Below are 56,306 nucleotides of genomic sequence, written 5' to 3' on the forward strand. Positions count from 1 at the left end.
GTGGGTGCGCGGTCGGTCGCGCAGCAGTCCCGCGGCCAGCACGACGGCCGCGGCCAGCGCCAGGCCGCCGACGGCGCCCGTCACCCCGGCGCGCACGAGCAGGGTGCGGCGGCTCTCGGTGACGGGGTCGCCGACGTCGAGGGTCTCGGGCTGCACGGCGGCGTCCTGGCGCACCAGCACGGCGTCGAGCTCGGCACGGGCGTCGGCGCGCAGGGCGCGGGAGCGCTCGACCTCGTCCTGCACCGGCTCGTAGCGGTCGACGGCGGTGCCGATCCGGGCCAGGTCGGCCTCGGCGCGGTCCATGGCCTCCTGGAGCGCGGCGGCCCCTGCGCCGCCCACCGTGCCGTTGGCCAGGCCGGTGGTCAGCGCGACCCGCAGCTGGGTCGCCTCGCTCTCCTTGGCGCGGTAGGCCTCGATCGGCAGCAGCAGCCCCGAGCGCTCGGTGAGCCCCTCGCGGCGCTCGAGCGCGTCGGCGTAGCGGGCGTCGGCGCGGTCGAGCCGGGCCTGGGCGATGCCCACGGGCGCGACGTAGAGCTCCTGGGCCGTGCTGCGCACGAGGGCCTCGACGACGGCCGCGACGTCGGTGCCCGGCGGGGTGCGCACCTCGACGTCGAGGAGGTTCGAGGTGCCGACGCGCTCGGCGGTGACGTCGCGGTCGACGACCAGCTCGACGCCGACGGCGTCGCCGGCGTCCTGCACCGCGGTCTCCGAGACCAGCGCCGAGCGGAAGGCCTCGACGGCCTGGGCCACGGCCGAGGCGCTGGTGTCGGTCTCGGGCACGACCACGGCCACGGTGGCCAGCGAGGTCGCGCGCGGGGAGTCGTCGGCGTGCACCCCCACCCACAGCGCGGCGCAGAGCACGGGGAGGACGACGAGGAGCCACCGGGCGCGGCCGGCGGCGGTGAGGAGCTCGGTCAGCTGCATGGCGCCGAACCTAGGCAGCGATCAGCGTCCCCGACCCCGCCCCGACGGGCCGTCACCACTCTTGGGGACGTGCCCGCCGGGCCCCGCTGCACGGGGTCGCGGCTCGCTTGACTCCGAGGGTCAGAACGTCCACCCGAGGAGCCCCATGACGTCGTACGCCGCAGCCCGGCCGACCCGTCCGGCCCGGCCCGACGACCGCGGTGACGCGGGGCCGCTGTTCGTGCTGGGCGCGCCGCGCTCGGGCACGAGCCTGGTCTACCGCGCGCTGGCCCTGCACCCGCGCGCGGGCTGGGTCAGCAACTACCACCGCCGGCTCCCGGCCCTGCCGGAGCTGGGGGCCCTGGGCCGCGTGGCCCGCCTCGCGCCCGAGCGGCGCCGCGCGGTGTGGTTCGGCCCCGGGGGCGACGACGCCTACCGCTACGCCTCGCGCCGCAGCCTCGCCGAGCGGTTCTTCCCGCAGCCGGTGGAGGGCGAGCCGGTGTTCGTGCGCCGCGGCGCCCTGCCCGGCGCCGCCCCCGGCGACCCCGCCGTCGACGTCGCGGGCCTCGTGCGCGACCTGGAGCGGCTGCGCCGCAGCGCCGGCGCCGCGGTGGTGGTCTCCAAGCGCATCGACCACAACCGCCGGGTGCCGCTGCTGGCCGAGGCCTTCCCGCGGGCGCGCTTCGTGGTCGTGACGCGCGACGGCCGTGCCGTCACGCGCTCGCTGACCGGCGTGGACTGGTGGCCCGACCTGGAGCTGTGGTGGGACGGCGGGGCGCGGGTGCTCGACCGGGTGGCGCAGGGCGCCGACCCCGCCGAGCTGGCCGCGCGCCACTGGCTCCACGAGACCGAGGCCCTCGACGCGGGGCTGGCCGGGCTCGCCCCGGGCCGCGTGCGCCACGTGGGCTACGAGGAGCTGGTCCGCGACCCCGTCGCGGTCCTCGGCGCGACCGCCCGCTTCGCCGGGCTGGGCGAGGACGGTGCGTGGGCCGCGGAGCTGCGCCGGCTGAGCTACCCCGACCGCAACCGCTCGACACGCGAGGTGCCGGTGGGCGTGGCCCGCATCCTCGCGCCGTCGCTGGCCCGTCACGGCTACCGGTGAGGGGCCGACGGTGAGGGCGAGGCCGGTCTTCGTGCTCGGCACGGGGCGCTGCGGGTCGACACTGGTGCACGAGGTGCTGGCGCGCCACGAGGACACCGGCTTCGTGACCAACCTCGACGACCTCGGCGTGCTGCGCAGCCGCCGTGTCCACAACGTCGCCTGGCGGCGCCTGCCCGCCGGGGTGACCCGCAAGGGCGGGGCGCGCTTCGCGCCGAGCGAGGCCTACCGGCTGCTGGCCCGCGAGGTGTCCCCGCTGCTCGTCGACCCCGCGCGCGACCTCACCGCCGCCGACGCCACCCCGTGGCTGCGGCGGCGGCTGGTCGACCTGGTGGAGGACCGGGCCGAGGCGCTGGGCGCCCCGGTCTTCCTGCACAAGCTCACCGGCTGGCCGCGCGCCGGCCTGCTGCTGGAGTGCTTCCCCGACGCCCTGGTCGTCGAGGTCGTGCGCGACGGTCGGGCGGTGGCCAGCTCGTGGCTGCAGATGCCGTGGTGGGACGGCCACCGCGGCGCCGGCCGGCTGCTCTTCGGCCCGCTGCGCCCCGACCTGCACGAGCTGTGGCGCGAGCACGGTGAGAGCTTCCCGGTGCTCGCGGGCCTGGCCTGGCGCTCGCTGATGGAGGCCTACGACGACGCGCGCGCCCTCGCACCGGCCGGGTCCTGGATCCGGGTGCGGCACGAGGACGTCGTCGCCGACCCGCGCGGCACGCTCGGCGCCGTGCTCGACCACGCGGGACTGGCGCCGAGCCGGTCCTTCGAGCGGGGACTGGCCCGCCACCACTTCGACCCGGCCCGCTCGGAGGCCTTCCGCGACGACCTCGCCACCGGGGACGTCGCGGCCCTGGACAAGGTGCTGGACGCCCAGCTCCTCGCCCTCGGCTACCGCTGACACCCCGGCGCCGCGGCGTCCCTCGCACCAGGAGCAACCATGACCGACCCGTCCGAGACCCGACCGCGCGCTGCGCGCCGTACGCCGGGGCGGCGCAGCCGCCTGCGCGTCGCCGCCGCCCGCCTCCTGCTCGCCCTCACCGTGGCGCTCGCCCCGGCCCTGCTGGTCGTGACGACGACCGGCTCGACCGCCGACGCCGCGGTGGCCTCGGGCCAGCAGCCCCGCTTCCTGCGCTCCATCGGCGGCCAGGGCCGCCCGGGCGTCTTCGCCTGGGGCGTGCAGTACAACCCCGTGACCGAGGAGGTGCTGGTCGGCGACTACCTCAACTTCTCGGTGCGCCGCTACGACAAACAGGGCAACCCGCTGGGCGACTTCTACCGGCCGAACCCGCTGGGCCAGCCCTACAGCATCGCCACCGACCCCACCGACGGGGCGGTCTACGTCGCGGAGCTCAAGGACAACCCGCTCACCGCCGCGATCGCCAAGTACGACAAGGCGGGCAACTTCCTCTACACCGCCGACGCCAGCCTGAGCTCCTCGACCGGCAACCGCTTCCGTGCCTTCTACCCCGTCTGGATGACGGTGGAGGAGGACACCGGGGACGTGTGGGTGCTCGACAGCCACTACCAGAACCTGTCGGTGACCGCGAACACCCTCGACGAGGCCAACCCGCCGCGCCTGCTGCACCTGCACTTCAACGACGCCACCCAGACCGTCGACGAGCTCGGCTCGTGGGCCATCACGCCGCCCGGCACGTCGGAGACCAACCAGGCGCGCGTCTACGGCATCGACATCACCGACGACGACCAGGTCTACATGACCGACGCCTTCAACCGCCGGGCCTACGTCTACGGACGCGACGGCACCTACCTGTCGACCTTCGCCACCACCCAGACCGGCGGCGACAACCGCAGCATCACCGTCGACGACGCCTCGGGGCGGGTCTACCTCGTCGACGCGGAGAACTCCGACATCGACGTCTTCCGCCGCGACGGGTCCTACGTCGGGAGCTTCGGCGGGGAGGGGGAGGGACCGGGCCAGTTCTCCGGCGGCGGGCGCCAGGTCGACGTCGACGACGAGGGCAACGTCTGGGTCGGTGACTTCGGGGGCTTCGAGGTCGAGAAGTACACCTCCGGCGGCACCCCGCTGCTGCGGGCCCCGAGCCCATCGCGGCGACCTCCCGTGGGCATGCTCGCGCAGCCGCGCGACGTGTCGGTCGACGACGCCACCGGCGACGTGTGGGTGGCCGACGCCTGGGCCCAGCGCTTCCAGCGTTTCAGCTCCACCGGCGCCTCCCTCGGCGCCTGGGGCCGTCGTGGACCGGGCGGTGCCTTCGACATGAACTACCCGCGCCACATCGCGGTGCAGCCGCCGACGGCCACCACGCCGAAGCGGCTGTGGGTGGTCAACGAGCGTGGCCACCACCTCCAGGTCTACAACGCCCCGACCACCGCCGGCGGCAGCCCGACCTACGTGCGCCAGGTCGGCCAGATCGGCTCCGACGACACCGACAACGGCCACTTCCGCTGGCCCGGAGACGTGGAGTTCTACACCCGACCCGACGGCCGGCAGGTGGCGATCATCACCGACCGGATGGCCGCCAGCGTCAAGATCCTCGACGCCGTCACCTTCGCCGAGCTCGACGCCAGCCCGACCGTCGACGACCCCGACGCCAACTTCATCCCGGTCACCGCGAGCGGCACAGCGGTCGACCCCTCCACCGGCACGATCTACATCGGCTCGGGGACGCGGGTGCGCACCTACGACCAGGCCGGCAACGCACTGGCCACCTTCGGCGCCTCGGGCACGGCGCTCGGCCAGTTCCGCGACATCGCCGACCTCACCTTCTGCGGCGGCCAGGTCCACATCGTCGACGAGCAGGCCGCCAAGGTCACCGTCATGAACCCCGACGGCACCTTCGTGACCCGGTGGGGCTCCACCTACGGCCAGGACCCCTACTCCTTCCGGGGCCCGGCCGGCGTCGACTGCGACGGCCAGGGCCGGGTCTACGTCGCCGACTCCGGCAACGACCGGATCCAGGTCTACGACACGGCCGCCGCGCGCACCTACGAGTCGACCGCGCCCTCGGCCCCGGTGGTGAGCGCCCCGGCCCAGAGCAGCGTGCTGCCGCTGGCCTCGGTCACCCTCACCGGCACCGCCGCCGACAACCAGTCGGTCGGCAACGTCGAGCTGTCGGTGCAGGACGCCGACACCGGGCTCTACTGGAACTCCTCCGACGCCAGCTGGGACGCCGCCCCGACGTGGTCGATCGCCTCGTGGACCTCGAGCGCCGCGCCCGCGACCTCGGCGTCGTGGCGCTTCGTCTTCCCCGGGGTCGGCGCCCGTGGCCGCTACCTGGCCACCGTGCGGACCCTGGACCACAACGGCAACGTCAACGCCGGGTCCGCGGTCGTGCGCTCCTTCGCCATGACCGGCGCCACCCCGCCGCCGCTGCCGCCGCCCACCACCAACGACACCACGCGCCCCGACGGCACGCTGACCTTCCCCGCCCCACCGCCGGCCCCCGCCGCGGCGCTGCCGCTGGGCACGGTGCGCTTCGCCGGCGCCGCGACCGACAACGTCGGCGTCGCCGGCGTGCGCCTGGCCCTCAAGGACAACGCGACCGGGCGCTGGTGGAGCGGGAGCGGGTCGACCGGCTTCTCCACGGGGTACACGTCGTGGCCCGCGACGCTGGACGCGCCCGGTGCGACGAGCACCGGCTGGTCGTGGGAGTGGACGCCACGGGCGGCCGGCTCCTACACGATCACCGTGGAGGCCCGCGACGCCGCCGGGCTCATCGACGGCTCCCGGCCCTCGGTGCCCTTCACCGTGACCACGGAGGCGCCCGACACCGTCGCCCCCGACACCACGATCACCTCCCCGGAGGCGGGGGCGAGCCTGCCCAGCGGCAACGTCGCGCTGAGCGGCACCGCCACCGACGACCGTGCGGTGGCGGGCGTGCGCCTCGTCATCACCGACGGCTCCGGCCGCTCGTGGAACGGCACCGCCTTCACCACCGCGCCGGCCACCGTGGCCGCGACCCTGACGGGCTCGGGCACCCCGTCGGCCACCTGGGGCTACACGCTGCCGGGAGCGCCGGCCGGGTCCTACGCCGTCACCGCGACCGCGACCGACGCGTCGGGCACGCCCGACGCCGACCCGGCCACCCGTTCCTTCACGCTGAGCGGGGCACCCGACACGACCGCACCGGTGGCACGGGTGCTCGCACCCGCCGCCACCAACGCCACCGCGTCGATGCCGTCGGTGGTGCTCTCGGGTGACGCCACCGACGCCGTCGGGGTCACCTCGGTGCGCGTCGCGGTGCAGGACACGGTCAGCAAGCTGTGGTGGAACGGCAGCGGCTGGGGTCCCTACACGACCGTCGCCGCCGGGGTCTCGCCCGGCGTGCCGACGGCCACCTGGGCCTACACCTTCGCCCCGCCCGCGGCGGGCCGCTACGGCTACCAGGTGACCGCGGCCGACGGGGCCGGCAACGTCTCCGCCCGCACGGCCTGGCGCACGGTGACCCTCCAATGACCCCCAGTGACCCCCAGTGACCCGCAGTGACCCCTAGAGGGCGCTCCGACGACGCTCCCGTCGCCGCTGGCGCTCCGCCGACGCTCCTGTGGCCGCCGGCGGTTCGCCGGTGACCCGGGCCGCCTGCCGGGCCCGCTCACCGGCCTGACCGCCCGCCCCCGACCCGGGCCCACCCCTCTGGGGGGAGGGGGGTCACCCGACGACGACGCCCCACCCCGCTCACGCAGCGGGGTGGGGCGTCGTCGTTCCCGGGCCCGTCGGCGCCGTCGGAGGATCGATCCAGCGGTGCCAGCCGCCCGGCTCGGCGCGGTGCCCGCGGGTGCGGCCGGCGTCGCACCGCGCGACGGTGCCCGCGCTGACGGCGCCACGTCGGTCGGTCCACGCTCGTGGCCTCGCAGGCCCTCCTGGGTGATCGGACGTCGGGTCGACGGAGGACCGCTAGCGACCAGCGACCAGCGACCAGCGACCAGCGACCAGCGACCGGGCGGACCAGCGATCGGCGACCGGCCGGCCGCCGGCGGCCGGCGGCCGGCGGCCGGCGGCCGGCGGCCGGCGGCACCAGGGTGCCGGTGGCGTCGAGGTGCCGGTGGCGTCGGCGCCGTCGTGGGCTCGCGTGTCCTCGGCGGGCCAAGGCGCTTCTGGGTTGAACGAACGTTCGATCAACCCAGGACCGTCAGCGGGCAGCTGTTGGCGGCACCGTGGTGTCGGTGGGTCGGTGGTGTCGTGGCTGTTCGTGGGGCTGCGTGTCCTGGGCGGGCCGAGGTCCTTCTGGGTTGAACGAACGTTCGATCAACCCAGGACTGCCAGCGGGCAGCTGCTCGCGGCACCGTGGTGTCGGTGGTGTCGTGGCTGTTCGTGGGGCTGCGTGTCCTGGGCGGGCCGAGGCCCTTCTGGGTTGAACGAACGTTCGATCAACCCAGGACCGTTGCCGGGCATGGGGTGGGGCAGGGGGCGGGGCAGGCGGGGGAGGGGTGTCGGTGGGGGCGTCGCCCGGGAAGTTGGTGTCCGGCGCCCGGAGCGGGTCGGGGCACTGCCGGTGTGGACGAGCCTCCGGTCGACCCGGGCCCGCCCCGGGACCGCCGACCGCCGACCACTCCGCACCCGAGCGGGTGGCGGCCTTGGCGCGTGCGCGCGCGTCAGTAGGCGCCGCGGCGGCCGACGACGGCGCCGAGGGTGCGCAGGAGGATCGAGGCCTCCAGGCGCAGCGACCACTGGTCGACGTAGGTCAGGTCGAGTCGGACGCTGTCGTCCCACGACAGGTCGGAGCGGCCCGAGACCTGCCACAGGCCGGTCAGCCCGGGCTTCACCCGCAGACGTCGTCGCGTCCGCTCGTCGTAGGCCTCCACCTCCGAGGGCAGCGCGGGCCGCGGTCCGACGAGGGCCATGTCCCCGCGCACGACGTTCCACAGCTGGGGCAGCTCGTCGAGCGACCAGCGCCGCAGCACGGCACCGACCCGGGTGACGCGGGGGTCGCGGCGCATCTTGAAGAGCACCCCGTTGCCCTCGTCGAGGTGGGCGACGGCCTCCAGGCGCAGCTCGGCCGCGACCTCCATCGAGCGCAGCTTCAGCATGATGAAGGGACGCTCCCCGCGCCCCACCCGCACCTGGCGGAAGAGCGCGGGGCCGGCCGAGTCCATCCGCACGGCGACCACGAGCCCCAGCAGCAGCGGCAGCACGCCCAGCAGCAGCAGCAGCGCGGCCGCGCGACCTGCGAGGTTGCAGGCCGCCCGGCAGGCCCGGGTGGCCTGTGAACCGAGCCACCGCTCCCCGGCGGCCAGGTCGGCGGCCAGGTCGGCACCGAGGTCGGCCACCAGCTCGGGCAGACCCTCGGGCACCAGGTCGACCAGTCCCACGTCGACCAGACCCACGTCGACCAGACCCACGTCGACCAGACCCACGTCGACCAGACCCACGTCGACCAGACCACCGTCCCCCGCCACGTCGACCCGGGCGAGCTCCGCCCTCGGTGACCCGGGCTCGGGCCCGGCGTGCTCCAGCTCGATGCTCGACATCTGCTACCCCCTCGAGTCGCCCTCACGGGCCGCTCATCGCGCTCCACGCTAGGGAGGGCTCTGGGGGCGGGCATCCCGCAAATACGGCACAAATACGGGCCGCCCCGACGCCGGCTCAGCCCACGGCGGAGTACCACCCGACACGGTGGGCGATGCCGACCGCGGAGAGCTGAGAGGAGACCCCGAGCTTGGCCAGGATCGACTTCACCTGGGTGCGCACCGTGGCCTCGGAGACCACCGACTCGCGGGCGATGTCGCGCACCAGCGAGCCGCGCATCAGCCCCTGGAGCACCTCCTGCTCGCGCGTCGTCAGCAGCTCGAGACGCCGGCGGAGGTCCTCGTGGTCGTGACGCTGCTCCTGCCACAGGCGCAGCAGCTCCTCGCGCTCGCTGACCTGCAGCACGGGCAGCCCGTGGTGCAGTCGCCGCACGACGGCGAGCAGGTCGTTGAGCGGCCGGGTCTTGCTCACGACCTGCCGCGCACCGAGCCGGACGCACTCCCCCCACGTGGCGCGGTCGGGCGAGGACGTGACGACGACGACCGGCGTGCCGGTCGCGGCGATGGTGCGCACGACGCGGGCCGCCTGGCCCAGCGGCCCCGGGTCGAGCCCGATGAGCACCATCCGCGGACGCAGCCGCGCCAGGGTGCTCGACAGCTGCCCGGGCGCGCCGGCGACGTCGTCCAGGCGCACCCGGCGCGCGTCGTAGCCCTCCACCCCGAGCGCGAGCTCGAGCGACTCGGCGAACAGGACGTGGTTCTCGATGATCAGCACGCGGAACCCACTCCGCGGCACGACAGACTGACTCACTGGGCCCCCCTCCAGCAGCCGGCACCACGCGGGCTCTCCCGGTGCGTGCGACTGGTCGGAGCCTAGGAACGGCCCTCAGGGTCCTCACAGGGACTTAGGTCCCTACCCAAGCTTGACGAGTCGACCGGTCGGTCCGCCGGGCGGCTGCGCCTGCGCGTGCCCAATAGTCAGGATGCGGGGGTGCGACGTCTCACCGGCGACCCGTCCACACCCCACTGTGGGCCCGTGACCTGCACAGACGCCGTCGTCTGCCCCACGAGACCCGCCGGCCCGGCCGGCTCCGCCGCCCCGCCCCGCTGCCGGGGAGGCGGGCAGTGGTGACGCCCTTCGTCGCGGAGGCGACGTCGCGCCCCGCCCCGTCGCGGCCGGGGGTGCTGGTCGTCGCCGACGAGGGTCTCGTGGCGGAGACGGTGGCCTCGGCGCTGCGTCGGCGCGGCTTCCTCACCGAGCACGTCGTGCTCGGGTCCGCCGCCGAGCACGGCCGGCCCGACGTCGTGCTCGTGGTGGCCGACGTGGGCAGTCCGCGGCGCCTCGGCGCCCTGCGCACCGCCGTCGCCGGCGTCGGCACGCCCTGGGTCCTGGTGACGACGACCGAGCGCGGCCCGTGGTGGGGCGCGGCTCTCGAGGCGGGCGCCAGCGAGGTCGTGGAGTGCACGTCGTCGCTGCGCGAGGTCGACCTCGCCCTGCGGCTGGCAGCGGCCGGGCACCGGTCGGTGGAGCCGCAGACGGTGGCCGAGCTGGTGGCCGCCTGGTCGCGGGTCAGGCGGGAGCGGACGTCGGTCGAGCGGCGCATCGCTCAGCTCTCGCCGCGCGAGCTGGAGGTGCTCGACTCCCTCTTCGCCGGCACCAGCGTGGCCGAGATCGCCGTCGCCGCCGGGGTGTCGGAGGCGACCGTGCGCACCCAGGTGCGCGCGGTGCTGCGCAAGCTCCACGTGCGCTCGCAGCTGGCCGCGGTGGCGCTCTACGCCGCGGTCCTGGAGGACTCGTGAGACGGCGTCGGGAGTGCCTCAGAGGGGCACCGACCACCGCACCACGACACCACCGGCCGCGGCCTGCGGGTCGCCGGGCGCCCCGCCCTGGACCGGGGCCGCGCCGCCCGCGCCGTCGTCGCGGGGCACCACCTCCGCGGTCATCGACCCGCCTCGCCTCCGTGCGCGCTCGGCCATGTTGGACAGGCCGCTCCGCTCGGCGCGGGGCGTGAGGTCGACGGCCCCGCTGCCGTCGTCGGCGACCTCGACGACGAGCCACCCCTCGCGCACCGCGACGTGCACGTGCGCGGTGCCGGCGCGCCCGTGCCGCACGGCGTTGGCGAGGCTCTCGCGCACCACCGCGGCCACGTCCTGGGCCAGCGACTCCTGGGTCACGTGCTCGACCGGGCCGGCGAAGGTCGTCGCCGGGGGCACGGCGAAGCCGACCGTCGTGCCGACGACCTCGGCCACCCGCCCGCGCAGCGAGGTGGGGCGGGAGGTGGCCCCCAGCGAGAAGATGCTCTGCCGGATCTGGCTGATGGCCGCGTTGACCTCCTCGTTCATGAGGGCGATGCGGTCGGCCACCGGCCCCGGGCCGATCTGGAGCACGACGGCGTCGAGCCCGAGCCCCGCGGCGAAGAGGCGCTGGATCACGTGGTCGTGGAGGTCGCGGGCGATGCGCTGCCGGTCCTCCACCAGACCCAGGCGCTCGCGGGTGGCGCGGACCTCGGCCTGGGCCAGCACGACCCCGAGCTGGGCGGCGAAGGCCTCGGCCATCTCGATGTCGCGGCCCAGGAACCCGCCCTCGCCCCGCTCCCGGGCCAGCACGAGCGCCGCGACCCCGCGGTCCTCGATGACGAAGGGCACCGCGAGGGCGTGGCCGAGCTCGCCCATGCCGCGGTAGCCGTGCGGCTGCAGCTGGTCGACGCCGTCGGTGGCCGCGGCGACCCCGGAGGTCACCGCCTTGCCGGCGAGGGTGCCGCACGTGGGCAGCACCAGGCCGATCGACGCCTCGGCCGCCAGCCCCACCGCGTGGGTCGTCACGAGGGTGGCCGGGTCGTCACCGGGCGCGGTCACCGCGGCCACCGCGGCCCCGGCCAGGTCGCGGGCGCCGGTGAGCAGGGCGGTGACCTCCTCGCCCTCCTGCACCGACAGGTCACGGGAGGCCTGGGCCAGCACGGAGGACCACTGCTCGCGGTAGGCCAGGTCGTCGAAGAGCCGGGCGTTGGTCATGGCGATGCCCGCGGTGACGGCGAGGGCGTGCACGAGCTCCTCGTCGTCGGCGGTGAAGGTGCCGGTGCGCTTGGCGGTGAGGTAGAGCGTGCCGAGCAGCTGCTGGCGAGGACGGATCGGCACCACGAGCAGCCCGCCCTCCGGCTCGTGCAGCTCGGGCGTGCCGCACGAGCAGTGCGGGGCGCAGGCCGCGACCAGGCCGTGGGGGTGGCCGGTGGCCATCACGTCGGAGAGCAGCCGCTGGCGGTCCACGGCCCCGCCCAGGGAGCCGGTCACTCCCTCGTCGACCGCGTGGTGCACGAAGTCCTCGAGCTCGCCGTCGTCGTCCCACACCACGAGCCAGGCGTAGCGGGCGTCGACCAGCTCGGCGGCGACCGAGCACACCCGGCGTCGCACGGTGGGCAGGTCGAGCGCCGTGACGAGGTCGTGGTTGGCGCGCACGAGCGACTTGAGCCGGTCCCGCGCGCCGATCAGCTCCCCGGCGCGGTCGACCAGCTGCAGCAGCAGCGAGTCGAAGCCGAGTGCCGGCACCTCGTCGTTGTCGTCGCGATCCATCCGTCCCCCGGCCGTGGACCGCCATCATGCACCGCGGGAGAGGACCTGTGTCGGGACTTTGGTCCCTGGTCGATCGCTGTCGTCGCGGTCACACTGTGTGGCGGGAGCACCACATGCCCGTTCTCGGCCGACCTGAGGGGGGATCGCCGTGACCACACTGTTTCTGCTCGACGACCACGAGCTCGTACGACGGGGCCTGCACGACCTGCTGGAGAGCGTCGAGGGCTACTCCGTCGTGGGGGAGGCCGGCAGCGCCGCCACCGCGATGGCGCGCATCCCGGCGCTGAGACCCGACGTGGCCATCCTCGACGCCCGGCTGCCCGACGGCACCGGCATCGAGGTCTGCCGTCACGTGCGCGCGGTCGACCCGAGCATCGCCTGCCTGATGCTGACCTCCTACGACGACGCCGAGGCGCTCTACTCCGCCGTGCACGCCGGGGCTGCGGGCTACGTCCTCAAGCAGGTCACCGGCACCGAGCTGCTCGACGCGGTGGCCGTGCTGGCCGCGGGCGGCACGCTCATCGACCCCGCCCTGGTGCGCCGGGCCGCGGAGCGCACACCGGCGCCGCGGCGCGAGGTGCCGGCCGAGCTGCGGACGCTGACGGCGCAGGAGCGTCGGATCCTCGACCTGATCGCCGAGGGCCTCACCAACCGCCAGATCGGCGACCGCATGTTCCTGGCCGAGAAGACGGTGAAGAACTACGTCTCCAACGTGCTGGCCAAGCTGGGCCTGCAGCGACGGGCGCAGGCGGCCCTCCTGGCCAACCGGCTGCTGGACGACCGCCCCCAACGCGTGGGCTGAGCCCTCTCCGGCCCTGTCTCAGCCCTGATCCCGTCCCGGCTCAGCCCAGCACCGAGGTGACGACGCCTGCCTCGACCTCCCAGCGTCGGTCCAGCCGCACGGCATCGAGCAGGCGTCGGTCGTGGGTGACCAGCAGCAGCGCCCCGGTGTAGGACTCCAGCGCCTGCTCCAGCTGCTCGATGGCCGGCAGGTCGAGGTGGTTGGTGGGCTCGTCGAGCACCAGCAGGTTGACCCCGCGCGCCTGGAGCAGCGCGAGTGCGGCCCGGGTGCGCTCGCCGGGGGAGAGACGCCCCACCCGGCTGCTGACCTGGTCGGCCTTGAGGCCGAACTTGGCCAGCAGCGTGCGCACCTCGGCCTGGCTCCACTGCGGCACCAGCGCCTCGAACGCCGCTCCGAGCGGCTGGTCCTCGGCCAGGCCGGAGCGTGCCTGGTCGATCTCGCCGACCGCCACGCTCGCGCCCAACGAGGAGCGGCCGGAGTCGGGCTGGTCGTGGCCGAGCAGCAGGCGCAGCAGCGTGGTCTTGCCCGCGCCGTTGGGCCCGGTGATGCCGATGCGGTCGCCGGCGTCGACCTGGAGCGTGACCGGTCCGAGGCGGAAGTCGCCGAGGGTGCGGGTCGCGGCGTCGAGGCTGGCGACGACGGCGCTGGACCGGGGCGCGGCGGCGATCTCGAGCTGGAGCACCCACTCCTTGCGCGGCTCCTCCACCTCGTCGAGACGGGCGATGCGCGACTCCATCTGCCGCACCTTCTGCGCCTGCTTCTCCGAGGACTCCGACTGGGCGCGGCGACGGATCTTGTCGTTGTCGGGGCTCTTGCGCAGGGCGTTGCGCACCCCCTGGCTGCTCCACTCTCGCTGGGTGCGGGCGCGGGCCACGAGGTCGGCCTTGGTCGAGGCGAACTCCTCGTAGGCCTCGCGGGCGTGGCGCCGGGCGACGGCCCGCTCCTCGAGGAAGGCGTCGTAGCCGCCGTCGTAGACCGCCACCTGGTGCTGGGCCAGGTCGAGCTCCACGACGCGGGTCACGCAGCGCGCCAGGAACTCCCGGTCGTGGGAGACCAGCACGACCCCGGCCCGCAGCCCCCGCACGAAGCCCTCGAGCCGTTCGAGGCCCGCCAGGTCGAGGTCGTTGGTGGGCTCGTCGAGGAGCACCACGTCGAAGCGGCTCAGCAGCAGGACGGCGAGCGCGACCCGTGCGGCCTGTCCGCCCGACAGGGCGGTCATCGGGGTGTCGGCGCCGAGGACGAGTCCGAGGTCGGCCAGCACCGCCCCGGTGCGGTCCTCGAGGTCGGCCGCGCCGCTGGCCATCCAGTGGTCGAAGGCGGCGGCGTAGGCGTCGTCGGCCCCGGGCGCCTGCGCGCCCAGGTCGGCCGCGGTGGCCTCCATCCGCTCGGTCGCCGCCGCCGCGCCCGTGCGTCGCGCGAGGTAGGCGCCCACGCTCTCCCCGGGCACGCGCTCGTGCTCCTGGGGCAGCCAGCCCACGAACGCGTCCGACGGCGCGGTCGAGACCGAGCCGGCGAGGGGGGCGTCGTGACCCGCCAGCAGGCGCAGCAGCGTCGACTTGCCGGCGCCGTTGGCACCGACGACCCCCACCACGTCGCCCGGCGCCACGGTGAGGTCGAGGCCCTCGAAGAGCGTGCGGTGGGCGTGGCCCCCGGCCAGGTCCTTGGCGACGAGGGTTGCGCTCACCCGGGGAGCCTAGCCAGCGGCCGACCGGTCGGTGGCGCGGGCCTGGTCACCCCTACAGGTGGGCTGGTAGTCCTGACCCCGTGGCGCACACGACCGCGCCCACGAACCCGTCCACGAAAGGTCCACCGTGACGTCTCGACCCGACTCCGCCGGCGAGCACCTGCCGCCGCACGTGATGGTGCTCTTCGGTGCCACCGGAGACCTGGCGGCCCGCAAGCTCTTCCCCGGCTTCTACCGCCTCGCCGAGGACGGCCGCCTCCCGGCCGACTTCCGCCTCATCGGCAGCGGTCGGCACTCCCCGGGCAGCGACGAGGAGTTCCGCGACCGCGTGCGCCAGGGGCTCGAGGACGTCGTCGAGCACCCCGACGCCGAGATCCTCGACGACCTGGTCTCGCGGGTGAGCTTCCAGACCTCCAACGCCGACGACGGCTCCGACCTCGCCGCTGTGGTGCGCCGTGCCGAGGAGGAGCTCGACGCCGACGTCGAGGACGTGCGCCGCCTGATCTACCTCTCGGTGCCCCCCGGCGCCATGCAGGGCATGATCGCCATGCTCGGTCGCGAGCGGCTCACCGAGCGGGCCCGCCTGGTCATCGAGAAGCCCTTCGGGCTGGACCTCGAGACGGCCCGCGAGCTCGACGCCAGCCTCAAGGAGGTCGTCGACGAGGACCAGGTCTTCCGCATCGACCACTTCCTGGGCAAGGAGGCCGTGCAGAACATCCTCGCCCTGCGCTTCGCCAACGGGCTCTTCGAGCCGGCGTGGAACCACGAGACCGTCTCCTCGGTGCAGATCGACGTGCCCGAGGCGCTCGGCCTCGAGGGCCGAGGCAGCTTCTACGAGTCCACCGGGGCGCTGCGGGACATGGTCTCGACCCACCTCAGCCAGCTGCTCGGCTTCGTCGCCCTGGAGGACCCCGTCGACTTCGACGCCGGCACCCTGCGCGACGCCAAGTCCGCGGTCTTCGCCGCCATGCGGCCCCTCGACCCCGAGCGCGTGGTCTACGGACAGTTCGAGGGCTACCGCGACGAGGACGACGTCGCCGACGACTCCGAGGTGGAGACCTTCGTGGCCATCGAGGCCTTCGTCGACAACGACCGGTGGCGCGGCGTGCCGTTCTACCTGCGCACCGGCAAGGCGCTGGCCGAGGGCAGGCGCACGATCACGCTGCGGCTGCGCACGCCCGCCACCAAGATCTTCTCCAACCAGGCCGGCTGCAACGACCTGGTGCTCGAGCTCACCGACGACCCCAAGATCACCGTGGAGCTCCAGGCCAAGAAGCCCGGACCCGACATGGAGCTCGTCGAGGCCCGGCTGCGTCTCGACCTGGTCGACGACGTCCCCGACGGCGATCCCCTCGAGGCCTACGAGCGGCTGCTGCTCGACGTGCTGCGCGGCGACCAGACCCTCTTCACCCGCTCCGACGAGGTCGACCGGCTGTGGCAGGTCGTGCAGCCGGTGCTCGACAACCCGCCGTCGGTGCAGCCCTACGAGAAGGGCTCGTGGGGCCCGCAGGCCGCGCTCGACCTGCCGCAGGGCGGGTGGCGGCTCGGTGGCTGAGGTGCCCCACGGCGGCGGCCCGGCCGACGCCGAGGGGTTCGTCGCCATCTCCGACCACGGGCTGATCGGCGACCTGCGCTCCTGCGCGCTGGTCGGCACCGACGCCACGATCGACTGGTTCTGTCCGCGCCGCTTCGACTCGGCCAGCGTCTTCGGGGCCCTGCTCGACCCCGGCGAGGGCGGCGCGTGGCGCATGGAGCCCGTCGACGGGGCGACGACGACCCACCAGTTCTACCTCCCCGATTCCACGATCCTCGTCACCCGCTTCCTCACCGAGCAGGGCGTCACCGAGGTGCACGACTTCATGCCGGTCGTCCGGCCGCACGACCCCGACCACCGCCAGCGCGTGGTGCGCCGGGTGGCGTGCGTGCGGGGAGCCACGCGCATCCGGATGGAGATGGCGCCCCGCTTCGACTACGGCCGGGTCGTGCCGGAGGTCGAGGAGACCGACGGGGGAGTCCTGCTGACCGGCGCCGACCTGCGCCTCGGCGTCACCTCCACCGCCCCGCTCACCACCGACGAGGGGTGCGTGCGGGCCGACCTCACGCTCGAGGGAGGCGAGGAGGCGCTCTTCGTGCTCCACGTGCTCGACGACGACCAGGACCTCCCGACGGGCGACTGCGACGACACCGCCGCGCTCTTCGACGCCACCGCCCGCTTCTGGCGCGACTGGCTCTCCCAGTCCACCTACACCGGCCGGTGGCGCGAGATGGTCGACCGCTCCGCGCTGACCCTCAAGCTGCTGACCCACGAGCCCACCGGGGCGATCATCGCCGCCCCGACGACCAGCCTGCCGGAGAAGATCGGGGGCGAGCGCAACTGGGACTACCGCTACGTGTGGATCCGCGACGCCGCCTTCAGCCTCTACGCCCTGCTCCGCCTCGGCTTCACCGACGAGGCCGGCGCGTTCATGGGCTGGCTCTCCGACCGGCTGCGCCGCGACGACGACGGCGACGACGAGCTCGGCCCGCTGCGCGTGCTCTACGACATCGACGGCGAGGTGCCGGTGGAGGAGCACGAGCTCGACCACCTGCGCGGGCACCTCGACTCCCGGCCGGTGCGGGTGGGCAACGCCGCCGTGGGTCAGCTCCAGCTCGACATCTACGGCGAGCTCATCGACTCGGTCTACCTCTACAACAAGTACGGCACGGGCATCAGCTACGACGCCTGGACCGACCTGACGCGTGCCCTGACCTGGCTGATGGACAACTGGGAGCGCGACGACGCCGGCATGTGGGAGATCCGCGACGACCCCCAGGCCCACACGACCTCACGGCTGATGTCGTGGGTCGCCATCGAGCGGATGATGCGCATCGCCCGCCAGCGCGGGCTGCCCGGCGACCTCGCCGGCTGGGGCGAGGTCCGTGACCGCATCTTCACCCGGATCATGGAGCACAGCTGGGATCCCGAGGTCGGGGCCTTCATGCAGTCGGAGGGCTCCGACACCCTCGACGCGGGGGTGCTGCTCATGCCGATGGTGAAGTTCGTGGCCCCGGACGACCCCCGGTTCGTGTCCACCCTGGCCGAGGTCGAGCGCCGCCTGGTCTCCGACAGCCTGGTCTTCCGCTACGACCTCGACGCCACCAGCGACGGCGTCGACGGCGACGAGGGCACCTTCTCGCTCTGCTCGTTCTGGTACGTCGAGGCGCTCACGCGGCTCGGTCGCATCGACGAGGCGCGGCTGGCGCTGGAGAAGATGTTCACCTACGCCAACCACCTCGGTCTGTACGCCGAGCAGGTCGGGCTGGCCGGCAACCAGCAGGGCAACTTCCCGCAGGCCTTCACCCACCTGTCGCTCATCAGTGCCGCGCTCAACCTCGACCGCAGCCTGGGGTGAGCCGATTCGTGCCCGCGGGGCCGCAGCGACTAGGCTCGGTCACCGAAAGGGAGTAGTCCCCAACAGCTGCGTCGACACACTGCCCCGCCTCGCGGCGGGACCGGTGCAGCGGGCCAGCCGGCGAGAGCCGGCGGGCGGACGAGACTTTCGACCAGTGCCACGACCCGTCAACCGGTCGCGCCTGGTCGAAGGCGCGTCCGGCTCCCTGGCGCTTCCTCGGCCCGGCGCGGAGAGGAACCCATGGAAGCCTTCCTGATCAGCACCGCCGTCATCTTCGTCGCCGAGCTCGGCGACAAGTCCCAGCTGATGGCGATGACCTTCGCCGCGCGTTACCGCGCGCGCGACGTCCTCATCGGCATCACCGTCGCCACGGCCATCGTCCACCTGGCGTCGGTGGGCATCGGCTACTTCATCGGCGACGCCTTCGCCGAGTACCAGGACACCATCGCCATCGTCGCCGGTGTGGCCTTCCTCGGCTTCGCGCTGTGGACCCTGCGTGGCGACGAGCTCACCGCGGAGGAGGCCGACAAGGCGCGCACGAGCCAGGGCGCGGCGATCCTCGCGGTGGGCGTGGCGTTCTTCCTCGCCGAGCTCGGCGACAAGACCATGCTGGCCACCATCACCCTGGCCACGCGCGAGGGCTGGTTCGGCACCTGGATCGGCAGCACGCTGGGCATGGTGGCGGCCGACGCGCTGGCCATCGTGGTCGGCGCCATGCTCGGCAAGAAGCTGCCGGAGAAGGCCATCACCTACGGCGCCGCCGCTGCCTTCGCCGTCTTCGGGTTCCTGCTGATCGCCGAGGGGGCCGGTCTCGTCGGCGCCTGATCGCGACCGGCTTCCGGTCCGTGCCGCGCAGCGGTCCGGACCACCCGGCGCCACCTGTGCGAAAACGCCACGGACGCGGCCCCGCGTCCACTAGCGTCGTCCTGTCCCTCGGGGGGTGGGGCAACGCGTCATCACCGTCGATGAGGAGAGCCCGGTGTCACCACGTCTACGCGCCGCGATCGCGCGTCGCAGGCTCGACCTGCACCTGGGCTACGGCGCGCTCGCGCTGGGAGCCCTGGCCTTCGTGTGCGTGCTGGTGACCTCGCTGGTCATCACGCAGGTCGCGCCCACCCTGGTCGCCCCGACCGCCGCCGGGCCCGAGCAGGAGGTCATCGGCGCCGAGGTGCTGCGGCCCCTCGACGCCCCGGTCACGCCGTCGGCCCCGGTCGGGGACGACGACGCCCCGCGCGAGCCTGCGCGGGGCGACCGCTCCGGTGCCCCGTCCGCGGGCGCGGGGGGCTCCGACCGCAGCGCCCCCGAGTCCGAGGCGGGGTCCGAGGCAGGGTCGGTCACCGGGTCCGCCACCGGATCCGATGTCGGGACCGGAGTGACGGGCGCCGGCGCCGAGCCGGCCGCCCCCGCGACCGACCAGCCCGCCGACGACGGCACCGACCCGGTCCGGTCCCCGCAGCAGGCGATCGGGGCGGAGGCCGGCACCGGAGCCCAGCCCGCCCAGCCCGCCCAGCCCGACGGCGGCCAGCCCGTCCCGGGCAACGGCAACGCCAACGGCAACGGCAACGGCCCGTCCACCTCGCCGGGTGACAACGGCAACGGTCCGTCGGCCTCCCCGGGCAACGGCAACGGCAACGGCAACGGGGGGATCAGCCCCGGCAAGGGCCACGGCGTCGTGTCGGTGATCGTCGACCCCGTGGTCGAGGTGATCGTCGACGAGGTCGACGACGTGGACGGCGACGACGGGCTCGACCCGGTCGTCGACCCGGTGCTCGGCGGGCTGCCCGACGTCGTCGACGAGGTCACCGACGTGGTGGACGCCCTCGAGCCCGACCCGGCTCCTGTCGAGGCCGAGCCGGAGCCGGCCCCCGAGACGGAGCCGGCCCCCGAGACCGAGTCCGAGGACGCACCCGCGCCGGGATCCGACGACGCGCTCCAGCCCGACGCCGCGGTGCTCGGGCGCTCCTGACCCGGCACCCCGGCCCGCACGCACGAAGGTCCCCTCCCGAGGGAGGGGGCCTTCGTGCGTCGCGAGGTCGGTCAGCGGGACTTCTTGTAGACCTTCACGCTCACGCGGAACTTCTTGCCCTCGTCGCGCGGGGTGCCGCCGCAGGAGTAGATGCTGCCGCCGCCGCAGTCGGCGAAGCGGGTGGAGGCGTTGACGGTGGAGACCACGGCCTCGCGCACCTTCGTCGCGGAGAACGGGAAGACCACGCTGCCGCGACCGTCGCGGTTGAGCCGGATCGCCTTCTCCACCCAGGCGCCACGGGTGTTCTTGACCGTCAGGTAGGCAGCCGGTGAGGTCCTGCCCGCAGGGCCGTCGACGGTGATCTTCGCGCGCCACCGGCCCGACTCCAGCGAGCCGCCCGGCACCGCCGCGAAGTTGCGCGCCGCGAGGTGGTTGAGGGTCGCCACGCCGGAGGCGGTGCGCTGGTCCTCGGTGAGCTTCCAGGTCTTGCCGATCTTCGCCGAGGGCCAGCTCCCGCCCTCGGGGTAGAAGCGCCCGGGGGCGACGTTGGCGCCGACGTAGCGGTTGTAGACGGCGCGGAAGCCGCCCCGGCTGCCCAGGACCCGGGTCAGCGCCTTGGTGGAGTAGGTACGGCCCGCGCCCTTGAACTGGCCGGCGCCGTTCCACACCTTGCGCACGATGCCGGCGCCGTAGCGGACGGTGAGGTACTCCCACCAGGTCCAGTTGCCGTACTGCTGGAAGTTGGAGACGCCCGAGACGTCCATCGAGTAGCCGGGGCGCTGCACCTGGCTGGCGACGAGGTAGCTGCGGTTGTCGTTGACGTCGTCGGCGAAGCGCTCCTCGATCCACGTCGCGGTCGACTCCTTGAACCAGCGGTCGTCGAGGTAGTCGTAGCCGAACTGGATGGCGTGGAAGAACTCGTGGGCGGCCGTGACCCGCAGGCTGTCGCGCGGGGGCGCGGAGAACTGGTCGCGGGAGAAGTCGTTGTCGAGCACGCAGAAGCCGGTGGCCAGGCGCGGCTTGCTCTTGCGGACGTACTCCGGGGCGCAGTAGCCGTAGAGACCCTGGCTGCCGACGTCGGCGAGGTAGACGTCGAACTTGCCGTTGCCGCCGTTGTTGCGGCCCTTCACGAAGCCGTCGCTGACGGGCTTGCGGTAGCCGAGCTTGCCGACCTCGAAGCGCCACACCTTGTTGAGCAGGGCGAGGTTGCGGTTGACCCAGGTCATGCCGGGCGGGGCGTCGGCGGTGGTCGGCACCCAGTGCAGGCAGAAGTTGCCGGCGCACTTCTTCTTCGAGCGCACGGTGTAGCCGTCGCCGTAGACGTCGCCCGCGCCGTCGGTGGGGCGGGCGAGCAGGGCCTCGGCGGCGGTGCGCTCGGGGCCCCTGAGGTGGTCGAGGCGGGCGAAGAGGTCGGTCAGCGCCAGGGTCGCGTCGACCCGCTGGACGCCGTCGGAGGGGGCGGCGTCGGAGGGGGCGGCGTCGCCGGTGACCAGGTCGCTGGCGGTGGCGAGCGCGGCTCGGGCCTTCACAGCGGTCGCGTCGCGGTCGGCGGAGGCCACGCCCGCCGTGGCGGCGCGGGGCGCCGTCGCGGTGGAGGTGGTGGCCGAGACGGCGGGCGCGGCGGTGAGGGCCGTGCTCAGCGCCACCACGGCGGCGGCGAGGGTACGGCGCATGGGGGAGTCCTCATCAGGTCGGGGAACGGGCCCGGTCAGCCTGCCCCGTGACGAGCGCTGGGCAAACCCGACGCGCTGGTCGCCTCAGGAGGTGCCGGAGATCTTCTCGATCAGCGCGGTCGTGGAGATCGCCGGGGTGCGGGGGAGGTAGACGACCTCGCAGACGTCGCGGAACTCGTCGAAGCGTCCGGCCCAGTCGTCGCCCATCACGAGCACGTCGGCGCCGTAGCGCACGATGTAGTCGCGCTTGAGCTCGAGGCTCTCCTCGAGGAAGACCTCGTCGACCGGCTTGAGGGCGGCCACGATGGCCAGCCGCTCGCCCTCGCTGAAGACCGGCTCGCGACCCTTCTTGCGCAGGTTCAGCGCGTCGGCGGAGACGCCGACCACGAGCCGGTCCCCGAGACCCGCGGCCCGCTCGATGACCCGCAGGTGGCCGACGTGGAAGACGTCGAAGGTGCCGAAGGTGATCACCGTGCGCGGGCGCTCGTCGTGCGGGGCCACGGTGCTGGTGGCGGTCTCGTGGTGCGCGGGCATGGGCGGCAGTCTCGCACCCGGCGGGGGTAGGTGAGAATCGTGCACGAGATGACGACACCGACGAGCACCGCCACGTCTGAGGCCACCGGCTCCGGCCCCTCCGGCCTGCCCCTGCCCGCCGTCGACCCCGGCGCCGACGCCCTGCGCCGCCAGGGCCTGCGCCGGATGCGGGTGGTGGCCGGCTCCCTGCTGGCCTTCGCGGCCGTGGTCTACGTCCTCACGCTGGGCCAGGACGGCTTCTGGGGCTTCGTCAACGCCGGCGCCGAGGCCTCGATGGTCGGCGCCATCGCCGACTGGTTCGCGGTGACCGCGCTCTTCCGTCACCCCCTCGGCCTGCCGATCCCGCACACGGCCCTCGTGCCGCGACGCAAGGACGAGCTCGGCAAGGGCCTCGAGGAGTTCGTGGGGGAGAACTTCCTGCAGGAGTCCATCGTGCGCGAGCGGATCGGCGCCGCCGAGGTCTCGGCGCGCGTGGGGCGGTGGCTCTCCGACCCCGACCACGCCCGGTCCGTGGTCGACGAGGTCTCCGAGGTCGTGGCGACCGGTCTGGCGAAGGTCAAGGACGAGCACGTGCGCGCCGTGGTCCAGGACGCGCTCGTGCCCCGCTTCCACGAGGAGCCGATCTCGCCGTTGCTGGGCAAGCTGCTGGAGGAGGTCATGCGCGACGACCTCCACCACGGCGTCGTCGACCTGGTCCTCGACGAGCTCCACGGCTGGCTGCTGGAGAACCCCGAGACCGTCTCGCAGGTGCTGGAGGAGCGAGCGCCCTGGTGGGCCCCCCCGAGCATCAACGAGAAGATCACCGGGCGCATCCACCTCGAGCTGGTGCGCTGGGTCGCGGACATCCGCGACGACTCCGAGCACCGGGCCCGTCGGGCCCTCGACTCGATGCTGGTCCAGCTGGCCCACGACCTCCTCGACGACCCCGAGACCCAGGAGCGCACCGAGCGGCTCAAGGACCGCCTGCTCGACCAGCCGCAGGTCGTCGCGACGGCCGTGTCGCTGTGGGACGCCCTGCGTCGCGTGCTCACCGCGTCGCTCCAGGACCCCCAGGGGGCGGTGCGGGAGCGACTGCTGGCCGAGGTGGCCCGCTTCGCCCGGCGCCTGGGCGAGGAGCCCGACCTGCGCGCCTCACTCGACTCGACGATCGCCGATGCCGTCGTGTTCGCCGTCGACCGCTACGGCGACGAGGTGACCACCATCATCTCCAGCACCATCGCGCGCTGGGACGGCAAGGAGGCCGCCGACCGCATCGAGCTGCACGTGGGGCGCGACCTGCAGTTCATCCGGATCAACGGCACGGTCGTCGGCGGGCTCGTCGGCGTGCTGATCCACGCCGTGAGCGTGCTGATCGGCTGACCTGCGGGGCCCGGGCGGTCCGGGCGGCGGCGGGTGGTTGACTGACGTCGTGCCCGAGCCCGTCGACGTCCCCATCCGTGACCAGGTGATCCGGCTCGGACAGTTCCTCAAGCTGGCCGACCTGATCGACAGCGGGGCCGAGGCCAAGGAGGTCGTCGCGGCCGGCGACGTGCTCGTCAACGGCGAGGTCGACACGCGTCGCGGGCGCCAGCTCGTGGCCGGTGACGTGGTGGAGCTGCGCGGCCGGGCCGCGCGCGTCGCCGACGGGGGCGCCTTCGACGACGGCCTGCCCGGGTAGGACCCTGGTGGGACGGGAGGAACGCGGCCTGCGCCGCGCCCCGGGTCAGGCCCGCACGACGCAGTGCGGTCCGAGGTCGGCCAGGGACGACCACCCCGCTCCGGCCAGGGTGAGGTCGAGCTCGGCCAGCAGGGAGCGCAGCACGTGCTCCACCCCGGCCTGCCCGCCGAGAGCGAGGCCGTAGAGGTAGGGCCGCCCCAGCAGCACGGCCTCCGCGCCCAGCGCGAGGGCCTTGAGCACGTCGGGCCCCGAGCGCACCCCGGAGTCGAAGAGCACGCACAGGTCCGACCCCACGGCCTCGGCGATGGCGGGCAGCACGTCGAGGGAGGCCACCGCCCCGTCGACCTGGCGCCCGCCGTGGTTGGACACCACGATGCCGTCCATGCCGTGGTCGCGGGCCAGCCGCGCGTCGTCGACGTGCTGGACGCCCTTGAGCACGATCGGGCCGGCCCACCGCTCGCGCAGCCAGGCCAGCCGGTCCCACGACAGACCGGGGTGGGGGAAGACCGAGGCGAAGGCCAGGCCCGCGGCGCCGGGGTCCTCGGACGCCGGCCGCTCGAGGCGGCGGGTGAAGACCGGGTCGCTGGTGTAGTTGGCGATGCCCTCGCCGGCCAGGAACGGCAGGTAGCCGCGGTCGAGGTCGGCGGGCCGCCACCCCAGCAGGGTGGTGTCGACGGTGACGACCAGGTGGGTGTACCCGCCGCGGTGCGCCCGGTCGAGGAAGCTCTCGCACAGCTCGGGGTCGGAGGGCCAGTAGAGCTGGTACCACCGGCTCCCGTCGCCGGAGGCCCCGGCGGCCTCCTCCAGGGAGTGGCTGGCCTGCGTGGAGTGCACGTAGGTGAGCCCCAGGGCGGTCGCCGCCCGCGCGCTCGCCAGCTCGCCGTCGGGGTGGGCGAGGGTCTGCACCCCCACCGGGCCGAGCAGCACCGGTGCGGCCATCGACGTGCCCAGCACGGTGGTGGCGAGGTCGCGCCGGGCGTGGTCGCGCAGCATCCGCGGCACGATCCGCCACCGCTCGAAGGCGGCCACGTTGGCGCGGGCGGTGGAGCCGCCGCCCGCGCTGGGCACGACGTAGCCCAGCGCGGCCGGCTCCAGCACCTCGGCGGCCCGCGCCTCCAGCCCCGCGAGGTCGGTGGTGATCGCGGGGGTCTGGCCCAGGAACATGCCCTGGGCGTAGATCGCGGTCTGGTGGTCGCCGAAGTGCGTCACGGTCGCCGGTGGCGCGGGGTCGTCAGGAGACCGCGAGCAGGTCGACGACGAAGATCAGCGTCTCGCCCGGCTTGATGACCCCGCCGGCGCCCCGGTCGCCGTACCCGAGGTGCGGCGGGATGACGAGCTTGCGCCGACCGCCCACCTTCATGCCCTGCACGCCGGTGTCCCAGCCGGAGATGACCTGGCCGATGCCGAGGTGGAAGCGCAGCGGCTCGCCGCGGTTGTAGGAGGCGTCGAACTCCTCGCCGGTGGAGTGGGCCACGCCGACGTAGTGCACGGAGACGGTCTGGCCGGCGGCGGCCTCCTCGCCGTCGCCCACCGTGAGGTCGGTGATCTCGAGGTCCTTCGGCGGCTCGAAGTCGGGGAAGTCGATCTCGGGCTTGTCCATGGTGCTCGGTGTCCTCTCGGTGACCTGGTGGCCGGCCCGGTCGGACCGACCGTGGGAGCCTAGCCACCGCGTGTCCCGACCGCGTGCACCGACCGCGCCACAGGTGCGGGGGACCGTAGGGACACCGGGGTAGGGTCGCGGCGCGCAGGCAGCAGCCGCGCGGCACCGGAAGGACCCCGCGAGGCGGGACCGAGAGGGGTGGGCCGTGGCCCAGCACGACGAGCACGGCGCGAGCGACGGCGCCGACGCCCCCGACGGCGCCGACGCCTCCGGGCCGGCCCGCCGTCCCCGGCGCCTGCCCGTGTGGCAGGAGTCCATCCTGCTGCTCGTCATGGCCCTCGCCCTGGCGCTGGTCGTCAAGACCTTCTTCGTGCAGGCCTTCTACATCCCCTCGGGCTCCATGGAGCCCGGACTCGTGCTCAACGACCGCATCCTCGTGCAGAAGGTGTCCTACTGGGGTGGCGGGGACCCCGAGCGCGGCGACGTGGTCGTCTTCGAGGACCCGGGCGACTGGCTCGGCCCGCAGGAGGACGTCGGCCCCGGCAACACCTTGACCTCCGTCATGAGCCGCATCGGTCTCTACCCCACCGGCGGCCACCTGGTGAAGCGCGTCATCGGCGTGGCCGGCGACGTCATCGTGTGCTGCGACGACGACGGCCGCCTCACGATCAACGGCGTGCCGCTCGACTCCTCCGACTTCACGCGCAACCGCGCCGACTGCGACGGGCCCATGGTCAACCAGTGCCGCTCCGACTGGGAGGTGGGGCCGGTCCCGGAGGGCAGCGTCTTCGTGATGGGCGACCACCGTGACGACTCCGCCGACTCCAGCTTCCACATCTGCCGCAACCCCGACACCGGCTGCGAGGAGGGCGACGAGTACGTCCCCACCGACCTGGTCGTCGGGAAGGTGCTCGCACGGGTCTGGCCCGCCGACCGGTTCTCGGTGCTGCACCGCCCCGAGGCCTTCGACGACCTCGACCGGGCCCTCCAGGACTGAGCCCGGCGTCACCGGGCCGCGGCCGGAGCAGGTCCGGGTCAGGCCTGGTGGACGTAGCTGTCGAGCTGGTCGCGCTCGAACTCCAGCTGACCGATCTTGTGCTTCACGGCGTCGCCGATGCTGACGACGCCCACGAGGCGGCCCTCCGCGACGACGGGGACGTGCCGGATCCGGCGCTCGGTCATGGTCGCCATGAGCGCGTCGAGGTCGTCCTCGGGGGTGCAGGTCTCCACCACGGCGGTCATGATCGCGCCGACGGTGTTGTCCACGACCGTGCCGTCGGAGTGGAGGTGGCGCACGACGTCGCGCTCGCTGACGATGCCGTCGAGCGCGGTGCCGTCGGAGCTGACCACGACGGCTCCGATGTTGTGCTCGGCGAGCAGGGCGAGCAGGGTGCGCACCCCTGCGTCGGGTGCGACGGTGACCACGGGGGCGGGGGCCTTGGCGGCCAGGATCTCGGCGACGTGCATGCGCTCTCCTCGGGTCGGCGTGAGCCGACTCTACGAGTGACGCAGGTCACCTGGCCAGGGCCGACGGTCGGGCCTACTGGTCGTAGACCGGGCCGTCGTCGGCCACGCGGGCGCGGCGCACCCGCAGGTCGGAGACCGACCCCGGCCCCGAGCGGGGCCAGTCGGGGTCCTCGGTGCCCTCGGGGTCGTCGCGCAGCGAGGCCAGGAACGACAGCGCCGGCTCGTGGAGGTGTCCGTTGGAGGCCAGGGCGTTGCCCCCGAAGGGGCCGTCGGTGCCGTCGAGGGCGGTGAAGCGGCCGCCGGCCTCGCGCACGATCACGTCGAGGGCGGCCATGTCGTAGACCTCGAGCTCGGGCTCGGCGGCCAGGTCCACGGCGCCCTCGGCGAGCAGCATGTAGGACCAGAAGTCGCCGTAGGCCCGGGTGCGCCAGCAGCGGCGGGTCAGCGCGAGCATGTCGTCGAGGCGACCGCGCTCCTCCCAGCCCGAGAGCGAGGAGTAGGACAGCGAGGCGTCCTCGAGCCGGCGCACGTCGGAGACCTGGCAGCGGGTGGCCTTGAGCAGGCTCCGACCGGTCCACGCGCCGTTGCCGCTGGAGGCCCACCAGCGTCGCTGCAGCATCGGCGCCGAGACCACCCCGAGCACCACCTCGTCGTCGACGACCAGCGAGATCAGGGTGGCCCACACCGGCACGCCGCGCACGAAGTTCTTGGTGCCGTCGATGGGGTCGATGACCCACCGGCGCTGGCTGTGACCGGTGGAGCCCTGCTCCTCGCCGGTGATGGCGTCGCGGGAGCGCACCTTCGACAGGGTGCGCCTGATGCTCTCCTCGACGGCCTGGTCGGCGTCGGTGACCGGGGTGAGGTCGGGCTTGCTCATCACGTGCAGGTCGAGCGCCTTGAAGCGGTCGGTGGTCAGCGAGTCGGCGTCGTCGGCGAGCACGTGGGCCAGGCGCAGGTCGTCGGTGTAGTCGCGGTGCGCGGTGTCAGAGGAGGTGGCCACGGGGGACAGGCTACGGTCCGGCGGCGTGCGGGGGTGCCGCGACCACGCCACCGGCCCCCGGCGAGGGTTGCGGGGCGCTCACCAGTCGTGGTGGCTGCGGGCCGCCAGCAGCCGGCGGAACGACTCCACGCGCTCGACGTCGGCCTGCCCGGCGGCCACCGCCTCGTCGAGCCCGCACTCCGGCTCCTCGGTGCCGTGGGTGCAGCCCCGGGGACAGTCCTCGGTCATCTCGTCGAGGTCGGGGAAGGCCTCGATGAGGTGCTCGGGCTCGACGTGGGCCAGGCCGAAGGAGCGGATGCCGGGGGTGTCGATGATCCAGCCGCGGTCGTCGGGGTCGCCGGGGTCCGACGGCGGGAGCGCGAGCATGTACGCCGAGGTCGAGGTGTGCCGCCCGCGGCCGGTGACGGCGTTGACGTGGCTGACCGCGCGCCCGGCGTCGGGCACGAGCGCGTTGACCAGGGTCGACTTGCCCACGCCGCTGTGGCCGACCAGCACGCTGGTGCGCCCGGCGAGACGCTCGCGCAGCACGCCGACGTCGCCACCCCGCTGCGTGACGACCCACGGCACGCCGAGGGCGCGGTAGGTGGACAGGAAGGCCTCGGGGTCGGCCAGGTCGGCCTTGGTCAGGCACAGCAGGGGCGCCATGCCGGCGTCGTAGGCCGCGACGAGGGCGCGGTCGACCAGGCCGGTGCGCGGCTCGGGGTCGGCCAGGGCCACCACGACCACGAGCTGCTCGGCGTTGCTGACGATCACCCGCTCCACCGGGTCGTCGTCGTCGGCGGTGCGGCGCAGGGTGGTGAGCCGCTCGGTCACCTCCACGATGCGGGCCAGGCTGCCGTCGTCGCCCGAGGTGTCGCCCACGACCCGCACGCGGTCCCCGACGACCACGCCCTTGCGCCCGAGCGGGCGGGCCTTCATGGCCATCACCCGGTGCTCGTCGACGAGGAGGGTGAAGCGACCCCGGTCGACGGTGACGACCCGTCCGTCCACGGCGTCGTCGTAGGAGGGCCGCTCCTTGGTGCGGGGGCGGGTGCGGCGCCGTGGGCGCTCGTAGTGCTCGTGGTCGTGCTCGGAGTAGCGCCCGCTCACGCCGCGGCCCCCCGGGTCACCGGAAGAGGTCCGACCAGAAGCCGGCGAAGTCGGGGAAGGTCTTGCCGGTGGTGGCGACGTCCTCCACCAGCACACCGGGCACGGCCGCACCCACGATCACCGCGGCGTGGGCCATGCGGTGGTCGGCGTAGGTGTGGAACGTGCCGCCGTGCAGCGGCGCCGGGCGGAGCGACAGCCCGTCGGCGTGCTCGCTCACGTCGGCGCCCAGCGCCGTCAGCTCGGTCGCCAGGGCCGTGATCCGGTCGGTCTCGTGGTGGCGGATGTGGGCGATCCCGCGCAGGTGGGAGGGGGTCGTGGCCAGCGCGCAGAGGGCGGCGACCGCCGGGGCGAGCTCGCCGACGTCGTGCAGGTCGTGGTCGATGCCCAGCAGCGCCGTGGGACCGGTCACGCGCAGGCCGGCACCGCCCAGCTCGACCTCGCAGCCCATCAGGGCCAGGATCTCGCGCAGCGCGTCGCCGGCCTGGGTGGTGCGGCGGGGCCAGTCACGCACCGTCACCGTGCCGCCGGTGACGGCGGCGAGGGCCAGGAAGGGCGCGGCGTTGGACAGGTCGGGCTCGACCGTCCGGTCGACCGGGGCCACCGGTCCGGGCGCGACGCGCCAGCGGTCGGGCTCGCTGTCGTCGACCTCCACGCCGTGCTCGCGCACCATCGCGACGGTCATCTCGATGTGGGGCAGCGACGGCACCGGCTCCCCGTCGTGGCGCACGTCGACGCCGCGCGTGTAGCGCGCCCCGGCGAGCAGCAGGGCACTGACGAACTGCGAGGACGAGGAGGCGTCGAGGAGCACCGTGCCGCCGCTCACGGCGCCGGTGCCGTGCACGGCGAAGGGCAGCGCCCCGCGGCCGCCGTCGTCGATGTCGGCGCCGAGGGCGCGCAGCGAGTCGAGCACCCCGCCGACCGGGCGGGTGCGCATGTGGGGGTCGCCGTCGAAGGTGACCGTGCCGTCGGCGAGAGCCGCCACCGGGGGCACGAAGCGCATGACCGTGCCGGCCAGGCCGCAGTCGACGTGGGCCGGGCCGTGCAGGTCGCCGGGTGTCACGGTCCAGTCCTCGCCGGTGGTGTCGACCCTGGCGCCGAGGCCGGTCAGTGCCGCCGCCATGAGGGTCGTGTCGCGCGAGCGCAGGGCGCGGCGCACGACCGACGGGCCGTCGGCGATCGCGGCGAGCAGCAGGGCGCGGTTGGTGATCGACTTGCTGCCCGGGAGCGACACGACCGCCTCCACCGGGCCGGTGGCGCGCGGAGCGGGCCACAGGTCGGTGGGGCGGTCGGGTGCGGTGCGGTCGTCGGCGGCCTCGTCGGGGGTGGTCCTCACCCGCGTGAGACTACCGAGACCCGGTGTCGCTGCCTCGGTCAGGAGACCTTCGCCTTGGCCACGCGGGCCTCCTGGCGCGCCGCGGTCGCGATCAGCTTGGCCTGGTGCTTGGCCTCGCGGCGGGTGTCCTTGGCGACGCGGCGCGCGCGGTAGGCCACGCCGGGCTGTCCGTCGGTGTCGCCGGCGGCGATGATGAGGCCGCCGATGAGCGAGAGGTTCTTGAAGAACTGCAGCGTGTGGGTCTGCTTGGCGGCAGGGTCGGTCTCGGACCAGAAGGCGTGACCGGCGATGGTGGTCGGCACCAGGGAGGCCGCGAGGACGCCGGCGCCCAGGCGGGGGGCGCGACCGGTGGCCAGGGCGAGCGCGGCGCCGATCTGCACGCCGGCGTTGAGCTTGACCAGGGTCGCGGTGTCGGTGGGGATGGGAGCGCCGGGCACGGCCTTGCGCACGGCGGGCACGACCCGGTCGGTCACGCGGGCCGCCTTGGGGGCCAGGGCGGAGGAGTTGCGCAGCGCGGTCTGGGCGCCGTAGACGACACCGGCGGCGAGGAGGGGACGGGCGATCAGTCGGCTCAGGCTCATGGGCCCTTCCTACCGCACCGTCGCCGCCCACGTCCTCACCCCGAGGGTGGCGGCCGGAGCCGGGGGAGTGCCTACAGTGAGCCCCATGTGCGGCAGGTACGCGTCGAGTCGACGCCCCGAGGACCTGGTCGACGAGTTCGAGGTCGCCGACGCCCTGCTGGCCGCGCCCCTCGACCCCGACTGGAACGTCGCGCCCACCAAGGAGGTCTACGCCGTGCTCGAGCGCCCGGCGAAGGAGGACCGCCCGCAGGTGCGCCAGCTGCGCGCGCTGCGCTGGGGGCTGGTGCCGTCGTGGGCCAAGGACCCCGCCATCGGCAACCGCATGATCAACGCACGCATGGAGACCGTGGCCGAGAAGCCCGCCTACCGCCGCGCCTTCGCCGCGCGTCGCTGCCTGCTGCCCGCCGACGGCTACTACGAGTGGTACGCCACCCGTGCGACGTCGCCCGCGGGGAAGGCGCGCAAGCAGCCCTTCTTCATCCGCCCCCGTGACGGCTCGGTGCTCGCCATGGCGGGTCTCTACGAGATCTGGCGCGACCCCGACCGGGCCGACGACGACCCCGAGCGCTTCCGCTGGACCTGCACCGTGCTGACCACCGCGGCCGAGGACGCCCTGGGCCACATCCACGACCGGATGCCCCTGATGGTGCCGCGGGAGCGGCGCGACGCCTGGCTCGACCCCTCCGGTGGCGGTGCGGGTGACCCGCGCGACCTGCTCGTGCCGGCCGCCCCGGGCGAGCTCGAGGCGGTCGCCGTCTCGACGCTGGTGTCCAACGTGCGCAACAACGGCCCCGAGCTGGTGCGACCGCTGCCCCTCGAGGACGTGCCCGACGACCTGCGCGAGCAGGACGGCCGGTGACGCGTCGGTGACGAGGACCGAGCGGCGGATCGCGACCCCGCACGGCGAGGCCAGGCTGGTCACCGACCGCGCCCGCAAGCCCCGCGCGAGCCTGCTGCTCAGCCACGGCGCGGGCGCGGGCATCGACACCTGGGACCTCGAGCTGCTGGCCGACCGGCTGCCGCGACGAGGCTTCACCGTCGTGCGGCTCGAGCAGCCCTGGAAGGTCGCGGGCCGCCGGATCGCCACGCCGCCCCCGACGCTCGACGAGGGGCTGGTCGCGGGGGCCGACGCCCTGCGCGGACGCGTGCCCCTGCTCGTTGGCGGCCGCTCGGCCGGGGCGCGCTCGGCGGCACGCTGCGCCCGGGGCCTGGGCGCGGTGGGGGTGCTGGCGCTGTCGTTCCCGCTGCACCCGCCCGGTCGCCCCGAGCGCTCGCGCCTGCCGGAGCTGCGCGGGGCCAGGCTGCCGTTGCTGGTCGTGCAGGGCGAGCGCGACCCGATGGGCCGCCCCGAGGAGCTGCCCCCCGACGTCGAGACCGTCGTGGTGCCCGGTGGTGACCACGGACTGAAGGTGCCGGCCCGCGCGGCGCTGGACCAGGAGGAGGCGGGTGAGCTGGTCGTCGACGAGGTCGTGGCCTGGCTGGGCAGGGTCGTGCGGGGCTGAGCCTCCCCGCGGCCGCCGCGAGGCGGCCCCGCGGGTGGAACCGAGCGTCGGCAGGGGGAATGGGCGGCAGGGGCGGGGCGTTCCACCCGACGTGATCGCACTTCTGGAACCTCCCGCCACGCGGCCGTCCCGCGACCCGCGGCCTACCGCCGAGGGCCTAGTCTGGGACGCGATGACCGACACCTTCGAGAGCCCGGCCGATGCGCCGGTCGACCTCGCCACCGAGACCGAGACCGAGCGTTCCGCGCGCTTCGAGCGCGACGCCCTGCCCTTCCTCGACCAGCTCTACTCGGCCGCGATGCGCATGACGCGCAACCCCGCCGACGCCGAGGACCTGGTGCAGGAGACCTTTGCCAAGGCCTACTCCTCCTTCCACCAGTTCAAGCCCGGCACCAACCTCAAGGCCTGGCTCTACCGCATCCTCACCAACACCTTCATCAACACCTACCGCAAGAAGCAGCGCCAGCCGCAGCAGTCGATGTCGGAGGACGTCGAGGACTGGCAGCTGGCCCGTGCGGAGTCGCACAGCTCCACCGGGCTGAAGTCGGCCGAGACCGAGGCGCTGGAGCACCTGCCCGACTCGCAGGTCAAGGACGCCCTGCAGCGCCTGCCCGAGGAGTTCCGCCTCGCGGTCTACCTCGCCGACGTGGAGGGCTTCGCCTACAAGGAGATCGCCGAGATCATGGAGACGCCGATCGGCACCGTGATGTCGCGACTGCACCGCGGCCGTCGCCAGCTGCGCGACATGCTCACCGACTACGCCCGCTCGCGCGACCTCACCGCAGCGGCTCGCCTCGAGGGGGAGAAGGCATGACGCAGGAGCACGCCGGGCACGACCACGCCGGCCCCGAGGAGGTGTCGGCCAGCGACTGCGCCGACTACCTCGAGCAGATCGTCTACTTCATCGACAACGAGCTCGACGCCGCCGACTGCGCCGCCGTGCAGGTGCACCTCGACACGTGCAACCCGTGCCTGGAGAAGTACGACCTCCAGCGCACCGTGAAGCAGATCGTGGCCCGCTCCTGCTCGGAGTCGGCGCCCGACGAGCTGCGTCAGCGCGTGATGCTGCGCGTGCGCGAGGTCCAGCTGCGACTCAGCGGGTCCTGAGCCACCTGCCCCACCGGCCCGAGGGCCGTCGACCGGCTCACACCCAGGGCGCGTACGCCGGCTCCGGCAGCGGACCGCTCGCGCGGTCGCGCGCGGCCTCGTAGCCCGCGCCCACCTCCAGCAGCGTCCGCTCGCTGCCGGCGGTGCCCCAGAAGGACACCGCGACGGGCAGGCCGGCCGCCAGCTCGGTCGGCACGGTGAGCAGCGGGTAGCCCGCGATCGCCGTCGGCCCGCTGCACGAGCCGGGGAAGACCTCGGGGTTGACCAGGTCGATCGGGCCGGCCGGGGCGTAGGACGGCGTCACCAGCGCATCGAGGCGGTGCTCGCCCAGCACGTGGTCGATGCCCTCGGTGCGGGTCGCCAGCAGGTTGCGCCCGCGGGCGGCGCGGTGCTCCGCGCCACCGACCTGCGGCGCCTTGAGCGCCCGCTCGAGCAGCGACTGGCCGAAGTGCGCCAGCTCCGTGCCGGCGTGGGCGGTGTTGAACGCCACGAGCTCGGCCAGGCTGCGGGGCACGTCGCCCTCGCGGGTGGCGAGGTAGGCCTCGACGCCGTGCCGGAACTCCGCGAGCAGCACGAGCAGCTCGTCGGCGCCCACCTGCTCGCTGCGGGCGTCGAGCCCGCTCAGGTCGGTGCCGTCGACGATCTCCGCGCCCTCTGCGGCCAGCAGCGCCACCGCGCGCTCCGCGGCGGCGTCGGCGTGGGGGGAGTAGCCCCAGTAGGTCGCGCGCGGCACGCCGATCCGCTTGCCGGCGAGCCGGCCCGGCACCGCGTGGGCGGCGTGCGGGTCGCGCGTGGTCGCGCTGAGCACGTCGAGCAGGGCCGCGGCCTGGGCCACCGTGCGGGTCAGGGGGCCGGGGGAGTCCTGGGAGGCGGCGATCGGCACCACCCCGCGCGTGGGCACCGCACCGACGGTGGGCTTGAGGCCGACGCAGCCGTTGAAGGCCGCCGGGCAGGTGATCGACCCGTCGGTCTCGGTGCCGACGGCGAAGTCGGCCAGGCCGGCCGCCACGGCCGCCCCGCTGCCGGAGCTCGACCCGCCGGCCGACCGGTTGAGGGCGTGGGGGTTGCGCGTCAGGCCGCCGTACGCGCTCCAGCCGGAGGTCGACGACTCGTCGCGGAAGTTGGCCCACTCCGAGAGGTTGGTCTTGCCGAGCACGACCATGCCGGCCGCGCGCAGCCGCTCGACCAGGTCGGCGTCGCGGCGCGGCGGTGGTGCGTCGGCGAGCGCCAGCGAGCCGGCCGTGGTGGGCAGGTCGTGGGTGTCGACGTTGTCCTTCACCAGCACCGCCTGCCCGTGCAGGGGCCCGCGCGAGCGGCCCGCCGCGGCCTCGGCGTCGAGGCGGGCCGCCTGGGCGAGGGCCTCGGGGTGGGGGGTGCAGACGGCGCGGACGAGGGGGTCGACCTCGGCGGCGTGAGCGAGCAAGCGCTCGACGCCGGCCTGGGAGGAGTGGTCCATGCCGCGATCCTGCCGGACCCCGAGAAGCAACGAACCCCCGGCCGGAGGCTCGGGGGTCCAGTGCACGGTGCCTGCGCTCAGGCGTTGGGGCGCTTGCCGTGGTTCGCGCCCTTCTTCTTGCGAGCGCGGCGCTTGCGGCCGGTCTTGCCCATGGTGTTCTCCTCGTCGAATCGGTGGCGACCCGTCGAAGGGCCAGGAGGCAGTCTCTCAAACCGTGCGGCGCCGGGGAAATCGGGTCCGTGTCACAGCCTGGACAGGAAGCGCTCCGGGTCGACCACGACCCGCGTCACCTCGCCCGAGGCGAGGACCTTGCCGACGGGCTCGCCGTCGGGACCCAGGTGACGCGCCGAGACGGCGAGGCGGTGCAGTCGCCCGTCGGCGTAGGCCGAGGTCGCGCTGACCCGCACCCGGCGACCCACCGCCGAGGCGGCCAGGTGCTCCAGCGACACCCGGGTCCCGACGCTCGTCGACCCGGGCGCGAGCACCGGCTCGAGAGCCGCGCACGTGGCGGCCTCGCACCACGCCAGCAGGCGGGGCGTGGCGAGCACGGGCAGCGAGCCCGACCCCAGCGAGGCGGCGGTGTCGTCCTCACCGACGGTGAAGTCGAGCTCGGCGTGCAGGGTGGTCATCAGGGCTCCAGTCGGTAGGCGATGAGGTCGACCTCGGGCAGCGGGCGCCAGTCGCGCCCGGGGTCGCGCACGAAGCCCAGGGTCTCGTAGAGCCGGTGCGCGGTCGTCATCGCGGTGAGGCTGGAGATGACCACGGCCCCTGCGCCGAGCTCGCGGGCCCGGTCGACGGCGTGACGCACCAGCGCCCGCCCGACCCCGCTGCCGCGGGCGGCCGGGTCCACGGCCAGCATCCGGAACTCCCCCTCGCCGTCGCGGGCCACCTCGCGCCACGGTGAGCCGGGCGGGCACACGGTGACCGACCCCAGCACGCGCCCGGCCGGCCCGACGGCCACCCAGAGCTCGGCCTCACGGTGCCGCGGGCCGGCGTCGCCCAGCCGCGCGACGTAGGGGTCGTCCGGCCCCCGCGTGAAGGGGGCGTACGCCGCGAGCGTCACCTCGCCGACGGCCGGCAGGTCCTCGTCACGGGCCCGCCGCAGCGCCCAGTGCGGCCCGGGCCCCGCCGCGTGGCCGGCCACTCAGATGCCGAAGGTCGCGCGCGGGTAGGCCGCGTCGACGTCGGTGATCACGTTGACCAGGTAGGGCACGCCGGAGGCGAAGGCCCGGTCGAGCGCCGGCCCGATCTGACGCGGGTCGGTGACCCGCTCACCGGCGCCGCCGAGGGCGCGCACGACCTCGTCGTACCTGGTCTGCGGGGCGAGGTCGGCGGCCACGTCGTAGCCGTAGAGCATCTGCATCGGGCCCTTCTCCAGCCCCCACGCGGAGTTGTTGCCCATGACCATCACGACCGGCAGTCCGTGGCGCACCAGCGTGTCGACGTCCATCAGCGAGAAGCCGGCCGCGCCGTCGCCGAGCAGCAGCACGACCTGGGCCGAGGGCCGGGCGATCCGTGCCGCGATCGCGGCGCCCAGCCCGGCGCCCAGGCAGCCGTAGGGCCCGGGGTCGAGCCACCCGCCGGGGCGCTGCGGCTCGACGAACTTGCCGGCGAAGCTCACGAAGTCGCCGCCGTCGCCGATCACGACGGCGTCGTCGGCCAGCCGCGGCACGAGCTCGCCGTAGATGCGGGCGGGGTGGATGGGGTCGGCCTCGGCGCCGAGGAGGGCCCGGTCGCGCTCGGTGGCGCCGCGCACGGTGTCCTGCAGCCCGCCCACCCAGGCGCTGCGGTCGGGGCGGTCGTGGCGCTCGAGCGCAGCGAGCAGCCCGTCGAGCACCGAGGTCAGGTCGCCCGAGACCGACGCGGCGAGATCGGCGTGGGTGGAGACCTGCCCGGCGGAGTCGGCGACGTGCACGACCCGCGCCGGGGTGGCGCCGTCCTTGCCGCCGAAGACGCCGTAGCCGAGACGGAAGTCCAGCGGGGTGCCCACGACGACCACGAGGTCGGAGCCGCCGAGCGCGGCGCCGCGGGCCTTGGTCACCAGCAGCGGGTGCCCCCCGGGCACGAGCCCGCGGCCCATGCCGTTGGTGATGGCGGGCAGGCCCGCCTCCTCGACCAGCCGCAGGGCCGCCACCTCGGCACGGTCGGCCCACACGTCGGTGCCGAGCACGAGCACGGGGCGCTCGCTGGCGGCCAGCAGCGCCGCGATCCGGTCGATCGCGTCGGTGTCGGGAGCCGCACCCCGGCCCGCGCCGACCGTGGGCAGGGAGCCCGACGCGGAGGCGAAGAACTCGTCCATCGGCACGTCGACGAAGACCGGGCCGCGGTGGCTGGACCCCGCCGCGCTGAAGGCCTCGTGCATGCCGCCGAGCACGTCGCCCGCGGTGGGCAGGGTGCGCGCCAGCTTCGAGACCGACGCGACGATCGGCGGCTGGTCCAGCTCCTGGAGGCTGCCGCTGCCCCACCGGTTCTGCGGGGCCCGGCCACCGACGACCACCATGGGGGAGCCGGCGAACTGCGCCTGGGCGATGGCGCTCACGCCGTTGGTGACGCCGGGCCCCGCCGTCAGCACCGCCAGGCCGGGCACCCGGGTGAGCTTGCCCGTGGCCTCGGCCGCGAAGGCCGCGGTCTGCTCGTGGCGCACGTCGAGCAGGCGCATCGGCGGGTCGGCCTTCACGGCCCCGTCGTACATGGGGAAGACGTGCGCGCCCGAGAGCGTGAACATCGTCTCGACACCGTGGGCTCGGGCCACCGCCACGGCGAGCTGGCCGGCGTGGCCCTCGAGGTGGCCCTCCGGGTGCGCGTCGGGGCTCGCGGGCTGCTGCGGGTCGGGTGTGGTCTGCGTCATGCCCGCAGGTTACCCACGGGTCACCCGGGGCGTCAGTCGCGCAGGAAGTGCGGGTTGCTGGCCCGCAGCGCCTCGACGACCACCAGCAGCAGGTCGGAGCGGACCGCGGGCGGGCGCGGGCCCAGCGCGAGCTGGAGGTAGAGCGCGCGGAGGAAGGCCTCGGCGTTGCCGCCGCGCAGGAAGGGGTCCTGCTCGCCGTGCACGGCGCGCTCGCCGGCGGCCGACGCCAGGCGGTTGATCCAGGGCTCGAGGATGCTCAGCGGCACGACGTCGCGGCGCAGCACGCACAGGGTGGTGTGGGCCAGGCGGTCCTCCTCGCCGTGGGCGAAGAGCGCGTCGACGGGCATGAGCACCCGGTCGGCCACGACGTCGAGCACGACGGTCAGCTCGGCCTTGCCGATGTGGGGGGAGGCGGCGAGCGCTCCGAGGGCGTCGGCGCCGTGGGCCACCGCGTGGGCCCAGCCCTTGCCCGGCACGAATCCGCGCAGGTCGCGCTCGCGCAGCAGCCAGGTCGCGATCCGGTCGCCCCAGTCGAGCACCTTGCCGCCGGAGACCAGCGGCCGCTCGTTGTCGCGGGCGATGCACTCGGCGAGCACCAGCACCGAGAAGCTGCGGCGGAAGACCGAGTCGGTGCCGACCTCGCCCAGCCCGGTGGTCAGCCCGGCGGCCATGCCGTCGCCGAGACCGGCCAGGAGGTCGTCGTAGACGCCCCGCTCGACCCAGGTCGCCAGCGTCGGGTAGGCGGTGCCGTCGCGGGTCTCGGGGTCGGTGTCGCCGAGCATGCGGGTGAGCTCCGCGGTCAGGTCGTCGAGGGGGCGGTCCGACGGCACCGCGAGGCCGTCGGCGTGCACCTGTCTCCAATACGCGCCCGACATGGCCGTCATCCTGCCAAACTCCCCGGGGTCCGCGCACGGTCGGGGGAGGGGCCGACCGGTCGGTCCGGCGGGCCCGCGGCGAGGTGCGGGCCCGGTGGGTTCCCGGTGCGGGTCAGGTGTGCACGGGGCTCACGGCGCGACGGCGTGCCCGCCCGTCGGACGTCGGGGCCGACGGTGCGCACGGCCCCGCGGCTCGCCGTAGGCTCGGCGGGTGCCGTCGATGAGCGAGCTGGTCCGGAGCCACACCGACCTGGGGCCCGACGACGTCGCGTGGCTCCAGCTGCTCCAGGCCGACTGGCAGATCATCGCCGACCTGTCCTTCGCCGACCTCGTGCTGTGGCTGCCCGACCGCGAGGGCAGCGGCTTCTGGGCGGTGGGGCAGATGCGGCCCACCACCGGCCCGACGTCCTACGTCGACGACGTCGTGGGCACCTTCGTGCCCCGCGGCCGACGCCCCCTCCTCGACGCGGCGTACGCCGAGCAGCGCCTGGTGCGCGAGGGCGACCCGGAGTGGCGCGACGACGTGCCGGTGCGCGTGGAGAGCATCCCGGTGCGCCGCGAGGGCCGCGTGATCGCGGTGGTCACGCGCAACACCAACCTGCTCGGCGTGCGCACCCCCAGCCGCCTGGAGCTGTCCTACCTGCAGGCCGCGGCCGACCTGACCCAGATGATCGCGGGCGGCTGGTTCCCCGCGCAGGGCCAGCGCAGCGACCACGCCGACTCACCGCGCGTGGGCGACGGCTTCCTGCGCGTCGACGCCCAGGGCCACGTCGTCTACGCCAGCCCCAACGCGCTGTCGGTCTTCCGCCGTCTCGGTCTCTCCGGCGACCTGGCCGGGCTCGCGCTGCCCGACCTGGTGCGCGAGCTGGTGCCGTCGCGGCGCCGCCCCGACGAGGAGACCCTCAGCGCGGTGATGGGCGGCCGCACGCACCGCGACACCGAGTTCGGCACCGACGAGGTCACGCTGATCGCACGCGCCATCCCGCTGCGGCCCCAGGGCACCCGGATCGGTGCCCTCGTGCTGGTGCGCGACGTCAGCGACCTGCGCCGGCGCGACCGCGAGCTGGTGACCAAGGACGCCACGATCCGCGAGATCCACCACCGCGTGAAGAACAACCTGCAGACCGTGGCCGCCCTGCTGCGCCTCCAGGCCCGCCGCATCGGCTCCCAGGACGCCAAGGCCGCGCTGGAGGAGGCCGTGCGGCGGGTCGGGACCATCGCGATCGTCCACGAGACGCTCAGCCAGGCCGTGGAGGAGACGGTGCTCTTCGACGAGATCGCCGACCGGCTCTGCGCCATGGTGACCGACGTCAGCGCGGTCGGCAGCAGGGTGAGGGTGCGGCGCACGGGCAGCTTCGGCGAGCTGACCTCGGAGTCGGCGACCGCGCTGGCCATGGTGCTGACCGAGCTGTTGCAGAACGCGGTGGAGCACGGCTACGAGGTGCCCGACGAGCACCCCGCCGGGCTCCGCTCGACCGAGGAGATCCTCGCCGGCGGGCTGCTGGGCGAGGTCAGCGTGGGGGTGCACCGTGCCGCGGGCCGGCTGCACCTGGTCGTGGACGACGACGGCCGCGGCCTGCCCGACGGCTTCGACCTCGAGGGATCGACCAACCTGGGTCTCTCCATCGTGCGCACGCTCGTGGAGTCGGAGCTCGGTGGTCGGCTCGAGATGGGGCCGGTGCCCTCGCACCACGGCACCCGTGCCGTGGTCGACGTCCCCCTCGACCCGCTGACCTGACCGGCCCTGCGGCGGTGCTGTGGTCAGGCGGTGGGTCAGGCGGTGCGGACGCGGGCCCGGGCGTTGCGGCGCTTCAGCGCACGACGCTCGTCCTCGCTCAGACCGCCCCACACGCCGTGGTCCTGGCCGGCCTCGAGGGCCCAGGCGAGGCACTGCTCGCGCACGTCGCAGCGTCGGCAGACCTGCTTGGCCTCCTCGATCTGCAGGATGGCCGGGCCGGTGTTGCCGATCGGGAAGAACAGCTCCGGATCCTCGTCGAGACATGCTGAACGGTGACGCCAGTCCATAGCTGGGCGATCCCTCTTTTCCTCAAGCGAAATGTGCAGGCCAGGGGCAACGCAAGCCTGCGGCGGCGCCCGGTGCGATGGCACCACGAAGTGGACTCGGCCACGAGCGCTCCGCACACACTGACAACTTTTGGACCGTTAAACAAGCCAAATCGCTGGTCTCCTGCGTCACAGGCGTCCCGTGTGGAGGGGGCGCACTAACCTCGGCGTCGTGACCCGATCCGAGAACCCGCCGCCGCTGGTCGTCGCGGCCTCCCTCGCCGCGGTCGAGGGGCTGGTCCTGCTGCTCCTCGCCGGCGCCCAGCTCGCCGACCTCTCCGAGGGGCGCACCACGATGGGATGGACCGTGGCGGCGTTCTTCGCGCTCTTCGGCGTGGCCGTCATCGCCTGCGCCTGGGCGGTGACGCGGGGGCAGGCCTGGACCCGGGGTCCGATCCTGCTGACCCAGCTGATCGCTCTCGGGCTGGCCTGGAGCTTCCGGGGCACCCAGCTGATCGCGCTGGGCCTGGTCGTCGTGGCCGCCGTCGTGCTGGCCGGCATGCTGCACCCCGCGAGCCTCGAGGCCCTCGCCGACGACCCGATGCGCGAGGACTGAGCGGCCCCGGGGGAGGCGCTGTGGGGGTGCGGAGAGGGCTCAGTCCTGCTCCTGCAGCGAGCGCCGCAGGTGCTCCAGGGTGCGGTTGAGCAGCCGGGAGACGTGCATCTGCGAGACGCCGATCTCCTCGGCGATCTGCGACTGGGTCATGTTGCGGAAGAAGCGCAGCAGCAGGATCTTCTTCTCGCGCGCGTCGAGCTGGTCGAGCAGCGGCTTGATCGACTCGCGGATCTCGACGTGCTCGAGGCCCGCGTCCTCGATGCCGATGGCGTCGAGCATCGTGGCGGCCCCGTCGTCGGAGTCGTCGCTGGCGTCGAGGGAGAGGGTGGAGTAGGCGTTGCTGGACTCGATGCCCTCCACGATCTCCTCCACCGTGCACCCGATGCACTCGGCGAGCTCGCGGGCCGTGGGGGAGCGGCCGAGGGTCTGGGTCAGCTCGGCGGTCGCGGAGCCGATCTGCATGCGCAGCTCCTGGAGCCGCCGCGGCACCCGGATCGCCCAGCCCTTGTCGCGGAAGTAGCGCTTGATCTCGCCGATGATCGTCGGCGTGGCGTAGGTCGAGAACTCCACGCCCCGGTCGGAGTCGAAGCGGTCGATGGACTTGATGAGCCCGATCGTGCCCACCTGCACCAGGTCCTCGAACGGCTCGCCGCGGTTGCGGAAGCGCCGTGCGCAGTGCTCGACGAGGGGCAGGTGCAGGTGCACCAGGGCGTCGCGCGCGCTCTCGCGACCGGCCTCGCTGCCCTGCTGGTCGTGGAAGGCCAGGAACAGCTCGGCGCTGCGCCGGCGGGTGAGCTCGACGCCCGCGCGCCGGGCGTCGGTCGCCTCGCTCGCCGCGCTGGGGGCGGGGTCGTCGCTCGGGAGGGGGTGGTCCATCTCAGAGGCCGGCTCCCAGGTGCGTGGAGCGCAGCGTGAGCGCGACGGCGAGCTCGCCCTCGGCGATCCGCACCCCGACCTCGGAGGCCAGCGTGTCAAGCACCTGCCAGGCGAAGCTGTCACGGTCGGGCTCGCCGGCGTCGGCGGCGCCCACGGACACCGATACCGTCAGCTCGGCGGGGCGCAGGTAGAAGCGTCCGACCAGGTCGGCCCCGGCGTCGGCCTCGGGCAGCACCAGCGCGCACGCCTCGCCCACCGCGATGCGCAGGTCCTCGATGTCGTCGATGGTGAAGTCGAGGCGCGCGGCCAGCGACGCCGTCGTCGTGCGGAGCACCGACACGTAGGCGCCGTCCGCGGGCAGTCGCAGCTCGACGTCGGAGCGGTCGCGGATCGGGTCGATCGTCGGACCGGGCTGGGACATGGGGCCGTCCTTCGTGGCAGGTGCGGAGGAAGTGGTCGAACTCTAGGTGACGCGGTGGCTCCCCGGGTGGGAGGCCGTCCGGTGCTCGGCTGGTGCTCGGCTGCGCCCCATGTGTGCCGCCTGGAACGCCAGCGAGGCCGGTCCCGGGGGTCTACCCCGGAACCGGCCTCGACAAACGGTCGGCGGCGCCCGCCGCGGCGGCGGCGCGCCAGCTGCGTCGCTCAGGCCTTCTTGGTCTCCCAGAAGATCTCGGCGATCTCGTCGATCTTGGCCAGCAGCTGGTCGGCCACGTCGGCGTCGAGGGCGCCCTTGGCGCCGGAGGCACCGGCGAGCTTGGTGGCCTCGTTGACCAGCACGTGCAGCTGCGGGTACTTCTCGAAGTGCGGGGGCTTGAAGTAGTCGGTCCACAGCACCCACAGGTGGTGCTTGACCAGCTCGGCGCGCTGCTCCTTGATCAGGATGGCGCGGGTGCGGAAGTCGGGGTCGTCGTTGTCGGCGACCTTGGCGATGATGCCCTTGATCGACTCGGCCTCGATGCGGGCCTGCGCGGGGTCGTAGACGCCGCAGGGCAGGTCGCAGTGGGCGGAGACCTCGACGGTGGGTGCGAACAGTCGCGCGAACATGCGGTTCCTCTCGTGGTCCTTCAGGGTCTGCTGAGCTCGGCTGCGACACTACTCCGCGTGTCGCGTCCCGCACGAGGTGTCTCCCCCTCGAGCCACCCCATCGGGTGGCTGGCTCGTGCCCGCGGCGGGTTGCACGGCCCGGGCCGCCCCGGGTGGGCCCTGGTGCGCGGGGCGTCGATGGCGCCCACGCTGCGCGGGGGCGACCGGCTGCTGGTGCTGCACGGCGCGCGGGTCGTGCCGGGGCGGGTGGTGGTCGCCCGGCTGCCCGACGGCACGCTGGCGGTCAAGCGCGCCGTGGAGCGGCGTACGACGGCCGGCGGCTCGCCCGGCTGGTGGCTGCTCAGCGACGACCCGTCGGTGGGCGTCGACTCCCGGCACCGCGGGCCCGTCGCCGAGGACCAGGTGCTGGCCGTGGCGCTGTGCCGCGTCTGGCCGCGTCCCTGCCTGCTCAGGGCGGGCGCAGGGCCGGGCACGGCTGCCTCGCGGGCGCTGTGACGTAGAGCATTGCGGACGCCGGCGTCCTGTATCCGTGCGCTGTGCCAGACTGGCGGGACAGCCCTCCGGGCGTCACGGCTCCGCGGCAACCCCTCGCGTCGAGCAGTGGTCCCGGGCACGATCCGGCCCATCCGACTCGTCCTGGAAAGTCCTGTGATGACTGCTTCTCCCACGTCTCCTGCCACCACCGCCGGCCCTGCGGGCCACGGCCCGTCGGCCTCGCCGTCGCACCCGCGGGCCGGGGACCCCGTCTTCGACCTGCACCTCGGCGGCAAGATGTCCATCCAGTCCTCCGTGGCCCTGGCCGGCGCGGAGGAGTTGTCGCTGGCCTACACCCCCGGCGTGGCCCTGGTCTGCGAGGCGATCGCGGCCGACCCGTCGCTCACGCAGCACTACACCTGGGTGCCCAACACGGTCGCGGTCGTCACCGACGGCACCGCCGTGCTCGGCCTGGGCGACATCGGGCCGGCCGCCGCCATGCCGGTGATGGAGGGCAAGGCGGTGCTGTTCAAGCAGTTCGGCGGCGTCGACGCGGTGCCGATCTGCCTCGACACCACCGACACCGAGGAGATCATCGAGACCGTGGCCCGGCTGGCGCCGAGCTTCGGCGGGGTCAACCTCGAGGACATCTCGGCGCCCCGCTGCTTCGAGATCGAGGACCGGCTCAAGGAGATGCTCGACATCCCGGTCTTCCACGACGACCAGCACGGCACCGCCGTGGTGGCGCTCGCCGCCCTGACCAACGCCCTCACGCTCACCGGCCGCGACCCGGGCAGCACCCGGGTGGTCATCTCCGGCGCGGGGGCGGCGGGTGTTGCGGTGGCCAAGATCCTGCTCGAGGCCGGCATCACCGACCTCGCCGTGACCGACCGCAAGGGCGTCATCCACTCCTCCCGCGGCGACCTCACCGCGGTCAAGCGCTCGCTGGCCGAGCTCACCGCAGACGTCACGGGCCGCACCGGCTCGCTGGCCGACGTGCTCGACGGCGCCGACGTCTACATCGGCGTCTCCGGCGGCACGGTGCCCGAGGAGCACGTCGCCACGATGGCGCCCGACGCCATCGTCTTCGGTCTGGCCAACCCCACGCCCGAGGTGCACCCCGAGGTGGCCCGGCGCCACGCGCGCGTCGTGGCCACCGGACGCTCCGACTTCCCCAACCAGATCAACAACGTGCTGGCCTTCCCCGGCATCTTCCGCGGCGCCTTCGACGCCCACGCCACGGCCATCACCGAGGGCATGAAGCTGGCCGCGGCCCGCGCGCTCGCCGACCTGGTGGGCGAGGCGCTGACCGAGGAGTACGTCATCCCCTCGCCGTTCGACCCGCGCGTCGGCCCGGCCGTCTCTGCCGCGGTCGCGGCCGCCGCCCGGCAGGACGGCGTCGCTCGCCGCTGAGACGGCGCGCCCCGCCCGTCCAGCCACTCCCCGTTAGGTTGTCCCCATGTTCGCCGTCTACGCCGACCGCTTCTCCTCCGACGACCCGCTCTCCGCCCTGACGGTGGGGGAGCGGCCCGACCCCGAGGCCCCCGACGGGTGGACGACGGTGACGGTCAAGGCCGCCTCGCTCAACCACCACGACGTCTGGTCGCTGCGCGGGGTGGGCCTGCGTGAGGAGGCCCTGCCGATGATCCTGGGCTGCGACGCGGCCGGACTCGACGAGGACGGCAACGAGGTCGTGGTGCACGCCGTCGTCAGCGACCCCGCGTGGCGCGGCGACGAGACCCTCGACCCGCGCCGCTCGCTGCTCTCCGAGCGGCACCAGGGCACCTTCGCCGACAAGGTCGTCGTGCCCCGCGCCAACGTCGTGGCCAAGCCCGCCTCGATGTCCTTCGAGGAGGCCGCCTGCCTGCCCACCGCGTGGCTCACCGCCTACCGCATGCTCTTCACCCGCGGCGGCCTCGTGGCCGGTGACACCGTGCTGGTGCAGGGCGCGGGCGGCGGCGTCGCCACCGCCGTCATCACCCTCGCCCGGGCTGCGGGCCTCAAGGTGCTGGCCACCAGCCGCGACGAGGGCAAGCGGGCCCGTGCGCTGGAGATCGGCGCCCACGAGGTCTTCGAGTCCGGGGCGCGCCTCCCGGTCAAGGTCGACGCCGTGATGGAGACCGTCGGCAAGGCCACCTGGGCCCACTCGGTGCGGGCCCTCAAGCCGGGCGGGCGCATCGTGGTCTCGGGCACGACGTCGGGGGCCGACCTCGACGACGCCGAGCTCACGCGGATCTTCTTCCTCCAGCTCAGCGTGGTCGGCTCGACGATGGGCACCCGCGACGAGCTCGCGTCCCTGGTCTCGCTGCTCGACGCCACCGGCACGCGCCCGCTGATCGACCGGGTGCTGCCGATGGAGCAGGCCGCCGACGGCTTCGCCGCGATGGCCGGCGGCGACGTCTTCGGCAAGATCGTCTTCACCCGCTGATGGCTCGCACCCACCTGCTCACGGGCGCCGGGGCGGGCATCGGCGCCGAGCTGGCCCGGCGCCTGCGCGCGCGTGGCGACGACTTGGTGCTGGTGGCGCGCTCCGAGGCGAGGGCCGAGGAGCTCGGTGTCGAGCACCCGGGCGCGTCGGTGCTGGTGGCCGACCTCGCCGACGCCGCCGCCCTCGAGCGGCTGCAGGGCCGCCTGCCCGCCCGGCTCGACTCCGTCGTGCACGCGGCCGGCGTGGTGGAGCTCGGTGCCGTCGCCGACCTGACGGCCTCGGCGTGGACCGAGCAGCTGGCGGTCAACCTGGTGGCCCCGGCGGTCCTGACCCGCCTCGCGCTGCCGGCGCTGCGCGAGGCGCGCGGCACGGTCGTGCTGGTCAACTCCGGTGCCGGACTCTTCGCCCACCCGCAGTGGTCGGCCTACGCCGCCTCCAAGCACGGCCTGAAGGCCCTCGCCGACGCGCTGCGCGCCGAGGAGGCGCAGCACGGTGTGCGGGTCACCTCGCTGTTCCCGGGACGCACCGCCACCGCGATGCAGGAGAAGGTGCACGCCCAGGAGGGCAAGGACTACGACGCCTCGCGCTGGATCGACCCCGTCACGGTGGCCGAGGCCGTGGTGGGCGTGCTCGACCTCCCGCAGGACGCCACGCTGACCGAGCTGGTGCTCAAGCCCCGAGCCTGAGCCCCGGCCCCGAGCCCCGGGCCGGCCGCTGCGGCCGCGGGACCCCTCAGGGCCGGGACGTCCAGTTGAGCGCGCCCACCAGCACCATCCGCAGCTGCGTGCGGGCGTTCTCGACGACGAGCTTCTCGGCGCCCGGGCGACCCACGGCGTGGAGGGTGTTCTCGGCGAAGGCGACCATGGCCGTGACGATGAGACCCGACAGCACGCGCAGGTCCTCGGTCGACCAGCGGTCGGTGCCGGGCAGCCGGGCGAGGTCGGTGGCCAGCTCGCGCTCGCACAGCTCGATCTCGTGGCGGATCGCCTCGCGCACCAGCGGCGGCCCTGCGGTCCGCTCTCGGGCGATGAAGGCGAAGTGGGAGCGCTGGCGGTGCACGTGCTCGTCGAGGATCCCGATGGAGTCGTCGACGATGTCCATCCAGCCCGGTGCCCCGCCCTCGCGTCCCTGCCGCACGTCGCGCAGCATGGCGCGCAGCGACTCGAAGGACTCGTCCACGAGGGCCATGCCGAGGTCCTCGATGGAGTCGAAGTGGCGGTAGAAGCCGGTCGGCACGATGCCGACCTGCTTCGACACCTGGCGCAGCGAGAGCGCGACCAGGCTGCTCTCCTCGAGCAGCGCCAGTGCGGCGTCGAGGATGGCGCGTCGCGTGCGCTCCTTGCGCTCGCCGCGGGTCTCGGTCATCCCTCGATCCTAGGCCACCGTCGCAGCGTGCTCCGACCTCGCGCGCCCCGGACCCCTGGGGCCCGTCCGGGAGCACATGTGTGCACCGTCACGCGAGTGGCGCACGACCGCCAGGACGGGGTGGGCGGCGTCACCCGCCGTTCTGGTTGACCTCGCGGCGCCGACCCCGGAGACTTTGAGTGAACATTCGTTCACCCAATCTGACGGGAGCAACTCCGATGAGCATCACGGGCTCCATCCTCCGGTCCCGCGCCGTCGCCGCCCTCACCTCGCCCCACGGCGTGGACCGCTTCCTGGAGCAGGTCAACCCGATGTGGGCGGCCCACGAGGTGCGCGCCCGCGTCGTCGAGGTCCGTCGCGAGACCGACGGCGAGCACCCGGTCGCCACGATCGTGCTCCAGCCGACGAGCACGTGGCGCGGACACCGTGCGGGCCAGTACGTCCAGGTGGGCGTCGACCTGCCCGGAGGTCGGCGCACGACCCGCTGTTTCTCGGTGTCCTCGCCCGCGTCGGCGCCGGGGGAGCGGATCTCGCTCACGGTGCGCTCGCACGCGGAGGGCGTGGTCTCGAGGTTCCTGGTCGAGCAGGCCCGCCCGGGCCTCATGGTCCACCTGGGCCAGGCCGAGGGCGACTTCGTCATGCACGAGAGCCCGGCGACGCCGACCAACAACCACCTGCTCTTCATCACCGGCGGGTCGGGCATCACCCCGGCCATGTCGATGGTCCGCACCCTGCTGCGCGACGGCTACGACGGCCGCGCCCACCGCAAGGTGACCTTCCTGCACTACGCCCGCAGCGCCGAGGACCAGATCTTCGCCGCGGAGCTCGCCGAGATCGCTGCGGGAGACAACCACGTGGACGTGCACCTGGTGCACGAGACCGACGGCGGCCGCTTCTCCGAGGCCGCCCTGCGTGAGCTGGTGCCGGCCTTCCAGGACACCGACACGTGGGCCTGCGGCCCGGCCGGCATGATCGAGCTGGTCCAGGCGGCGTACGCCGGGAGCCCCCGGCTGCGCGTGGAGTACTTCAAGCCCCCCATGACCGCCTCGGGCACGGCCGAGGGCGAGGTCTCCTTCGCCCGGTCGGGCCAGCAGGCCGCCAACACCGGTGCCTCGCTGCTGGAGCAGGCCGAGGCGCTCGGTCTGCGGCCCGAGTTCGGCTGCCGCATGGGCATCTGCTTCTCCTGCACCTCCCGCAAGACCGAGGGCACCGTGCGCAACGTCGTCACCGGTGCCGAGTCCTCGCTGCCCGACGAGGACATCCAGATCTGTGTCTCCGCCCCCGTCGGCGACTGCGTCGTCGACCTCTGAGGAAGGACCGCACCATGACCGCCACCCTGAACGAGACCCCCGTGACCACCGCGACCACGAGCGGAGCGAGCGCCGCCCGCGCCGAGCGCCCCGTCGTGCCCGGCGACGCCGCGTTCCACCGCCTCACCGCGGCCCAGCTCAAGGACTTCGGCGACGAGATGGACGCCATCCGCCAGCGCGTGCTGGCCTCGCTGGGCGACGAGGACCGTGACTACATCCACCGCGTCGTGAAGGTGCAGCGGGGCTTCGAGGTCGCCGGGCGCGCGCTGTTCTACGTGCCGCCGGCGTGGCCGCTGGCCGTGGCCGCGCTCAGCGTGTCGAAGATCCTCGACAACATGGAGATCGGCCACAACGTCATGCACGGGCAGTACGACTGGATGAACGAGCCCGGCCTGAGCTCGCGCATGTACGAGTGGGACAACGTGTGCCCCAGCGACCAGTGGAAGTACTCGCACAACTACATCCACCACACCTACACCAACATCCTGGGCAAGGACCGTGACATCGGCTACGGCATCCTGCGCATGGACGACGACCAGAAGTGGCACCCCTACTACCTGGGCAACCCGGTCTACGCGGCGCTGCTCATGGTCTTCTTCGAGTGGGGCGTGGCCATGCACGACCTCGAGGTCGAGAACCTCGTGGCCGGCAAGCGCACGCTGGAGGAGAACAAGAAGATCTACCCCGGCCTGATGCGCAAGGTCCGCAACCAGGCGCTGAAGGACTACCTGCTCTTCCCGGCCCTCACCGGCCCCCTCTTCCCGATGACGCTGGCCGGCAACGCCGTGGCCAACCTGGTGCGCAACGTGTGGGCCTTCAACATCATCTTCTGCGGGCACTTCCCGGCCGGGGTGGCGACCTTCTCCGAGGAGGAGTGCGAGGACGAGTCGCGTGGTCACTGGTACTACCGCCAGCTGCTGGGCTCGGCCAACATCACCGGCGGCAGGCTCTTCCACGTGATGACCGGCAACCTGTCGCACCAGATCGAGCACCACCTCTTCCCCGACATCCCCGCCCGCCGCTACCCCGAGATCGCCGAGGACGTGCGCGAGATCTGCGAGCGCTACGGGATCGACTACAACACCGGGCCGCTCGGGCGCCAGCTGGGCAGCGTGGCCAAGAAGATCTGCCGCTACGCCCTGCCCGACTCCCCGTCCGACCTCAAGGCCCTGGTGCCCGGCTTCCTGCGCCGCCGCCTGGCCGCCTGAGGCTCCTCGGGTCAGACTAGGGAGCATGACCGGGCCCATGAAGGACCAGCTGAGCAAGAGCGAGATCCGCAAGGACGCCCTCCAGGGCGCCGTGGAGGCGACCGCGACGACCGTCGGTGAGGTGGCGACCATCCTCACCGGCGCCGTCAAGGACGTCGCCGGTGCCCTGGGCGGGCTCGCCACCGAGGTCTTCGAGCTGCGCGACGCCGCTCGCCGTGCCTCGGCGGAGCACGTCGAGCCCTTCCCCGAGGTCGACGAGCGGTAGTCCGGCACCCGCCTTCACGACGAAGGGGCCCGATCCGTCACCGGATCGGGCCCCTTCGTCGTGCCGCTCAGTCGTCGGGGTCGTCGAGACGGGCCAGCCAGGTGGAGAACCGCTCCACGGCGGTCTCGAACTCCGGGTGGGTGTCGGTGAACTCCTGGAGCCGCTCGGCCAGCCACGCCAGGGTGACCTCCTCGTCACCCCGGCGCCGCTCGAGCTCCTCGATCCCGCGGTCGGTGAAGTACATGTCAGGCGAACGCGCGGTCGAGCAGGTCCTTCTGCTCGGCCATGTGGCGCTTGACGGTGCCGACCGACGGCGAGGACGACTCGGCCCGCGTGACGGCCTCCACCTGGGCGTCGACGCCCGGCCACACGTTGAGGGCGTAGTGGGGCCACGGGCCGTTGTTGAGCGGCTCGTCCTGCACCCACCGGACCTGCTTGAGGCGGGGGAACCGGGCGATCTCGGCCCGGATCTCCTCCTCGGGGCGCGGGTAGAGCTGCTCCACGCGGGCGATCGCGAAGCGCTCGGCGCCCTCGCGCTTGGCCCGGTCGACCATGAGGTCCCACGTGACACGGCCCGAGCACAGCAGCAGCGTGTCGACCTTCTCGGGGTCGGCCTCGGCGTCGGGGATGAAGGGCCGGAAGGACCCTTCGGTGAACTCCTCGGGCCGCGAGGCGGCCTCCTTGCGCTTGAGCATCGACTTCGGCGTGAAGACGATGAGCGGGCGGTGGGTCGAGCCCAGCGAGTGCTGCCGCAGCAGGTGGAAGTACGACGCGGGCGTCGAGGGCTGGGCGACGACGAAGGCCTCGTCGGCGGCCATGGTGAGGAAGCGCTCGATGCGCGCCGAGGAGTGGTCGGGTCCCTGTCCCTCGTAGCCGTGGGGGAGCAGGAGCACGACGCCGGACTCCTGGCGCCACTTGGTCTTGCCCGAGCTGATGAACTCGTCGATGACGGTCTGCGCGCCGTTGACGAAGTCGCCGAACTGCGCCTCCCACAGCACGAGCGCCTCGGGGCGGGCCACGGAGTAGCCGTACTCGAAGCCGAGCGCGGCGTACTCGCTGAGCAGCGAGTCGTAGAGGTAGAAGCGGGCCTGGTCCTCGGTGAGGTTGGCCAGGGGCGTCCACTCGTTGGCGTTGACCCGGTCGATGATCGTGCCGAAGCGCGACACGAACGTGCCGCGGCGCGAGTCCTGGCCGGCCAGGCGGACCGGACGGCCCTCCATGAGCAGCGACCCGAAGGCGAGGATCTCGCCGGTGCCCCAGTCGATGGGGCCCTCGGTGATGGCCTTGGCCCGGCGCTGGAGCTGGGGCATGACCTTCGGGTGGACCGTGAAGCCGTCGGGCGGGGTGACGTAGGCGTCGGAGATCCGCTTGAGCACCTCGAGGGTGACCGCGGTCTGGGTCTCGCCGGCGGGCTTGTCCGGGTAGTCCGGCACGGTGGTCCACTCCGAGGGCTGGCCGGTGGCCTCGCGCACCTCGGTGAACACGCGCTCCAGCTGCTGCTGGTAGTCGCGCAGGACCTGCTCGGCCTCCTCGATCGTGATGTCGCCACGACCGATGAGCGACTCGGTGTAGAGCTTGCGCACCGAGCGCTTCTGCTCGATCAGGTCGTACATCAGCGGCTGGGTGTACGACGGGTCGTCGCCCTCGTTGTGGCCGCGGCGGCGGTAGCACACCAGGTCGATGACGACGTCCTTGTTGAAGGCCTGGCGGTACTCGAAGGCCAGTCGGGCGACGCGGATGCACGCCTCGGGGTCGTCGCCGTTAACGTGGAAGATCGGCGCCTGGACCATCCGGGCCACGTCGGTGCAGTAGAGCGAGGAGCGCGAGGAGCCCGGCGAGGTGGTGAAGCCGACCTGGTTGTTGACGACCAGGTGGATCGTGCCGCCGGTGCGGTAGCCGCGCAGCTGGGACAGGTTGAGCGTCTCCGCCACCACGCCCTGACCCGCGAACGCCGCGTCGCCGTGCACCAGCAGGGGCAGCACGGGGTAGGCCGCGCCCTGGTCGAGCACGTCCTGCTTGGCGCGCGCGATGCCCTCGAGCACCGGGTCGACCGCCTCGAGGTGGGAGGGGTTGGCGGCGACGGAGACCTTGATCTTCTCCCCGGTGCCGGACTCGAACTCGCCCTCGGCGCCGAGGTGGTACTTCACGTCGCCGGAGCCCTGGACCGTGCGCGGGTCGATGTTGCCCTCGAACTCGCGGAAGATCTGGGAGTAGTTCTTGCCCACGATGTTGGCCAGCACGTTGAGCCGGCCGCGGTGGGCCATGCCGATGGCGACCTCGTCGAGGCCCGACTCGGCCGCGGCCTCGCAGATCTCGTCGAGCACGGGCACCGTGGTCTCGCCGCCCTCGAGGCTGAAGCGCTTCTGCCCGACGAACTTGGTCTGCAGGAACGTCTCGAAGGCCTCGGCCTGGTTGAGCTTGAGCAGGATGCGCAGCTGCTCCTCGCGCGGCGGCTTGGTGTGGGGCACCTCGACGCGCTCCTGGATCCAGCGGCGCTGCTCGGGGTCCATGATGTGCATGTACTCGATGCCGGTGGTGCGGCAGTAGGAGTCACGCAGGATCCCCAGGATCTGGCGCAGCTTCATGAAGCGACGGCCCGAGCCACCGAAGGAGCCGGTCGCGAACTCGCGGTCGAGGTCCCACAGGGTCAGCCCGTGCGACTCGACCTCGAGGTCGGGGTGGCTGCGCTGGCGGTACTCCAGCGGGTCGGTGTCGGCCATCATGTGGCCGCGCACCCGGTAGGCGTGGATCAGCTCGAGGATGCGCGCCTGCTTGGAGATCTCGTCGTCGTGCGCCGTGGAGATGTCCTTGCTCCAGCGGATCGGCTCGTAGGGGATGCGCAGCGACCGGAAGATCTCGTCGTAGAAGTCGTTGCCGCCCAGCAGGAGGGCGTGCACGCGCTTGAGGAACTCGCCCGACTGCGCGCCCTGGATGACGCGGTGGTCGTAGGTCGAGGTCAGCGTCATGACCTTGCTGATCCCGTTGCGGCTGATGGCCTCGTCGGAGGCGCCCTGCCACTCCGGGGGGAGCTCCATGGCCCCGACGCCGATGATGGCGCCCTGGCCCTTCATCAGGCGCGGCACGGAGTGGCTGGTGCCGATGCCGCCGGGGTTGGTCAGCGAGATGGACGTGCCCTGGAAGTCGGCGACGGTGAGCTTGGCGTCGCGCGCCTTGGCGACGATGTCCTCGTAGGCGGTCCAGAAGCCGGCGAAGTCCATGGTCTCGGCGGCCTTGATGGCCGGCACGAGCAGCTGACGGCTGCCGTCGGGCTTGGGCACGTCGATGGCCAGGCCCAGGTTGATGTGGGCGGGGGTGATCAGGTTGGGCTTGCCGTCGACGGTGTCGAAGCCGACGTTCATCTCCGGCATCGACTTCACCGCCTGCACCAGGGCGTAGCCGATCAGGTGGGTGAACGACACCTTGCCGCCGCGGGCGCGGGCGAGGTGGTTGTTGATGACGGTGCGGTTGTCCCACAGCAGCTTGACCGGCACCGAGCGCACGGAGGTGGCGGTGGGGACGGTCAGCGACACGTCCATGTTCTGCGCCGTGCGCGCGGGGGCGCCGCGCAGGACGGTGTAGGTGGGCTCGTCCTTGGCCGGCGACGGCTCCGCCGGGCGCGACTCCTTCGGCACCGGGCTGCTGGTGCCCTTCGCGGGCTCGGCGGCCTTGCCGGCCGGCCGCGGCTTGGCGACCGGGGCGGGGGAGTCGGAGCCCTTCGCGGCGGGCTGGGCCGGCGCGGCGGCCGGGGCCTTCGCCGGGGCGGGCGCGGCGGCCTTCTCGGGAGCCTTCTCGGCGGGCGCCTTCGCGGCTGCTGCGCCGTTGCTCGAGCCGTTGCCGTTGCCGTTGCCGAGCACGGCCTCGGCGCCGCCGTTCTTGAAGAACGTCACCCACGTCGCGTCGACGCTCGACGGGTCGGCCTGGTACTGGTCGTACATCTCCTCGACCAGCCACTCGTTGGCGCCGAAGTCCGCAGGCGGCTCCGTGGTGGTGGTGGGGTGTGGAGACTTGTTGCCAGGGGACTGCGGCACGACTTGCTTCGCCTCTTCCGGGAGCGCGCGGGGTGGGTGGTTTTCCGTGGTCCAGGCTAGTCCCCCGACCCGGCAAATGCCGAGGTTGAGGTCACCTTTCGGGCAGGGTGTTAGCCGCACCACACCCGGCCCGGGGTCACTGGACGACGCGCGCCCCGCCACCACGGCGCCCACGAGAGGACGACGACCCGATGATGCCCCTCCCGCCCACGGCCCCTGGCGTGTCGCCGAGGCCGCCCGGGCGCGCGCGCCGAGCGCGGTCCGCACGTCGGGCCGCCGGGGCGCTCACCCTCGCCCTGCTGCTGACGACGGGGGCCTGCACCGACGAGGCCCCCGACGGCGGTGACCCGCCCGCCGCCGGTGCGTCGTCGACCCTGGGAGCCACCGGCCGCTCGTCGGCGCCCGTGGTCGTGCGGACCGGGGAGGTCGTCGGACGACTGCCGGCGGCCCGCCGCGAGGGTGTCGTGCAGCGGGTCGGCCAGGTCGTGGCCGACTGGTACGCCGCGGCCTTCCTCGACGGTCCCTGGCCCCGCTCCGACGTCCGTGACGCCTTCCCCGGCTTCACCGCGGGGGCGCGCGAGGCCGCGAGGGCGGAGCGGGCCCGCACCAGTGCCGCCTCGCTGGGCGAGGGGGTCGACGCGGTCCGTGCCGCGCGGCAGCGGGTCGTGGTGGACCTGCTGGCCCACGGCGGACGTGTGCGCGGCGCGACCGCACGGGTCCTGCTCGACTACGTGCCGCTGAGCGGCGCCGACGAGCAGGTCGCGCGTCGCGTGCAGGGGCGGCTCTCCCTGACCTGGGACGGTGACGCCTGGCGGGTCTTCGCCTACGACCTGACCCAGGGGCGCCTGGCACGTGAGCCGGCGCGCGAGCCGGCGCGTGAGGGGGAGGGTGTGCGATGACGGGCTCGCAGGAGCAGGTCGGGAGGTCGGCCGGCGGGGCCGCGCGACGCGGCTGGCGCCGGGTGGTGCTGGCCGCGGTGCTGGTGCTGGCCGCACTCACGGTGCCCGGCTCGGCGGTGAGCAGCCCGCAGGCGGTGCTCGTGGAGGTACGGCGCGCCCAGGCGGTCGACCTCACCCCCGACGTCGTGTGGATCCTCGCCGTGGGCTCCGACGCGCGGCCCGGTGAGGACATGACCCGGGTGCGCGGCGACGCCCTCCAGCTCGTGGGTCTCGACACCCGCACCGGCGCCGCCGCGTCGATCGGCGTGCCGCGCGACTCCTACGTGCCGATCCCCGGCTTCGGCTCCGACCGGGTCAACGCCGCGCTGACCTACGGCGGCCCGCAGCTGCTCGCCCGCACGGTGGGCGACCTCGTCGGGATCGAGCCCGACTACGTGATGGTCACCCGCTTCCCCTTCTTCGAGGACATGGTCGACGACATCGGCGGTATCGAGGTGGGCAACCCGCGCGCCTTCTCCGACCCCGACCTCAAGCCCCTCGGCTTCGAGGCGGGCCGCATCCGCCTCGACGGCTACGGCGCGATGGCCTTCGCCCGGATCCGCAAGGGTCTCGCGGGCGGCGACTTCGACCGCTCCGCCAACCAGCAGCGGGTGCTCCGCGGCATCCACGCCGCGATCGCGGAGCGCGCCGACCGGCCGGGCTTCCTCGAGCGCGGTGTCGCGACGGTGCTCCGTCACACCGCCACCGACGCCTCTCCGGTCGAGCTGTTCCGCCTGGCGCAGGCGGTGGCGCAGGTCGACCGGAGCAGGATCACGACGTGCGTCGTGCCGGGCGCCCTGGGTCAGGTCGGAGCGGCCAGCGTCGTGCTGCCCGACGTACCGGTCGCCCGCCGGCTCGGTGACGCCGCCCGTCAGGACGCGACCCTGCCCCGCGGCTGCTGAGCCGGTGGGCCGCGCTCAGCCCAGCTCGATCTCGGCGCGCACCGTGGTGCCGCGCGAGGTGTCGTAGGACCACCGTCGGCTCAGACCGGCGACCATCATCAGCCCGCGCCCGGAGTCGGAGTCGAGGTCGGGCGGTCGCACGACGGGCAGTGAGGCACCCCCGCCGTCGGCCACCGAGATGACGAGGTCCTCGCCGCGGGTCTCCCACGCGACCTCGAGGGCCGGCCTGGCCCCGCCGCGTCCGTGCCGGACGCCGTTGGCGACCAGCTCGCTCACGA

Annotated in this window: 55 protein-coding genes (1 of these 55 running past the window's edge); 27 read left to right on the top strand and 28 right to left on the bottom strand. The window is 73.8% G+C overall.

The window, feature by feature from the left end:
- Positions 1–924, bottom strand: a 924-nt coding sequence (locus LPA27_RS10925; RefSeq protein ID WP_228942447.1) for a hypothetical protein, incomplete at its 3' end; no start/stop codon positions are given.
- Positions 925–1,069: 145 nt separating this feature from the next.
- Here LPA27_RS10925 and LPA27_RS10930 point away from each other — a divergent pair.
- Genes LPA27_RS10930 through LPA27_RS10940 form a run of 3 tightly spaced genes read left to right on the top strand, consistent with a single transcriptional unit; the run spans position 1,070 to position 6,428 of the window.
- Positions 1,070–2,005 carry a sulfotransferase family protein gene (locus LPA27_RS10930; protein ID WP_228942448.1) on the top strand — a complete coding sequence of 312 codons (936 nt, stop codon included), beginning with the start codon at positions 1,070–1,072 and terminating at the stop codon, positions 2,003–2,005.
- 10 nt (positions 2,006–2,015) lie between these two features.
- Positions 2,016–2,891 (top strand): sulfotransferase family protein, encoded by an 876-nt coding sequence (locus LPA27_RS10935; protein ID WP_228942449.1) that lies wholly within the window; start codon positions 2,016–2,018, stop codon positions 2,889–2,891.
- Between the two features lie 39 nt (positions 2,892–2,930).
- A complete protein-coding gene (locus LPA27_RS10940; protein WP_228942450.1) occupies positions 2,931–6,428 on the top strand; it encodes an Ig-like domain-containing protein in 3,498 nt (1,165 codons plus the stop codon).
- 1,136 nt (positions 6,429–7,564) lie between these two features.
- On the opposite strand, the gene LPA27_RS10945 is transcribed toward LPA27_RS10940, so the two are convergent.
- The gene (locus LPA27_RS10945) at positions 7,565–8,440 is read right to left on the bottom strand and encodes a sugar transferase (protein ID WP_228942451.1); all 876 of its coding nucleotides are present in this window, start codon (positions 8,438–8,440) and stop codon (positions 7,565–7,567) included.
- 115 nt (positions 8,441–8,555) lie between these two features.
- Positions 8,556–9,212, bottom strand: a complete 657-nt coding sequence (locus LPA27_RS10950) for a response regulator transcription factor (RefSeq protein WP_228942452.1) — start codon at positions 9,210–9,212, stop codon at positions 8,556–8,558.
- A gap of 353 nt (positions 9,213–9,565) precedes the next feature.
- Here LPA27_RS10950 and LPA27_RS10955 point away from each other — a divergent pair, with 353 nt between their 5' ends.
- The gene (locus tag LPA27_RS10955; RefSeq protein WP_162242272.1) at positions 9,566–10,237 is read left to right on the top strand and encodes a response regulator transcription factor; all 672 of its coding nucleotides are present in this window, start codon (positions 9,566–9,568) and stop codon (positions 10,235–10,237) included.
- An 18-nt stretch (positions 10,238–10,255) separates the two neighbouring features.
- Here LPA27_RS10955 and LPA27_RS10960 read toward each other — a convergent pair whose 3' ends face one another.
- Entirely contained in the window at positions 10,256–12,004 is a 1,749-nt protein-coding gene (locus LPA27_RS10960; protein WP_228942453.1) for a GAF domain-containing sensor histidine kinase, read from the bottom strand.
- A 148-nt stretch (positions 12,005–12,152) separates the two neighbouring features.
- Between LPA27_RS10960 and LPA27_RS10965 the strand changes: the two genes are divergently transcribed.
- On the top strand, positions 12,153–12,806 hold the full coding sequence (locus tag LPA27_RS10965; RefSeq protein ID WP_056903812.1) for a response regulator: 654 nt from the start codon (positions 12,153–12,155) through the stop codon (positions 12,804–12,806).
- A gap of 40 nt (positions 12,807–12,846) precedes the next feature.
- On the opposite strand, the gene LPA27_RS10970 is transcribed toward LPA27_RS10965, so the two are convergent.
- Entirely contained in the window at positions 12,847–14,490 is a 1,644-nt protein-coding gene (locus tag LPA27_RS10970) for an ABC-F family ATP-binding cassette domain-containing protein (protein WP_228942454.1), read from the bottom strand.
- A gap of 127 nt (positions 14,491–14,617) precedes the next feature.
- Here LPA27_RS10970 and zwf point away from each other — a divergent pair, with 127 nt between their 5' ends.
- From zwf to LPA27_RS10990, 4 genes are all read left to right on the top strand, one after another.
- Positions 14,618–16,045 (top strand): glucose-6-phosphate dehydrogenase, encoded by a 1,428-nt coding sequence (gene zwf / locus LPA27_RS10975; RefSeq protein ID WP_228942455.1) that lies wholly within the window; start codon positions 14,618–14,620, stop codon positions 16,043–16,045.
- Positions 16,038–17,882: a glycoside hydrolase family 15 protein gene (locus LPA27_RS10980; protein ID WP_082500221.1), complete on the top strand. Its 1,845-nt coding sequence runs from the start codon at positions 16,038–16,040 to the stop codon at positions 17,880–17,882. The genes zwf and LPA27_RS10980 overlap by 8 nt, the downstream gene beginning before the upstream one ends.
- A gap of 240 nt (positions 17,883–18,122) precedes the next feature.
- Entirely contained in the window at positions 18,123–18,707 is a 585-nt protein-coding gene (locus LPA27_RS10985) for a TMEM165/GDT1 family protein (protein WP_056903815.1), read from the top strand.
- A 154-nt stretch (positions 18,708–18,861) separates the two neighbouring features.
- Complete coding sequence (locus tag LPA27_RS10990) at positions 18,862–19,848, top strand: hypothetical protein (protein WP_228942456.1); 987 nt, start codon at positions 18,862–18,864, stop codon at positions 19,846–19,848.
- A 71-nt stretch (positions 19,849–19,919) separates the two neighbouring features.
- On the opposite strand, the gene LPA27_RS10995 is transcribed toward LPA27_RS10990, so the two are convergent.
- Positions 19,920–21,521: an MXAN_6640 family putative metalloprotease gene (locus LPA27_RS10995; protein WP_228942457.1), complete on the bottom strand. Its 1,602-nt coding sequence runs from the start codon at positions 21,519–21,521 to the stop codon at positions 19,920–19,922.
- 84 nt (positions 21,522–21,605) lie between these two features.
- A complete protein-coding gene (locus tag LPA27_RS11000) occupies positions 21,606–22,055 on the bottom strand; it encodes an adenylyltransferase/cytidyltransferase family protein (RefSeq protein ID WP_228942458.1) in 450 nt (149 codons plus the stop codon).
- A gap of 48 nt (positions 22,056–22,103) precedes the next feature.
- Between LPA27_RS11000 and LPA27_RS11005 the strand changes: the two genes are divergently transcribed.
- Together LPA27_RS11005 and LPA27_RS11010 are read left to right on the top strand one after the other, a co-directional pair.
- Positions 22,104–23,414 (top strand): DUF445 domain-containing protein, encoded by a 1,311-nt coding sequence (locus LPA27_RS11005; RefSeq protein ID WP_082503047.1) that lies wholly within the window; start codon positions 22,104–22,106, stop codon positions 23,412–23,414.
- Between the two features lie 49 nt (positions 23,415–23,463).
- Positions 23,464–23,712 carry an RNA-binding S4 domain-containing protein gene (locus tag LPA27_RS11010; RefSeq protein ID WP_228942459.1) on the top strand — a complete coding sequence of 83 codons (249 nt, stop codon included), beginning with the start codon at positions 23,464–23,466 and terminating at the stop codon, positions 23,710–23,712.
- Between the two features lie 45 nt (positions 23,713–23,757).
- Here the strand turns inward: LPA27_RS11010 and LPA27_RS11015 are convergent, their stop codons facing one another.
- Positions 23,758–24,921, bottom strand: a complete 1,164-nt coding sequence (locus LPA27_RS11015) for a lactate 2-monooxygenase (RefSeq protein WP_200919044.1) — start codon at positions 24,919–24,921, stop codon at positions 23,758–23,760.
- Positions 24,922–24,943: 22 nt separating this feature from the next.
- Complete coding sequence (locus tag LPA27_RS11020; RefSeq protein WP_228942460.1) at positions 24,944–25,312, bottom strand: FKBP-type peptidyl-prolyl cis-trans isomerase; 369 nt, start codon at positions 25,310–25,312, stop codon at positions 24,944–24,946.
- Positions 25,313–25,517: 205 nt separating this feature from the next.
- On the opposite strand from LPA27_RS11020, the gene lepB reads away from it, so the two are divergent.
- Positions 25,518–26,309, top strand: coding sequence for a signal peptidase I (gene lepB, locus LPA27_RS11025; RefSeq protein ID WP_056903820.1), 792 nt, complete (start codon positions 25,518–25,520; stop codon positions 26,307–26,309).
- 38 nt (positions 26,310–26,347) lie between these two features.
- Here lepB and LPA27_RS11030 read toward each other — a convergent pair whose 3' ends face one another.
- From LPA27_RS11030 to LPA27_RS11050, 5 genes are all read right to left on the bottom strand, one after another.
- Positions 26,348–26,779, bottom strand: a complete 432-nt coding sequence (locus LPA27_RS11030) for a CBS domain-containing protein (protein WP_228942461.1) — start codon at positions 26,777–26,779, stop codon at positions 26,348–26,350.
- A 73-nt stretch (positions 26,780–26,852) separates the two neighbouring features.
- The gene (hisN, locus tag LPA27_RS11035) at positions 26,853–27,779 is read right to left on the bottom strand and encodes a histidinol-phosphatase (RefSeq protein ID WP_056864081.1); all 927 of its coding nucleotides are present in this window, start codon (positions 27,777–27,779) and stop codon (positions 26,853–26,855) included.
- Positions 27,780–27,857: 78 nt separating this feature from the next.
- Positions 27,858–28,868 (bottom strand): ribosome small subunit-dependent GTPase A, encoded by a 1,011-nt coding sequence (rsgA, locus tag LPA27_RS11040; RefSeq protein WP_056903822.1) that lies wholly within the window; start codon positions 28,866–28,868, stop codon positions 27,858–27,860.
- 16 nt (positions 28,869–28,884) lie between these two features.
- Complete coding sequence (gene aroA / locus LPA27_RS11045; protein WP_416383241.1) at positions 28,885–30,201, bottom strand: 3-phosphoshikimate 1-carboxyvinyltransferase; 1,317 nt, start codon at positions 30,199–30,201, stop codon at positions 28,885–28,887.
- A 38-nt stretch (positions 30,202–30,239) separates the two neighbouring features.
- Positions 30,240–30,782, bottom strand: a complete 543-nt coding sequence (locus LPA27_RS11050; protein WP_228942462.1) for a DoxX family membrane protein — start codon at positions 30,780–30,782, stop codon at positions 30,240–30,242.
- Positions 30,783–30,867: 85 nt separating this feature from the next.
- Here LPA27_RS11050 and LPA27_RS11055 point away from each other — a divergent pair, with 85 nt between their 5' ends.
- The 4 genes from LPA27_RS11055 (at position 30,868) to rsrA (ending at position 33,391) form a co-directional block, all read left to right on the top strand.
- The gene (locus tag LPA27_RS11055) at positions 30,868–31,641 is read left to right on the top strand and encodes an SOS response-associated peptidase (protein WP_228942463.1); all 774 of its coding nucleotides are present in this window, start codon (positions 30,868–30,870) and stop codon (positions 31,639–31,641) included.
- A gap of 7 nt (positions 31,642–31,648) precedes the next feature.
- A complete protein-coding gene (locus tag LPA27_RS11060) occupies positions 31,649–32,284 on the top strand; it encodes an alpha/beta family hydrolase (protein ID WP_056903824.1) in 636 nt (211 codons plus the stop codon).
- 172 nt (positions 32,285–32,456) lie between these two features.
- Positions 32,457–33,098, top strand: a complete 642-nt coding sequence (locus LPA27_RS11065; protein ID WP_056903825.1) for a sigma-70 family RNA polymerase sigma factor — start codon at positions 32,457–32,459, stop codon at positions 33,096–33,098.
- A complete protein-coding gene (rsrA, locus tag LPA27_RS11070; RefSeq protein WP_056903826.1) occupies positions 33,095–33,391 on the top strand; it encodes a mycothiol system anti-sigma-R factor in 297 nt (98 codons plus the stop codon). The genes LPA27_RS11065 and rsrA overlap by 4 nt, the downstream gene beginning before the upstream one ends.
- A gap of 37 nt (positions 33,392–33,428) precedes the next feature.
- On the opposite strand, the gene LPA27_RS11075 is transcribed toward rsrA, so the two are convergent.
- The 6 genes from LPA27_RS11075 to LPA27_RS11095 form a co-directional block, all read right to left on the bottom strand.
- Positions 33,429–34,847 (bottom strand): amidase family protein, encoded by a 1,419-nt coding sequence (locus LPA27_RS11075; RefSeq protein ID WP_228942464.1) that lies wholly within the window; start codon positions 34,845–34,847, stop codon positions 33,429–33,431.
- Positions 34,848–34,924: 77 nt separating this feature from the next.
- A complete protein-coding gene (locus LPA27_RS19395) occupies positions 34,925–34,999 on the bottom strand; it encodes a 50S ribosomal protein bL37 (RefSeq protein WP_369759046.1) in 75 nt (24 codons plus the stop codon).
- 90 nt (positions 35,000–35,089) lie between these two features.
- Positions 35,090–35,476 (bottom strand): thioesterase family protein, encoded by a 387-nt coding sequence (locus LPA27_RS11080; RefSeq protein ID WP_056864088.1) that lies wholly within the window; start codon positions 35,474–35,476, stop codon positions 35,090–35,092.
- On the bottom strand, positions 35,476–35,991 hold the full coding sequence (locus LPA27_RS11085; protein ID WP_082502822.1) for a GNAT family N-acetyltransferase: 516 nt from the start codon (positions 35,989–35,991) through the stop codon (positions 35,476–35,478). The genes LPA27_RS11080 and LPA27_RS11085 overlap by 1 nt, the downstream gene beginning before the upstream one ends.
- Complete coding sequence (locus tag LPA27_RS11090) at positions 35,992–37,695, bottom strand: acetolactate synthase (protein ID WP_228942465.1); 1,704 nt, start codon at positions 37,693–37,695, stop codon at positions 35,992–35,994.
- A 32-nt stretch (positions 37,696–37,727) separates the two neighbouring features.
- Positions 37,728–38,570, bottom strand: coding sequence for a DUF2785 domain-containing protein (locus LPA27_RS11095; protein WP_056864090.1), 843 nt, complete (start codon positions 38,568–38,570; stop codon positions 37,728–37,730).
- A 211-nt stretch (positions 38,571–38,781) separates the two neighbouring features.
- Here LPA27_RS11095 and LPA27_RS11100 point away from each other — a divergent pair, with 211 nt between their 5' ends.
- Positions 38,782–40,308: a sensor histidine kinase gene (locus LPA27_RS11100; protein ID WP_228942466.1), complete on the top strand. Its 1,527-nt coding sequence runs from the start codon at positions 38,782–38,784 to the stop codon at positions 40,306–40,308.
- A gap of 35 nt (positions 40,309–40,343) precedes the next feature.
- Here LPA27_RS11100 and LPA27_RS11105 read toward each other — a convergent pair whose 3' ends face one another.
- On the bottom strand, positions 40,344–40,595 hold the full coding sequence (locus LPA27_RS11105) for a WhiB family transcriptional regulator (protein WP_027863177.1): 252 nt from the start codon (positions 40,593–40,595) through the stop codon (positions 40,344–40,346).
- Between the two features lie 211 nt (positions 40,596–40,806).
- Here LPA27_RS11105 and LPA27_RS11110 point away from each other — a divergent pair, with 211 nt between their 5' ends.
- Positions 40,807–41,190 carry a hypothetical protein gene (locus tag LPA27_RS11110; protein ID WP_056864092.1) on the top strand — a complete coding sequence of 128 codons (384 nt, stop codon included), beginning with the start codon at positions 40,807–40,809 and terminating at the stop codon, positions 41,188–41,190.
- Positions 41,191–41,229: 39 nt separating this feature from the next.
- Here LPA27_RS11110 and LPA27_RS11115 read toward each other — a convergent pair whose 3' ends face one another.
- The 3 genes from LPA27_RS11115 to sodN all read right to left on the bottom strand — a co-directional run bounded on the left by LPA27_RS11115 (position 41,230) and on the right by sodN (position 43,110).
- A complete protein-coding gene (locus LPA27_RS11115; protein WP_056864093.1) occupies positions 41,230–42,066 on the bottom strand; it encodes an RNA polymerase sigma factor SigF in 837 nt (278 codons plus the stop codon).
- 1 nt (position 42,067) lies between these two features.
- Positions 42,068–42,487, bottom strand: coding sequence for an anti-sigma factor (locus LPA27_RS11120; RefSeq protein WP_056864094.1), 420 nt, complete (start codon positions 42,485–42,487; stop codon positions 42,068–42,070).
- 221 nt (positions 42,488–42,708) lie between these two features.
- On the bottom strand, positions 42,709–43,110 hold the full coding sequence (sodN, locus tag LPA27_RS11125) for a superoxide dismutase, Ni (RefSeq protein WP_056864095.1): 402 nt from the start codon (positions 43,108–43,110) through the stop codon (positions 42,709–42,711).
- A gap of 57 nt (positions 43,111–43,167) precedes the next feature.
- Between sodN and LPA27_RS11130 the strand changes: the two genes are divergently transcribed.
- The 4 genes from LPA27_RS11130 (at position 43,168) to LPA27_RS11145 (ending at position 46,698) form a co-directional block, all read left to right on the top strand.
- Positions 43,168–43,605 (top strand): S24/S26 family peptidase, encoded by a 438-nt coding sequence (locus LPA27_RS11130; RefSeq protein ID WP_228942467.1) that lies wholly within the window; start codon positions 43,168–43,170, stop codon positions 43,603–43,605.
- Positions 43,606–43,761: 156 nt separating this feature from the next.
- Positions 43,762–44,997: an NAD(P)-dependent malic enzyme gene (locus LPA27_RS11135; protein WP_056864096.1), complete on the top strand. Its 1,236-nt coding sequence runs from the start codon at positions 43,762–43,764 to the stop codon at positions 44,995–44,997.
- A 46-nt stretch (positions 44,998–45,043) separates the two neighbouring features.
- Positions 45,044–46,012 (top strand): zinc-binding dehydrogenase, encoded by a 969-nt coding sequence (locus LPA27_RS11140; RefSeq protein ID WP_056864097.1) that lies wholly within the window; start codon positions 45,044–45,046, stop codon positions 46,010–46,012.
- Positions 46,012–46,698: an SDR family oxidoreductase gene (locus LPA27_RS11145; RefSeq protein WP_056864098.1), complete on the top strand. Its 687-nt coding sequence runs from the start codon at positions 46,012–46,014 to the stop codon at positions 46,696–46,698. Before LPA27_RS11140 ends, LPA27_RS11145 begins: the two co-directional genes overlap by 1 nt.
- A gap of 46 nt (positions 46,699–46,744) precedes the next feature.
- Here LPA27_RS11145 and LPA27_RS11150 read toward each other — a convergent pair whose 3' ends face one another.
- On the bottom strand, positions 46,745–47,377 hold the full coding sequence (locus LPA27_RS11150) for a TetR family transcriptional regulator (protein ID WP_056864099.1): 633 nt from the start codon (positions 47,375–47,377) through the stop codon (positions 46,745–46,747).
- 218 nt (positions 47,378–47,595) lie between these two features.
- Between LPA27_RS11150 and LPA27_RS11155 the strand changes: the two genes are divergently transcribed.
- The 3 genes from LPA27_RS11155 to LPA27_RS11165 are packed head-to-tail and all read left to right on the top strand — an operon-like array spanning position 47,596 to position 50,160.
- On the top strand, positions 47,596–48,687 hold the full coding sequence (locus tag LPA27_RS11155) for a flavin reductase family protein (protein ID WP_228942468.1): 1,092 nt from the start codon (positions 47,596–47,598) through the stop codon (positions 48,685–48,687).
- Between the two features lie 14 nt (positions 48,688–48,701).
- On the top strand, positions 48,702–49,895 hold the full coding sequence (locus LPA27_RS11160) for a fatty acid desaturase family protein (protein ID WP_228942469.1): 1,194 nt from the start codon (positions 48,702–48,704) through the stop codon (positions 49,893–49,895).
- A 25-nt stretch (positions 49,896–49,920) separates the two neighbouring features.
- A complete protein-coding gene (locus LPA27_RS11165; protein WP_228942470.1) occupies positions 49,921–50,160 on the top strand; it encodes a hypothetical protein in 240 nt (79 codons plus the stop codon).
- 67 nt (positions 50,161–50,227) lie between these two features.
- On the opposite strand, the gene LPA27_RS11170 is transcribed toward LPA27_RS11165, so the two are convergent.
- Positions 50,228–50,404 (bottom strand): DUF6104 family protein, encoded by a 177-nt coding sequence (locus LPA27_RS11170; protein WP_165699040.1) that lies wholly within the window; start codon positions 50,402–50,404, stop codon positions 50,228–50,230.
- A 1-nt stretch (position 50,405) separates the two neighbouring features.
- Positions 50,406–54,188 (bottom strand): multifunctional oxoglutarate decarboxylase/oxoglutarate dehydrogenase thiamine pyrophosphate-binding subunit/dihydrolipoyllysine-residue succinyltransferase subunit, encoded by a 3,783-nt coding sequence (locus tag LPA27_RS11175; protein WP_228942471.1) that lies wholly within the window; start codon positions 54,186–54,188, stop codon positions 50,406–50,408.
- A gap of 221 nt (positions 54,189–54,409) precedes the next feature.
- On the opposite strand from LPA27_RS11175, the gene LPA27_RS11180 reads away from it, so the two are divergent.
- Together LPA27_RS11180 and LPA27_RS11185 are read left to right on the top strand one after the other, a co-directional pair.
- Positions 54,410–55,087 (top strand): hypothetical protein, encoded by a 678-nt coding sequence (locus tag LPA27_RS11180; protein WP_228942472.1) that lies wholly within the window; start codon positions 54,410–54,412, stop codon positions 55,085–55,087.
- Positions 55,084–56,028 (top strand): LCP family protein, encoded by a 945-nt coding sequence (locus LPA27_RS11185; protein WP_082502828.1) that lies wholly within the window; start codon positions 55,084–55,086, stop codon positions 56,026–56,028. The genes LPA27_RS11180 and LPA27_RS11185 overlap by 4 nt, the downstream gene beginning before the upstream one ends.
- A gap of 15 nt (positions 56,029–56,043) precedes the next feature.
- Here the strand turns inward: LPA27_RS11185 and LPA27_RS11190 are convergent, their stop codons facing one another.
- Positions 56,044–56,306, bottom strand: partial view of an ATP-binding protein gene (locus LPA27_RS11190; protein ID WP_056864104.1) — the 3' portion only. It continues 133 nt past the right edge of the window; the window shows 263 of its 396 coding nt (coding positions 134–396); its start codon lies off the right edge, out of view; it ends in the stop codon at positions 56,044–56,046.

This window comes from Nocardioides sp. Leaf374 (genome assembly GCF_916862475.1).
Taxonomy (GTDB): Bacteria; Actinomycetota; Actinomycetes; order Propionibacteriales; family Nocardioidaceae; genus Nocardioides; species Nocardioides kribbensis.

Coding starts and splice junctions, on each gene's coding strand:
- LPA27_RS11075 (WP_228942464.1), bottom strand. CDS start 34,847: ATGGACCACTCCTCCCAGGCCGGCGTCGAGCGCTTGCTCGCTCACGCC.
- LPA27_RS10985 (WP_056903815.1), top strand. CDS start 18,123: ATGGAAGCCTTCCTGATCAGCACCGCCGTCATCTTCGTCGCCGAGCTC.
- LPA27_RS11140 (WP_056864097.1), top strand. CDS start 45,044: ATGTTCGCCGTCTACGCCGACCGCTTCTCCTCCGACGACCCGCTCTCC.
- LPA27_RS11090 (WP_228942465.1), bottom strand. CDS start 37,695: ATGACGCAGACCACACCCGACCCGCAGCAGCCCGCGAGCCCCGACGCG.
- LPA27_RS10940 (WP_228942450.1), top strand. CDS start 2,931: ATGACCGACCCGTCCGAGACCCGACCGCGCGCTGCGCGCCGTACGCCG.
- rsrA (WP_056903826.1), top strand. CDS start 33,095: ATGACGCAGGAGCACGCCGGGCACGACCACGCCGGCCCCGAGGAGGTG.
- LPA27_RS11055 (WP_228942463.1), top strand. CDS start 30,868: ATGTGCGGCAGGTACGCGTCGAGTCGACGCCCCGAGGACCTGGTCGAC.
- LPA27_RS11095 (WP_056864090.1), bottom strand. CDS start 38,570: ATGTCGGGCGCGTATTGGAGACAGGTGCACGCCGACGGCCTCGCGGTG.
- LPA27_RS11185 (WP_082502828.1), top strand. CDS start 55,084: ATGACGGGCTCGCAGGAGCAGGTCGGGAGGTCGGCCGGCGGGGCCGCG.
- LPA27_RS11000 (WP_228942458.1), bottom strand. CDS start 22,055: ATGCCCGCGCACCACGAGACCGCCACCAGCACCGTGGCCCCGCACGAC.
- LPA27_RS11030 (WP_228942461.1), bottom strand. CDS start 26,779: ATGCACGTCGCCGAGATCCTGGCCGCCAAGGCCCCCGCCCCCGTGGTC.
- LPA27_RS11135 (WP_056864096.1), top strand. CDS start 43,762: ATGACTGCTTCTCCCACGTCTCCTGCCACCACCGCCGGCCCTGCGGGC.
- LPA27_RS11155 (WP_228942468.1), top strand. CDS start 47,596: ATGAGCATCACGGGCTCCATCCTCCGGTCCCGCGCCGTCGCCGCCCTC.
- LPA27_RS11105 (WP_027863177.1), bottom strand. CDS start 40,595: ATGGACTGGCGTCACCGTTCAGCATGTCTCGACGAGGATCCGGAGCTG.
- LPA27_RS10930 (WP_228942448.1), top strand. CDS start 1,070: ATGACGTCGTACGCCGCAGCCCGGCCGACCCGTCCGGCCCGGCCCGAC.
- LPA27_RS11150 (WP_056864099.1), bottom strand. CDS start 47,377: ATGACCGAGACCCGCGGCGAGCGCAAGGAGCGCACGCGACGCGCCATC.
- LPA27_RS11160 (WP_228942469.1), top strand. CDS start 48,702: ATGACCGCCACCCTGAACGAGACCCCCGTGACCACCGCGACCACGAGC.
- sodN (WP_056864095.1), bottom strand. CDS start 43,110: ATGTTCGCGCGACTGTTCGCACCCACCGTCGAGGTCTCCGCCCACTGC.
- LPA27_RS11065 (WP_056903825.1), top strand. CDS start 32,457: ATGACCGACACCTTCGAGAGCCCGGCCGATGCGCCGGTCGACCTCGCC.
- LPA27_RS11020 (WP_228942460.1), bottom strand. CDS start 25,312: ATGGACAAGCCCGAGATCGACTTCCCCGACTTCGAGCCGCCGAAGGAC.
- LPA27_RS11145 (WP_056864098.1), top strand. CDS start 46,012: ATGGCTCGCACCCACCTGCTCACGGGCGCCGGGGCGGGCATCGGCGCC.
- LPA27_RS11165 (WP_228942470.1), top strand. CDS start 49,921: ATGACCGGGCCCATGAAGGACCAGCTGAGCAAGAGCGAGATCCGCAAG.
- LPA27_RS11115 (WP_056864093.1), bottom strand. CDS start 42,066: ATGGACCACCCCCTCCCGAGCGACGACCCCGCCCCCAGCGCGGCGAGC.
- LPA27_RS10995 (WP_228942457.1), bottom strand. CDS start 21,521: ATGCGCCGTACCCTCGCCGCCGCCGTGGTGGCGCTGAGCACGGCCCTC.
- LPA27_RS11120 (WP_056864094.1), bottom strand. CDS start 42,487: ATGTCCCAGCCCGGTCCGACGATCGACCCGATCCGCGACCGCTCCGAC.
- LPA27_RS11080 (WP_056864088.1), bottom strand. CDS start 35,476: ATGACCACCCTGCACGCCGAGCTCGACTTCACCGTCGGTGAGGACGAC.
- LPA27_RS10960 (WP_228942453.1), bottom strand. CDS start 12,004: ATGGATCGCGACGACAACGACGAGGTGCCGGCACTCGGCTTCGACTCG.
- LPA27_RS11005 (WP_082503047.1), top strand. CDS start 22,104: ATGACGACACCGACGAGCACCGCCACGTCTGAGGCCACCGGCTCCGGC.
- LPA27_RS11170 (WP_165699040.1), bottom strand. CDS start 50,404: ATGTACTTCACCGACCGCGGGATCGAGGAGCTCGAGCGGCGCCGGGGT.
- LPA27_RS11050 (WP_228942462.1), bottom strand. CDS start 30,782: ATGAGCCTGAGCCGACTGATCGCCCGTCCCCTCCTCGCCGCCGGTGTC.
- LPA27_RS10945 (WP_228942451.1), bottom strand. CDS start 8,440: ATGTCGAGCATCGAGCTGGAGCACGCCGGGCCCGAGCCCGGGTCACCG.